We start from the raw sequence: 57,448 nt of genomic DNA on the forward strand, positions 1-57,448 counted from the left end.
CCAGAGAGCTCTTCCAGACCGTTTAGACAGCGCAACAATGTACTTTTGCCCGATCCACTGGGTCCCAGCAGAACAACAATATCTTTCGCATCGACATGAAGATCTATATTTGTGAGAACTTCATTTTCCCCAAAACGTTTGGTCAGTCCTGTTGTTGTAATCATCGGTTCTCCCCTCCTATCAGTAAGCCCGGGCCAGCCGGCGCTCCACTTGTTCCAGAATGGCCGAGAAGCCGATACTCATAATCCAGTAGATCACGCCAATTGCCAGATAAAACGGCATATTAACGTAATATTGCGCGACCAGCAACTGTGCCGAGCGAAGCAACTCTGTAACCCCGAGGGCTGCCACAAGTGATGTTTCTTTCAGCATCCCGATAAACGTGTTGCCCATCGGAGGGATCGCAATTCGCACCGCTTGGGGGAATATAATCCTTCTCATGGTCTGAGCCGGTGTCATGCCTGTAGCATATGCGGCTTCCGTCTGCCCCTTTGGTACAGCCTGAATCGCTCCACGGAACGTTTCGGACAGAAATGCACCCGCATTAAGACTAAGCCCGAGACATGCTGCCGTGAGCGAGCCCAAAGTTACTCCATAATCGACCAGCCCAAAATAAATAACGAATAATTGCACCAGCAGCGGTGTTCCCCGCATGATGGATACATAAAACCTTGCGATCAACCTAAGCCACATCGGCCCCTTCAGACGAGCGATAGCGACTAGCACTCCGATGATAAAGGCAAAAAACATGGAGATCACAGTTACATACAGCGTATAGTAAGCCCCCTTCAGAAAGAAGGGGATATTCTCAAATACCAGTTCCATGGATCAAACTTCCCTTCGCCCTGCCGGTTCATTATTGCACAGGCTCTTCACCAAACCATTTTTTGAAGATGGTATTGTACGTTCCGTCATCCTTCATCCCTTTCAGTGCATCATTCAGTGCAGCTACGAGTTCCGGATTGTCTTTGCGAACAGCGATGCCCGCTTGGTCACTCTTGATTGGCTCACCTACTGCTTTGATGTTGAAGCCGTTGGCATCTACGATCGGTTTCAGCGCGTACAGGTTGTTGATCGTTGCATCGATCCGTCCAGCGTCCAAATCTTTCAATGATGTGATAACATCGTCATAAGTCTTGATGGTGAAATTGCCGACTTTCGGTAGCACTTCGTTACGCAGGTACGTTTCATCATTGGTACCGAGGCCTACACCGATCGTTTTCCCTTTGAAATCTTCCAGCTTGGTAATGTCATTGTTATCTTTTTTCACAATGATTTTCACATCGTTCGTAATATATGGATCACTGAAATCCAATACTTTTTTTCGGTCATCGGTAATCGTCATCTGGCTGATGATGGCATCCAGCTTTTTGGCTTGCAGACTTGGTGTCAGGCCGGAGAACTCCTGGGATATAAATTCAACCTCAACCCCAAGACGCTTCGCAACCTCACGTGCGATATCTGCATCGTAGCCGTCCATTTCTTTCTTATCGTTAAGGAAGTTGTATGGTGCGTATGTGCCCATCATGCCCACTTTAATGACGCCAGCAGACTTAATCTGCTCCAGTTCATTGTTCGCCTGTGCTCCATTGCTGCTTCCGTTGTCCGTAGTTTTACTGCCACAAGCGCTGAGTACCAGCACGGTCATTAGCAGCAGGGCTGTTAAAGTCCAGCCTTTGCGAGATTTCATTCCATATGTTTTATTCATGTCATTAACTTCCTCTCATCCATGTAGTCATGTCTTGTTGAAACTTCTGTTTCCTATCTTCCTAAACTGCAGTTGTACCCATTATTCCCTGCTGCTGGCTTAATCATGTGAATATTTAATCCAGTTATTGAAAATAAAGCTTCAGGGCCAGCACACTTTATGTGCCGAGCAGTCCGTAAAACTCAAAGCTTGCCGCCTCCGCAGCCAGCTTCGTTGCTGTCATTGATGAGAACTCGCTGTGAAGCTCCTCCGAGCCAAACAGCCAGCGCGTAATCATGCCTTCAATCATGCTAACCAGCAGCGCAGCACGGAGCGGTACATCCATGGAATCAGGCAGCATGCCCAGCTCAATGGCCCGATGCATATTGTGGCGAAACGCTTGTTCCACCGCACCCCGTGTCTCCTCGACCAAACGGCGTACCGAATCCTCCGACACGATGCCTTTAAGCAACAACTCCATAAAGTAACGATTGTCCGCTGCAAAGGAGAATAAGTCGGTAAACAGCCGTTCCGAAGCTCTTACCATATCCTCAACCGATCCGGCATCCTTGCGGTAGCCTTGTCCAATCGCTTCAAGCAGCTTCTCCCTGCCGGTTAACACAATCTCCGATGCAATGGCTTCCTTACTTTTAAAGTGCCAGTAAAAAGTGCCTTGCGCGACGCCCGCTTCCCGGACGATATCGGAAATTTTTGTCTGATGGTAGCCCTGGGTCGCAAAACGTTCCATCGCTATGCGTATAATTTGGTCCCGGCGTTCTTCTCCGGGTTCCAAATGATTGTTTTTAGACATTTGCCTATCCTCCCGATTGATCAGTCAGTCAGTTAATGTATATCCTATTGGATAACTAGGTTTTTGTCAATATGGTTTTAAACAATTCATTACGAGCATAAGTTGAAGTTGGGCGCATTTGTGATCATAATAGATGATAGCCTTGTTCAAATGAGCGGGCATTGTCACGCAGGACAGCCTATAAGCTGTCATCTGCATTTCAAGGAGGAAGAGAATTGGACTTTATATCATCGATTATTATGGGCATCATCGAAGGTTTGACTGAGTTTTTGCCCGTGTCCTCGACCGGACACATGATTCTGACTGCCCATTTGCTGGGATTATCAGAGGACAACGAGTCAGTCAAAACGTTTGAGGTGGTTGTGCAACTCGGAGCTGTACTTGCTGTCGTTGTACTGTACTGGAACAAATTCATTGATATGTTCCGCTTCACCGGAGGCAAAAGGAGTTACACCTCCCGTCTGAACCTCATACATATCTTTTTGGCGATGGTTCCAGCCGTGGTCATTGGACTTGTATTCCGGGATTGGATCAAGGCGCATCTGTTTGGAGCACAAACGGTGCTGTACAGTCTTGTTATTGGTGGTATTCTAATGATTGTTGCTGAACGTTGGAGCCACCGTAGCGAGCGCATTACAACCCATGATGTGGACGATATTACGTATAAACAGGCATTTGTAGTGGGTCTTTTTCAGATTCTCGCATTATGGCCAGGCTTCTCCCGTTCCGGTTCGACGATCTCCGGTGGACTGTTCGCAGGGGTAAGCCGGGTAGCTGCAGCGGAATTTACATTCCTGGTATCTGTGCCGATTATGATTGGGGCCACAGGATATGATCTATACAAAAGTATCGATCATCTGAATACCAGCGATTTCCCAATCTTCGCGATTGGATTCATTGCCGCATTTATCGTAGCCATGCTTGCCATTAAGACGTTCTTGTCCATTTTGAAAAAACTGAGTCTGACCGTCTTTGCAGTCTATCGTTTCGTGCTGGCAGCCGTATTCTTTATCATTTTAATGATGTAACCATATCTTCAAGTCATGTAACAAAAAAGCCAATGGCAACCTGTGTTCCCTTCGGAACCAGGTTGCCATTTTTAATTTGCACAACCTCATCAACAAGCCGATTTTCACTTCTACCTTCCCCCCTCCCCCAACACCAAAACACCCCCTATCTGCGATAGGAGGCGTTTCATAGGACTACTGCGATCTAAATGAACTGATTCCTGTTATACCTTGGACTCCAAAGTCTGCAGGTACTCCGAGATTTGAGCAGGCGTTTTTGCCCATTTGCTGTGCAGATGTGCAATTTTCTTGCCGTTCTGGAATACGAGCAGGCTTGGAATGCCCCGTACACCGTTCTCTTCAGCAAACGGCAGGAACTCTTCTGCATCGAGGGCATAGAAGGTTTTATCCGCATGCTGGTCGATAACGTCCCCAATAAAGCGATCCAGGTTTTTGCAATCCGGACACCAGGTTGTATCAAATTTAATGACGGTCATTCCGTCAGAATTGATTGTATCGCGATATTGTTGTTCACTTTGAATTCTTTCCATATGTCTTCTCTCCCTTATTTGATTCTTTATGGTTGACCTTCATTGTACCTTGTATAGTTACAATTGAAAATAGGCTGCCAACGTTTAACGGTGCTGCTTATACAGATTGGCGGGGCTGATCTCTCGTAATTCGTTAATCTCCGCAGCCGTAAGTGGTGCAGATTCCGAAGCAGCGATATTATGCAACAACTGCTCTCTCGAACTGGCGCCTGGCACGACAGCGGCAACAGCCGGATGCGCCAGAGCATAACGAATAGCCGTTTGAGCCATGCTGCGATTGTCTGTTACCAAACGGCTCAGGCCTTCCCGTATGATGTGCAACTCCTGAGGTGTGTAATCCAGATACCCCTTATCTGCCTTGGCAGCACCAGAATCGGCGAGAACCCCACTTGCCACAGGTCCACGAGCGATAACGCTGATACCCTTTTGCTCCAATAAAGGCAATACTTCCTCTTCGGCCCGGCGATCCGCAACGCTGTATTGGTTCATCACGCTGACAATGGAAGCTCTTTGCACATATTCACGAATCACGTTAGGCCGGATAGAGGATATGCCGTAATACCGGATAAGACCTTCCTGCTTCAGTTCCTCAAAGGCTTCGATCGTCTCTTCGATTGGATCATCCAGAGTACCACCATGCAGCTGATACAGATCAATATAATCCGTCTGCAGCCGTTTCAGGCTGTCTCGTACAGCTTGTTTGATATAGGCTTTGGACGGGTCCCATGACCAGCCTTCTTTTCCCGGTATGCGACGATTACCAACCTTGGTTGCCACAATGACCTGATCCCGGCGCCCCTGGATAGCCTGGCCCACGATTTCTTCGTTTAATCCTGCATCATACAGGTCAGCGGTATCCAGAAGATTAACGCCACGATCCAATGCCTCATGAACCAAGGCTACAGCAGGTTTCACTTCGGTTCCAAGTGACATACAGCCTAGCCCAATTTCACCAACCATGAGTTCGGATGAACCCAGACGATTTTTCTTCATATGTTGTACATCCCCTTCCATACGTTCTGCAAGTTTCCATTGTATCATTCTTGATGGCAAAAATCGCATGTGACATATGAGTACACACAAAAACCCGGGACCATACCAGCTCCGGGCTTCTCATGCAAAGTGACTCGCATACCAATATCTATTTTAATTCACACGTGAACCTTTTTTGCTTCCATAAGACGGGCTTGAAGATGGACTTGAACTTTTCATCAGTCCTGACACCGTACTGAACAGCTTATCCCTTGCTTGTTTGTTCCTCATCAAATAAGTCACGCCTGCTCCTATGGCTGTTACAATAATTCCACTTTTTTTAGACATATGTTGTTCCTCCTTCAGGATTAGTGTACATCGTGTCTTGCTTGAGATTACCCTGTAGGAGAAAAACGAAACGTCAGATGCAATCGCTAAAATTAGAGAATGGCCTATTACAGCGTAAAAAGATGGCCCCTGAGAATTCAGGAGCCATCTTCTAACGTGATGTATAAGTCGAACTCATCGTTACTACTGTATAACCTGCTTGGTCATAACAATCGTCCGATCAATCGGACGGTGGTGCGACATGCGTCATTTCCTCATGTTTGTATGTTGAACCATCCGCAGTCAGGTAGAAATGCCCGATCGGATGCAGATCTTCATCCAGTTCATAGACCAGCGGAATGCCTGTCGGGATATTAAGCGCCATTACGTCTGCTTCGGACATTTGGTCCAGATGCATGACAAGTGAACGGAGCGTATTGCCGTGCGCGGAGATGAGTACCCTTTTGCCTGCTGACACAACCGGTTTGATCTCTGCATTCCAATACTCCAACACCCGCTTTGATGTATCCATCAAATTCTCGGTACGCGGGATGGTGCAGCCTAGCCGTTGATACTTGTCCTGATCCTGAACATAACGCTCATCTGTTTCGTCCAGTGCCGGAGGAGATACGCTAACGGAGCGTCTCCACTCCTTCACCTGCTCCTCGCCGTACTTCAGCGCAGTCTGCTGTTTGTTCAATCCCTGCAGTGCACCATAGTGACGTTCGTTCAGCTTCCACGTCTTCGTGATCGGAATCCACATTCGGTCCATCTCATCAAGTGCAATATCCAGTGTTCGAATGGAGCGTTTGAGTACCGAAGCATAAGCGTAGTCAAAATCAAAACCCTGTTCCTTCAGGATCTTTCCCGCTTTGCGCGCTTCTCCGTATCCATCGGTCGTCAGATCCACATCCGTCCAACCGGTAAAACGGTTCTCCACGTTCCACATACTCTGTCCATGGCGAATCAATACGACTCTGTACATAAGCGTGAATCCTCCTTCCATGAAACCATTACCCGCAAGGCGAGCCGGATATGCCCATGATATGTGAAATTATTAATAGTACGGTGCCATCATCAGATATACAACAACACCCGTGGAACTCACGTAGAGCCAGATTGGCATCGTCCAGCGAGCAATTTTACGGTGTTTCTTCAATTGATTCGTCCAGCCCCATACCAGAGTGAACAGAGCCAGCGGCACAATAATGGCTGCCAGGATGCTGTGTGTGATCAGAATGAAGAAATAGATGGAACGAATGATACCTTCTCCGCCGTATTTGGACGTTTCCGGAGACAGATAGTGAAACGACAAATACGTAACGAGAAATAAAAGGGTTGTTGAAAATGCAGCAAGAATGAAACGTTTGTGCAATTTCACATTCCGCTTAATAATGGCTATCAAGGCCGCAAGCAGGAAGATGAAGGTGAAGCTGTTGAACACGGCGTTAAACCGCGGCAACACTGTAATGTCAAAGGCTACATCGCCTTTGTATCCGATCGACGGCGCAAAGAACAACAATAAAATAATGACATTGGCGATAATGGAAATGGTAATAATGAGACCTGCAAAATTTTTATTACTGGTCGGGGCAATCTGATTGGATTGAATGTTCGGGTCCCCTTTGTCCTGTTTGCCCAATGAAAAATCCTCCTCATATCCTAACTTCTATGTTCTATCTCATTATATCTTGCCATTTCTCGACTGTTAAGTGACAACACTCTGAACAAAAAGCCTTGTCAGGTACCCTTAAAGTGCCCCCTTCGGGCCATTTTCATTAAAAGCCCACCATCACTGGTTTACCCCATCCTGTATTCATGGTATAATTAATGCAATTAATCAAATACGCGTTGAACTGGAGGAGCCTGTCACCAAGGGCCCTCCTTGTCTTTTTTCAAGGCATAAAGCGGCACTATTACAAGCGCCGTTTTATGCCTTTTTCTGTTCCTGAGGCCTGGAATGATCCCCCCTTGGACTGGTAATCCTATAAACGCTACTGCTGGAGAGGAGTACACCTATGGAATTTATTTTGGTTCTTGCACTCATTCTTATTTTCACCAAGTTGGCTGGAGATTTGTCGGTAAGACTCGGTCAACCATCGGTATTGGGCAAATTGATTGTCGGTGTTATTCTCGGACCTGCCCTGCTCGGCTGGGTTCAACCGAATGATTTCATCCATTATATGGCCGAAATTGGAGTATTACTGCTCATGTTCATTGCTGGACTCGAAACGGATTTGGAGCAATTGAAGAAAAATTGGAAGGCAGCCTTTGCTGTTGCGGTGGGTGGTATTATTTTACCATTCATCGGAGGTTATGGAGCTGCCGCTGCTTTCGGCATGTCGCAGACACACGCTTTGTTCTTTGGACTTTTGTTCTGTGCCACTTCGGTCAGCATTTCGGTTCAAACGTTAAAAGACATGAATCAGCTCAGCTCTCGTGAGGGTACAACGATTCTTGGAGCAGCTGTCGTCGATGATGTACTCGTTGTGGTCATCCTCGCTATCATGATGAGTTTGCTCGGAACAGGCGCAACCGATACTTCAATCTCTCTGCTAATTGGCAAGAAGCTGTTATTCTTTGTTGTTATTATTGCCGCCAGCTGGTTCCTTGTTCCACGGATCATGAAGTGGCTGGCACCGCTGAAGGTCACCGAGACCGTTATTACAGCCGGATTAATCATCTGTTTTGGCTTTTCGTACTTTGCGGAATGGATGGGTGTTGCAGGCATTATCGGGGCTTTTGCGGCGGGTATCGCCATCTCCCAAACGAACTTCAAACATGAGGTCGAAACCAAGCTTGAGCCGATCGCTTACGGGATTTTTGTTCCGGTATTCTTTGTAAGTATCGGTTTGAACGTGACTTTTGACGGAGTGGGTTCACAAATCTGGTTCATTATCGTCATCAGTCTCATTGCCATTGTAACCAAGCTTCTGGGCGGAGGAGCAGGTGCGCGTCTGACCGGATTTGATCGCTCATCCTCCCTCGCCATCGGTGCAGGCATGATTTCCCGGGGAGAAGTTGCTCTTATTATCGCTTCCACTGGACTTGCTTCCGGATTACTCGACGCCGAGTATTTCACCAGTGTGGTCATCATGGTTATCGTTACAACCCTGGTTACGCCACCTTTACTCAAAATCACCTTTGCACGCAAAAAAGGGGAAACTCGTGTTGAAAAAGGTATTGAGGAATCCCATCTAAGCGGGTAATCAAAAATTTATAATCAGCTCACCGTGCATCTTGCGGTGGGCTTTTCGTTTTCAATGGAGTCAATTAATACACAAACAAAAAAAGACCACTCCATTAACAAGAGGTCTTTATCCTCGCCTGTTCATAACAGGTTGTCCCATTTTAAGTTAATACACCTACGTAAAAACCGATCGATATAAAGACAACACACCATATAAACGCCCCAATGCTGGAGACAAGCACGTATCGCCCTATAGCCATGCGGCTGATCCCGGAGAAGCAACACATCAGATGACGAATGCCTGGAATGAAGTAGCCCAGTATGATGGACCAGTACCCGTATTTCAAAAACCAGGACTCCACCCTGCCCAGCCGTTTGGCGTTGACTCCGACCCATTTACCATACTTCTCAACCAGTGGCCGGCCGGCCTTCTTGCCAATCGTGTAACTCAGAAGTCCTCCAGTAAACGCTCCACCAAAACTAACAACAATGGACACCGAATAATTCAGCACCGAGATGGAGGCGAGATAACCGACAAAGGTCATCATCACCTCATCCGGAATAGGCATGCCAATCACGCCAAGAGCCAGCAGTCCGTAAATTGCGAAATAACCATATTGACCAATAAATTCTCTTGCAAATTCCATACTGACTCGCTCCTTATTTCGGTTCCACAATATCCTTCTCATGGGGGGCTAGCACTTGTTTTAGAGACGGGAATCGGATTTGGCTAACCATTAGACCGGATAATACGATAATGACAAGATAGGCTACACCATGAGTAAAATAAGGACTCCAGAGCGCGAAAAAGGACATAAGACCGCCTGCAAACGTAATCGGCATACCCACAAAACCATGGCTTGCTGTCTTCTGGCAATTGTAACGGGCAAGACGCAATGCACCACAAACCGGGAATAATGCTGTTAGCGCCATACCCAGTGCACTTACCTCATTCATGGAGTTCAAATAAAGAATCAGCACGGGTGCGGTCCCGAACGAAACAACATCAGCCAATGAATCCAGCGCTTTGCCGAATTCCCCCTCACAATGCAGCTTGCGGGCTGCAAACCCGTCAAACAGATCAAAGAACATGGCTACCCAAATCATCGTCACGGCCAGCGCAAACTCGCCATGAATAGCCATAATTACAGCCAACATGCCTGAAGTTAAGTTGCCCAACGTTAGAATGGACGGTAAAGATTTCATAGACTTGACTCCCCTTCGTACTAAGCATTAGGAAAAATAATATAAAAACGGACTCCGTCCGGCGTGTTCTCCACACCATAACTGCATCCATGCAAATCGAGAATCTGCTTCGCGATGGCCAGGCCAAGCCCGGTCCCCCCCATTTTGCGATTACGCGAGCGTTCCACACGGTAGAATCTTTCCCAGATGTACTGCCGCTCCGCCTCCGAAATCTGCTCACCCTGATTCTCGATGGAGATTCGAACCTGCCCTTCCGGCCTGCTGATCTCAATCATAATATCGGTCTTAGGGACGGCATGTCGTATAGCATTCATCATCATATTATAGATGACTTGCTCCAACTTGCTGCGGTCTCCCTCAACGGTCTGCTCGGTGGTGGAGACCAACACGACCTCCAGTTCCTTTTCCTTCAATTGTGGACCCAGACGTCCGGCAATATCTTCAATCATATCTCCAAGAGCTACCGCATCGGTGTTCAGCTTAATCGCTTGGGATTCCAACCGTACCAGATCCAGCATCTCTTCGACCATCGTTTCCATCTTGACCGCTTCATCGGCAATGATCTCGATGTAACGCTCACGTTTGCTCTCACTGACTCCATCTTTCAACCCTTCGGAGTACCCTTTGATAATGCTAATAGGCGTTTTGAGCTCATGGGATGCATCGGCAAAAAACTCCCGTTGACGCTGTTCAATCCGCTGCTTCATCTCCATATCGGTGCGCATCTGACTGTTCGCCTGCCTTAGTTCTTCCAAAGTCTGACCCAGTGTCGTCGACAGCGCGTTGAGACTATTGGACAGACTGCCAATCTCGTCATTGCGGCGGATGGGCGATTTCACTGTGAAATCAAGGGTCGACATCTTTTTGGCAACATGGTTCAGGGCAAGCAACGGCTTGGTGACAATTCGGGACAGAAGCAGTGAAAGGAACACAATCAGCACAAATGCAGCAATACCAAAATACGCATAAAATAGTTGTGTAGCTTCACTCGCCTCCCTCATCTCCTGCAGGGACGTCAGAGAAAAAATGAGCTGCTGCTGAGGTCCGGAGCTGTGCACCGGAGCAATGGTAAGCACATTTCGTACACCACTCCAGCTGTCGGTCCATTCCTCATTAATCATTTTCCCATTGGCGAGACTGAGCTGGTCTTCCGTAGATAGTGGGAAGCGGCTATCCAGCGCCTGCACGAGCAGACCCTGTCTCTGGCTCCATGTTCCTAGGTTGGGAAGAACAACGTCCTTCAATGTTCCTGACCATTCTTCTACCGGCTCCGTTAACTCCTGAAAATCTTCCGTTCCGCTGACCACGGAGCTCTGATCCTTTATCTTCAGCGGATAGACCATAGGATCATTCATTCCACTTGCTGAGCCTGTAACGGTCAATTGCTGACCATATTTCAAGTGTGAAGCAAGCCATCCTGCATTCTCACTGTTGATAAACAACGACAGCGATATATTTACTTGCTTGCCATCCTCTTGCAGAAGCACGATGTGGAATGGGTCATTGACCAGCTTACCTGTATTCGTCAGGATGACCAGATGCGACTGATTCTGCCGCATGAACTTCCCGGTTTCCTTAGCCAGCTGCACATCGTTCCAATGTCCAGTGGAATATTGTTGTTCGAATTTCGTTAATTTTTTCTTAATGCTGCTGATCTTCTGATGCTGGTAAAAGTCCGGGAACCAGACGAGTTGGGCAATCACCGTTGTTCCATATAGAAGAAGCAGAAATCCAGCCATGACCAGAAACAGTTTCATCGTTACACCGTTACGTCTCATGCCTCGACCTCGAATCGATAACCGGTCCCGATAACGGTTCGGATACACTTGGCTTCATCCCCAAGCTTGCTGCGAAGCTTTTTGATATGGGTATCCACCACACGCGAATCGCCCTCAAAGTCATATCCCCATACCCGATTAAGTATGGCATCACGGGACAGTACAATCCCTTGATTGCGAGTTAAATACAGCAGCAGGTCGTATTCCTTGGGAGCAAGCTCCACTTCGATTCCATCCTTCTCAAGCCGCCGCGCCCAAGGATCAAGTGTGGCACATCCAAACCGGATCACACTCTGCTCCTTGCTAACGGCACCCTCTACTCGCTTCATTAATGTCTCTGCACGTGCCACCAGTACACGAGGACTGAATGGCTTCGTAACATAATCATCCACGCCGAGCTGGAAGCCATGAATCTTGTCATCATCTTCCGATCGGGCAGTCAGCATTATAATAGGTACGGTCGACTGGGAACGAATATGCCCACAGAGGGTCCATCCATCCATTTCCGGCATCAGCACATCTAGAATGACTAGATCGACTTCATGCAGTGCCAGCAATTCCAGCGCCTCTACCCCATGTTCTGCTTCAATAACGTTCCATTGTTCTTTTATGAAATAATCGGCCACAATCTCACGAATGCGGCTTTCGTCTTCCACCAGAAGCACTGTTCTGACCATGGCCGACTCTCCTTTTAGCATTCTGTTGTTAACATAACGATTCCGTGTGTCGTCCGTGTGTCCAGCCAAGTTCTGTAATGAACTCCATCTTATATACGATTAATATATACCAAAAGTTACTAAATCCCATACGTTTTCCCACAAAAAAGAAGCCGTCAACGAGCAAACCTCTGCTCATTGACAGCTACTTTCGGCTAAGACCACGTTTTTTCTCCGCGATTACACACCACATGTGCGCACCGCTTAGCGTTGATTCTCCAGTCGGTGTGCTACATGCAACGTTGGGCCAACAAAGCGGTTCAGCGGGAATCCGCCAGCAATCGCTTTGGTCACGAAGGCTTTACCTTCACGAACAGCCTCTTTCACGGTAAGACCGCGAGCCAAACCTGCGGTAATTGCCGCAGATGTGGTGCAGCCTGCACCGTGTGTGTATCCGGAGCCAACAACATCGGCTTCAAACCATTCGTAGTTCGTTCCGTCATAGAGAAGATCCATCGCTTTACCGGGGTTAATAACGCCTCTGTCCTTGATCAGGACATGTTTCGCCCCATGATTGTGAATGACAGCTGCTGCAGCTTCCATCTGCTCCTTGGAGCGAATCGGTCCGCTTTTCGCGAGCTGCGATGCTTCAAACAGATTCGGGGTAACCAGATCAGCACCCGGCAACAGGAATTCGATCATTGCTTCTGTATTCTCAGGTTGCAGCACTTCGTCCGTACCTTTGCAGACCATTACCGGATCGATAACGATCTGTGGCAGTCCGCTCCGTCGGATGTGCTTCGCAACCAATTCAATGATATCTACAGAACCGAGCATACCCGTCTTCATTGCATCAAAGCCGATGCCATCCAGAACGGTGCGCAGTTGAGCCTCGACTACACTTAATTCCACAGGAAAGACCTGGTGATCCCACGTATCAGGCTCCATCGCCACAACGGTAGTCAGCACAGTCATGCCATACACACCAAGCTCCTGAAAAGTTTTCAAATCTGCTTGAATCCCAGCACCGCCGCTTGTATCCGAACCAGCGATTGTTAATGTTTTTGGAATCGTCATGGTAGTTGCATTCTCCTTCGTCCTTCAGTTGACATTATCCTATCCCTTGTACGAGCAGATGTCAATGGCATGTGAAGCCAGACGGAGTATGGTTTCCAGAGGAATCAGTTCACATCTTTTGTCTCCAGACGAATCATGGACAGCGAAGCAATCCACAGTCCAATTGCCCCCAGCGTCAGTGGAATCACGATAACCGTGTTGATGGAAAACGTAGGCCCATTGAATCCTGAACACACCACAAGAACAAGCAGAATGGATGATACCAGTGTGGTCGTGACCGAATATTTGCGCATCCCGAAGAATAGAGGGATCAGAGCCATGCCCGCAGCGGACAAAGAACTAATGGTATACTTCAGCAACAGTACCAGCGCATCACTCACCAACAACGTGTCTGGAATGAAGGAGTAGAAATGGTTTGTAATAACTAACAATGCTCCCATCAGCAGATCGGTAAACAAAATCATCACAAAGGTAAAAACAAAGATGATGATCAGTTTGGCGGCAATGATTTTCTGGCGTTTGATCGGGTAGGTAAACATGACGTTCATCGTTTTATTTCGATACTCACTGATAATCAGTTTCGCTATCAACGCACCGCCAAAGATGATAAAGACGGCTCGGGCAAACGTATCTATTAACATGAAGGAGACGTGGTAATCGGCAAAAGCGTAATCTTCTGCCCCCTGATCGGTGACTCCAACCATGATGAGAAACAGGATAAGGACGAGATTGGCGATACCTGCCGTTCTGAAATTCCGGGCAAACCGATGTTTGCGCAGTTCCAGCTGGATCAGTTTAAGCAACGTCCCCATCCCCTTTCATTAAGTTCATGAAGTGTTCTTCCAATGAATGTGCCCGTTTGAAAATGGATTCAATCTCAACGCCATGCCCGATCAGCTTGCTTGTCAATTCGGATGGGGCAATGCCCGGATCATAGATGCGTACGGTATGGTCATCGATCATTTTATAATTTTTCAACCCCAGCTGATGCTCCATCACATAGGTCGCTTTACGCGGGTCCAACGTTTGCAGCTCAATGTACTCGCTGTGGCTCCCGCGAATGCTGTCCATTGATACTTCTTCAACCAGACGCCCATTCCGAATGACGCCAACGGTGTCTGCAACCTGTTCGATTTCCCCGAGGATATGGCTGGAGATCAACAAGGTAATGCGATATTGGGAGCTGAGACGTTTGAACAAATCGCGCATTTCCTTGATTCCTACGGGATCGAGCCCGTTGATCGGTTCATCCAGAATGAGCAGTTCCGGTGTTGTGATAAGCGCACGAGCGATGCCCAGTCGCTGCTTCATCCCCAGAGAGAAGTCACGGACAGGCTTCTTGCCTGTATCCTTAAGACCTACATTTTCCATCATATCGTTAATGACCTTTTTGTTATGAAACCCCATGTATTCACAATGGAGATCCAGATTTTCCTTGGCGGACAGATTATCGTAGAAAAAGGGATATTCAATGATGCTGCCCATTCGTTTCAGCAATTCATAAGAAGTAGGCGTGAGCTTTTCTCCGAACAATTCAATCTCGCCTACAGTCGGCTTCACCAGGTTAGTGAGCATCTTCATCATCGTCGTTTTCCCTGCTCCATTCGGACCAAGAAACCCGTAGATCTCCCCTTGCTTGATACTCATATTGACGTTTGATACCACTTCTGCCCCTGCATACGTCTTGGTCACACCTATGGTCCGCGCAATATATGTCATGTTGATGTTCTCCTTTACGTTCGTCCCTGACGGGTTCTTATATCTGTATTGTAAAGAGAAAAGTCTTCTTTTTTATTAATCAAATCTTACAAAAACCTTAAGCTTACCGGGGAAGTTACAAAACGCACCTAACAAGGTTTTAAAGAAACCAAAAATACAGTTCGCACAAAAGGTACGCTATGCAACTCAATACTTCCGCCCATCCGCTCCACCAGCCGCTTCGTAATGGTCAGACCCAGACCACTGCCCTGATAGAGACGATTACGGGAATCCTCCAGCGTATACATACGTTCAAATACACGGCTGTGCTCCTGTTCAGGAATGCCCTTGCCCCGATCCCAGATGCTAAGTGTCACTTGTTCGCCTATTGAATAATCGAGTGAAAGGCCAAGCACCTTGCCATCGGCTCCATATTTCATGGCATTCGTGATCAGATTATCCAGCACACGGTCCAGTGCTTCCTCATTGCCATTCACGAAGATATCGCTTTCCGGAATGGACAGCTCCACTTGCAGACCCAGACTCGTTAACATTTCATAAAAAGATATCATCTTCAAGCGACACAATTCACTTACATTGACCCTGGTCAGTGCAAGCTCGGTATCCCCGGACTCCAGCTTCGCTAGGTCAAAAAAGGAATGAACCAGACGCAGTACCTCCTGCGCCTTATCCTGGATTTTGCTGGTCATGATCACGCGTTCCTGATCTGTTAGGGAAGTGCTGTGCAGCAGCGTTTCACTATAACCAAGCACAACCGTGAGCGGCGTCTTCAGATCATGTGAGATATTGGAGAGCATGTTACGCATCTCCTTCTCCTGATTGGCATAACCCGCCTCAGCCCGATGTGCATGATCCAGTAACTGATTCATGTCCTTAAGGAGCTGACTGATTTGGGGATCACTGTTAAAGACGAGCAGACGCTCAAACGTGCTTTTATCTATAATAGCGGTCAATTTCTCATGTATGTAAGTTAGATGGGTACTGCGTTTATGCAGCCTTACGCTCAACAAAATGACGACAAGAGCCAAGATCCCGGTAGAAAAGGCAAAGATCAACGTCACGCCGGGTCCACCTCCAGCTTATAACCGATACCCCACAATGTTTTGATATACCGGGGATTGGACGGGTCAACTTCCAGCTTCTCGCGCAGACGGCGCATATGAACATTAATGATATTTTCGTCGCCGTAATAATGATCATTCCAGACAGAAGCGTAGATTTGAGCCTTGGTAAATACTTTGCCAGGGTGGGTGACAAACATTTTGAGAATGCCAAATTCCTTGGAAGTAAGCTTTACAGGTATGCCATCACGCTCTACCTCATACGTTTCCGTATCGACCACAAGTCCGTCAATGTGAATGCGCTGTACCTTCGGGGCGGCTGCAGCTGCAGGCTGTGCGGTATAGTTGGCACGACGAATAGCCGCCTTGATACGAGCGGTCAGCTCGATTAACGAGAATGGTTTGCTCAAGTAATCATCAGCGCCGAATCCCAGGCCAAGGGCTTTGTCCACCTCTCCGTCCTTTGCAGACAGGATGAGCACAGGCACAAGACTGGTGGCACGGATGGTCTGGAGCACTTCCATCCCATTTTTATGTGGCAACATCAGATCGAGAATGACCAAGTCATAGCCTGACGGTGATTGGCTGAATTGACGTTCCGCCTCCAGTCCGTCATATGCATAAGAGACGTCATAACCCTCTTTTTCCAAATAAGGACCGACCATTTCACTAATTGAGCGATCATCTTCAACAAGCAGCAAGCGATAACTTGACACGAAATTCCCTCCAAGATGAACGTTTTCCTTTATTACCTCACAGTTTGCATCAATTGGCAATGAAATACGAAAAACCCGGCAGGATCGCCACTTCATGTTTTCAAAGTGAACCTCCTGTCAGGTCTCATTTACAACCTTATACCGTCTCGCTTCGTATCCAGCACAGTCCAATCGTTCCCGCACCTGCATGAATTCCTACCACAGGGATAAAAGGCATAATTTCCGTCTTCAAGAGGGGAAGCAAATCTGCAATCTGCTGTTTGATTGTAACGGCTTCTTCCTGATTGTTCGCGTGCATGATACATACATGCTTCACTTTCCCCATATCCACCTTGAGCACATCCAGCATGCGCTGTTTGGCCCGTTTGAACGTGCGGATTTTCTCATTCACAACCACTTTGCCCTCTTCAAATCGAAGCAGCAGATGAATTTTCAACAATTGGCTAAGAATAAGCTGGGTTCCCGACACACGCCCACTGCGGTGCAGATGCTGGAGACTGGCCGGAATGAGGTAAAAGGACATGTTATCAATCATCTGTTCGATGTGAAGTTTGATTTCGGATGCTGTCTGGCCTTGCTTCTGCCATTCCAGTCCTTGCAAAATCATCTCCCGTAGCGGATAAGCCCCTGCTCTGGAATCAATGGCGGTAACCGTCACACCTGCGATCTCGGCTGCCTGCATCGATGTGTGCAGCGTTCCGCTAAGCGCAGTGGAGCAATGAATGGTTATGATCTCATCGTACTTGCCTTTCAACGACTCATACAGTTCAATAAATTCACCAATCGGCGGCTGTGAACTGGTTGCACGTGAAGCCCCATCAAGTTTCTCATAGAACAATTCCGACGAGATGTCTTCTGTCTCCCGATAACATTCCTCTCCAAAAACGATGCGCAGAGGTACGATGTAAACATGATTCTGCTCAGCAAATAGCGGATCGAGTGTACTCGTACTGTCCGTGACCCATGCAATTTTCCTCATTCCAACCTTCTCTCTTGCCGGATTGTTGAAGCTGTATCCTCAATCGTCAGGCACATGCCCGGCGGATTATTTAAAATTTGAATAGTTCATATTGTAAACGTTTGCGTCTTTGCTCCCCAATTATAAAGGAACGGACAAACCACTGTCTTGTGGCGCATTGTTGAACAGCCTCATTTCTTCCGGTATATGCCAAAAAAATGTCTTGCCTGTGAAGGAATAAATTGGTATGCTGTTGTCCTTCTCTCTTTTTCGCCTTGACTGAAGTGAACGGAACCGCCGTTCAACCAACTTATCGGAGGTGTCACATGCTTTATTTCACTCTGGCTTCCAAAGCCTACTCCCGGAACCTGCAATACCGCGGGTCCCACATGGTCAATAACCTGGCAAGCGCCATGTTCGGTTACATGTACGCCTGTCTCTGGATCGGCATCGGGGCCGACCACTCTCTCGGAGAATACGGAACACAGGGGATGGTCAGTTACATTGCGTTTACGCAATCCTCTCTCTGGATCTCGGGTTTTCTCACCAATGGACTTGGTATTCCACTCACGGTCAGGACAGGGCAGATCGCGCTTGATCTCATGAGGCCGGTTCATCTGTTTACCCACCTGATGGCACGTGAATGGGGGCAGGTCGCCTACCAGTTCGTGTACAAAAGCATTCCGATTTACCTGCTCTTCTCCATCGTATTTTCTCTGCAATGGCCCTCAGAAGCTTCAACCCTGCTATTTGCCGCAATTGGTCTTGCCGGCGCATCCTATTTATCCATCTGTATGAATTACATTATTGGCGCCACCGCGATGTGGACTACGGAGTCCTCCTGGCTACATTGGGGCAATCACGCGATGATGAATCTGCTCGCTGGTTTCTTCATTCCGCTGGAATGGCTGCCAGACTGGTTGGAACGAATTGCCTGGTTATCCCCATATCCTTTCCTGCTCTATGTCCCAACCCGAATCTATCTGGGTTATGAAAATGGCTCCTTGCTATGGGGAACCTTGATTTGGTGCGTCCTCATGACGTTCGTCTGTCTGGCGATCACCCAGTTGCTGCGCCGTAAAGTGGAGGTGCAAGGGGGATGAAAACAACTTCCTGGTTCACTTTATATAAAATGCTCATTCGAACAAGCATCCGCAGTCGGATGCAATACAAGTTCAATTTCATCATGGCCTCCGTTCTGGCTGCATTTATTCAAATCTCCGAGTTTCTGATGGTTGCTCTGGTGCTGCACAAATTCGGAGCCATTAAAGGCTGGTCCCTTCATGAAATTGGTTACCTCTTCGCGATCATGACCCTATCCAAGACACTATATCGAACGTTTGGCAACGAAGTGCATCATTTGGAAAAATATCTGGTCGGCGGCGAACTCGATCAACTGTTAACCCGTCCTATGCCCGTATTGCTGGCCTTACTGCCACAAAACTTCCGCATCATGGCTGGTGAAGTGTTACAAGGCGGGTTTATTCTTTGCTGGTCTCTCGCAGGCATGATGCATAGCGGACAGATCGGCTGGACCGCCATTCCCCTCTCTCTGTTCGTCATCCTGACCGGTGCTATTATTCTTTTTTCAATTGGGCTTGCCACGGCAACGCTTGGATTCTGGACCACACGCATTGAAGAGCTGCAGACCATCACCGAGGATGCGGCGCGTAACGCTGCCCAATATCCGCTGACGTTATATCCCAAATGGATTTCTGGCATTCTGCTGACCGTGATCCCGGTGGGTTTCGTCAACTATGTTCCGTCACTCTATCTGCTTCGCGGCGAACTAGGTGCATGGGTTCTTTTTGCCATTGTCGTTGTAGCCGTCCTGAGTCTGGCCGCAAGTCTGCGTTTCTGGAAATTCGGTTTAACCAAATATCAAAGTACAGGTAGCTAAGGAGGAAAATTCGACATGACTATGATTACAGCGCGGCATCTGCAAAAGGAATTCAAAACCCCTGTGGTACGTGAGGGCCGGTTCTCCGGCCTTCGCACCTTGTTTTCACGTGAGTATCTGTCTAAGGAAGCGGTTCGAGACATTAGCTTTGATATTGGCAAAGGAGAGTTTGTTGGATATATCGGCCCGAATGGGGCTGGCAAATCCACCACGATCAAAATGCTGACGGGCATCCTTCATCCGACCTCGGGAGAGGTATTGCTCGATGGCATGAATCCACACCAGGAAAGACGCCGCACGGTTGGACGTCTCGGTGTCGTGTTCGGACAGCGCAGCCAGCTCTGGTGGGATCTGCCTGTGAAGGATTCGTATGATATTTTGGCCGAGATGTACGGAGTCCGTGCGGAGGACAAAACGAAACGATTGGCCCAGTTCGCCGAGCTGCTGGATCTGGAATCGTTCTGGTCTACACCTGTCCGCAAGCTCTCGCTTGGACAGCGGATGCGTGCCGATCTGGCAGCTTCCATGCTTCATGACCCGGAACTTCTTTTTCTCGATGAACCGACGATTGGACTGGATGTGAACGCGAAGCGGAACATTCGTCAATTTCTTCGTACTTTAAATGAAGAGTTTGGCAAAACGATTTTGCTGACCACTCATGACATGGACGACATTGAGCAGCTATGCAGTCGGGTGATGGTGATCAATCACGGTCAACTTACGTATGACGGCTCGATCCCTTCTCTGCGCGACACCATCGGTCTGCCAACACTTATCCGAGTTACGTATCGCGGCTCGTATCATATCCCAGATGCTATATCATCCGCCATTCAGATCACAGGGGCAGAGAGCCAGATCGTCACTGTCGAAGTAAACCGAAAAGAATGGAGCACAATGGACATTCTGAAGCAGCTCGAACAATGGGGCGAGATTGAGGATGTCGAGATGAAAGAACCGGATTTCGAGGATATTATTCATCGAGTGTATTGACAGGCCTATTTTATTCAGAACTGGATGAGGGCCTGTTCAAATGCCGTTACATGCGGGAAGGACATGACGTACTGTAATAGCGGAGGTGAAGTGTCATGCTTGTTACCAAACACACACTTGCTGCATCCAGTGCACACGCCACTCCCTATTACCTCGTTCGAGGCACGAAGCCCGGACCCGTTATCATGATTACATCGGGAGTTCACGGAAATGAAACCGCGAGCATAGCCGCTGCGCAGAAGCTGGCTAATGACTGCATGGCAGGGCGGCGACACGTGGTTCGCGGACTCCTCATTATTGTTCCACGAGTGAATCAAAAGGCTTATCGAAACAAACGCCGAGGAAAACCTGATTTAAATCGCACCTTCCCGCGGCATATTTCTGGCAAAGCCAAACATCCTCTTGCTTCCGCTGTCTTTCGGCTTGCCCGTCAATATGGACCTGCCTGGTGGCTGGACCTGCATGAAGCCAATGGATTATCCCAACGCAGCTCACGGGTACTGGGACAAACCCTGATTACCAATCCAGGCAGCAGGGCTGTTCCGGTATGCAAACGAATTATAGGGCGAATGAATCAGTCGATTCCCATTCGTGACAGGCACTTCAATCTAAAGCAACACGAGTTGCCCGGTTCAGCACGAACAGCCGCAGCTCGCCTGCTTCAAGCCCGCTCGGTTACGGTGGAGACCTGCTGGAGTCTGAACCGATCAGACCGGATCAAGTATCAGACGGAAATTGTGCACCATTTCCTGCGCGAAGCAGGCCTGTTTTGAATTGCTTGAATCGTTATGAAGAGCCGGAAACATAAAAGACACCTTCAAAGATATCTCTCACGCCAAACGCGTCAGGGATGATCTTCGAAGGTGTCTATTGGTTACAAGATTACCTTATGAATTGCCATCTTCCTTGTTGATCCGAAAAGATTCAATGTAATTGTGAATATCATGCTCTGGCGTCAGGAGCAACCCGGCAAGAAGCGTCTGCATCTGCTGCAGGTTATCGATATGCAACTGAATCTCTTCAATTCGGTCACGTACAAGTGTTTTTAGTGCTTCACTCTCCATGTCCTCCTGACTGAGCAGTTGCAACGTATCCTGTATTTCCTTTAAGGAATAACCCAGCGATTGAGCATCCTTAATGAATTTGACCTTAACCAGATAATCCTCGGTATACACACGATATCCGTTGGACGAACGACGGGGAGCAGGCAGAATTCCGCTGTCCTCGTAATACCGGAGCGTTGCCATGCTCACACCCGTACGTTTGGCCAACTCTCCTCTTGTCATGGTTTTCATGCTACTCCTCCATCCATCTCCGCGTTATTCCGCCTGATTGTTCCGCACCTTGGTATACTTGGTATCATAAGTGGCCTCGGGAAAACGGTCTGACGGCCCTTCCAGCAAAGGCTGCTGCTCTTCTCCCTTCAAGTAACGGTCAAAGAATGCCAATGTATATGATCTTGTAATGTCCACATTATGCTCTGGTGTTATGCCTTTGGCAAACATTATAGGTGAAATTAACGGAATATCCGTGAAACTCTGATGGAAGAAATGATCCACGGTCAAGTAATACGTGTCATTGAGACTGCTTGTCATCACCCGATCCAAATCCGGTTCAAACTCGGGATAAAACACTTTATCCTTGGCACTGGCGTTCGGGTCCAAACTTTTGGCTGTTCCACCCGACATGATATACATAAACGGCTGTTTCAAGGCTGTCGTGGATACGGTTCCCCAGAATCCGCCTTCCAAACTGAGCCCTGCTTTGAAACGGCTATCCTGCGCTAGCGCTTCCGCTGTTGTCGCACCACCATAGGAGTGACCAAAGATACCCACATGATCCAGATCAAGCTTGCCTTCGAGCAGTTGATTCGGATCATGTTTATTCCACTGGGTGAGCGTATCCAGTACAAAACTTGCGTCAGCTGCACGAATGCCAACACCTTCTATATTATGTTGATATAGTTCCTCTGACGTTGGGTAGTCAGGATCCGGCTCATAAGAAGCAACATGTCCATCCGGGAATGTTACTTGAGCAGATGTATATGGATGGTCGATCCCAACAACAATATAGCCGTGGCTTACCAGTTCCTCAATTGCGGTCATACTTTGAAAGCGTGCTGAGCGTATTCCAGGTGAGAACAGCAATACTGGATACTTGCTCTGTGCGGCAGACACCTCAGCGCCTTTAACAACATGCGTGGGAATCGTATCAAGGTAACTGAACACCATCGGTGGAATTCCAAATACGAGACTAATCGCCTCTCCCAACTCGGCAGGATAATGCTCTAGCGGCAATCCTTTGGCTGTTTCCTGGTCTACAGGATACCAGACATTGATCATAAGTTCTCGCTTATCACCCACTTCAGCCGTCTTGGTTTCTTCCCGAGATTCATCCGTTAACTGCTGCGAATAGGTGCCTATGGCGAATGAACCTGTCGGTTCAGGCATCGTGAATGCAGGGAAAAGAGACGTCAGCACAATTGAACCTGCACTGAGAGCCAGCACCAGAATAGATGCCAAGATGGTTTTGAACCCCGAACGACGTTTTGGTTTCTGTATGTTCTGCATATGGCGTCCGGACTTCCACAGTTGAATCGCCAATACAATCAGTAAAACAAGGGCCACGATATAGGTGGGCAGCAACTGCACACGAAAATGATCAATTACCCCATGCAGCAGGATAGCCAATGCCAGTGCCGACAACGTACCAACTCTCACTGCCCGACGTTTGGGAGCCGTCAACATGACTACTGCGCTAATAACCGTCACAATGACCAAAATCCATTCCAAAATTCTCATCGATCTTACCTCCAACATGTTGTAGTACATCAAGGATAAACATTGAAGTATACTTCAAGGTCAAGGTATAAAAACGAGAAATTTACAATCGCTAATTACACGTGCAAAAACCCGATAAACGACGCGGCCGAAAGTGGCTTGTACGTCAACATTATCGGGCTGTATTCATCGATTTATTCTTCCACAGTTACCTTCGTTCGGGGCATGGTATGCATTGCACCAGCAGTGACATGGACCTGAACGATATAGACTCCGGTTTGCTCAAACGCGTAGCTTGCTTCGTACAAACCTTCACCTGCTGATTTCGCGGTGATGGCTCCCTTGGCTTCAAGCTCTTCTGCACTCATCATGCCTTGTTCCAGAGATGGTGCCTCGGGTTCGTCCTGTTCATTCCAGATCTGAAACTGCACATGGTCCGCATCATTCACAGGCTGCCCCCCTTGTGTAAGCTGGATTTGCAGGGCAACATTTTCCTTAATGGACACCTTGTCCGGTACCATGAGCTTCACCTTGATCATCTCCGGCATCTCACCTGACTGGGTCTGCTTCTGTTCCGAACACCCCACGATCAGGAGGATCAGAATGATGAAGGGCATGAACCAACGGACTTTTCCGCTCATCAATCATCTGTCCTTTCTTATGAAGAAGATTTTGCTGTTTTGCCAATTCCCCAGAGCATAACAATAATGATGATAAATGCGATCAGTGCAAGTAACGGAATCGTGATAAAACCAAACCAGTTCAAGTAATCGGTATAACACGGAATTTGTCCGCATGCCACTGAACTGCCCGTAGCCGAGTAAATACGCTGAATCGTTACATGGTATAACGAGATTCCGCCTCCAATGAAACTAAGCGGAAGAACATATTTGGTGATGCCCACGTCATCCTTGAAGTAGGCAATGCCCAGTAAAATCGTTAACGGATACATGAAGATCCGTTGGAACCAGCACAGATCACAGGGGATGTATCCCTTAATCTCACTAAAATAAAGGCTGCCTCCAGTCGCAATGACTGATATGGCCCAGGCAATAAACAGACGGGTATCAATATTTTTTGCCCGTCGCTCAGGCTTTGAAGCTGTGTCCATCCGCTTGAACCCCCTTTTCTTGTTTGATCATACCGAATAATAATACAACATACATGACTCCAACGGGCTAGCGATTACGATTATGTACAGTCCACCACCGTACCGTGATAAATAACAAGTTGCGGCGAGGTTGCTGACTCCCTTGATTATACCAAATATTTGAATATTTTGATGCGGCCTTTTTGCGTCCATGTTATGCAGAATGGATTGCAGATTCACCGAGTAGGATGAGGTCAAGGTTGCTGAAACGACAATAAAAAAAGCTGCCGTATGGGGGCAGCTTTTTTCGTTCTTCTTTTATAAATAGTGATTACATGGATTTAGTCAGCGTGATGGAGCCATCTTTTTGCGCCCATTTTACATCCCAGCCAAGAAGCTCAGCGATGAAACGCATTGGCACTTGTGTACGTCCATCTTTGTTAACAAAGACAGTTGCACCCACATTTTTCTTCATGCCGTTAACTTCCATAACATTGTTGTTCACCCAGAACTTCAGTGTATCATTGCCAGCCATTACAGTTACTTGTTGTGCTTTTTTATCCCATTTCACGGTTGCACCAATCCCTTCGCTCAGGAAGCGCAGTGGAATGTAGGTTGTGTTTTTCCAAAGCATTGGTGTGGTGTCCATGTTGGTTGTTTTGTCATTGATTTTCAGCGTTTTGCTGTTCAGCTGCATCCATACGGTTGTTGTATCTGTTTCAGGCATTGTTGGTGTAGTGGGTTGCTCTTGGAATTTATCATTGAATTGCGTCACGATTGCATTACCCAGGGCTTGACCTACACCAAACATGACTTTGAATCCTTCACGATTGGTCGTGTACGAACCTTCGTAGTTAGCCGCAGCGTATTGATCCAATACTTGTTGTACTTGCTTCTCATGTGTCGTCAATGCTTGTAGTCCGGCAGCTTTTGGCAGGTTACCCGCTGTAGCGGAATCCAGGAATGTCGCGAACTCCGTTGTGAATCCGTCAATACGTTTCTCGACAGCTGCACGAGCTGTTGCATCACTGTTTTTAACCGCTGTTACATAGTCACTTTGTGCATTCACGTGGTTGGTTACCCAAATTTTCTCGAACGCATTGGCACCATCATTACCGTAAATGGAAGCGATCGCTGCTTTGAAATCTGCTGTGTTTCCAGCTTCAGCCGTAACCAGAACATTGGATGCTGCTGTGCGACCATCATATTGTTCTTGCATTTGCAGAGCCGACAGAGCAAAGTGCTCAGAAGCCAAGTGATTCAATGCAGATCTCAGATCAGCTGCTGGTGTGTCCGCTTTGCTGTTCTCGAATTTCTCAGGCATTTGTGTTGTAATTGCTGTGGAAAGTGCTTTACTCACATCGAACATTTCTTTGAAACCTTCACGGTAAGCTTTGTATGCATCTGTGTAATCACCTGCTACATATTCATCAAATACTTTTTGCACGAGATCTTCATGTACTTTCAGAGCATTTTTGGCTGCTGCTTTTGGCAATTTGCCTTCCGTTGCGGTGCTGAGGAATGTAGAGAATTCTTCTACAAAACCGTTGATATTATCCTGTGCCTTTTTGATTCCAGACTGGTTACCCATTTTAGTTGCTTTCACAAGATCGTCTGTATATTTGTTATGAGCGCGGAAGATACGTTCGAATTCTTTGGCTCCTGCATCACCGTAAAGGGAAGCGATTGCCGGCTGCATATCCAATGCATTTTGGTCGAGTGCTTTGTAAGCTGCGTCTGCATCTTTTGCTCCGTCATATGCCTTCGCCATTGCGGTTACTGCGAGTGCAAAGTGTTCGGATAACAGGTGATCCAGGCTCGCTCTTAGGTCAGCAGCAGGTGTATTGACACTTGCCTTCATTGTAGTCATCGGTGTCTGTGGTGCTGCAGCAGCCCCGGCGATTCCTGGCATCAATAACGTCAAGCTCAGCATGGGTGCGATAAATTTCTTCATTTTCATTACGTGTTCACTCCTCGGTTAGTTTTGTTTATCCTTTGTTTCCTCGTCGTCGTCTTCATAGGGTGTAACGCAGGGTTCTTCAATCTGGATCACCTCTCTGGGCAAAAAAAATTGCAGCCTCCGTCCAGGAAAGCCGCAAATACGCGCCACAACAAGGTTTATCTCAAATTTAAAATTTTAAAATTATAGTGATCCGCTCCATTCAGCACTGCATACATACTGTAAGTGAAGGACTTTATTTTCCTTAATTTATCAATAACAAGCTTACATCCAAGGTAAACTTGAAGTACAATGAAAAGAACGATTGATTTCAATGAAGGAGGTCATCACATGACATTGCTGCCCTATATTTTAATTGTTGGCATTGCCCTGTTCGGTGGAATTGCTACAATGATCATCGGGAATTCGAAAGCGAATCAGACCAGCAACCCCGAGTATGATCGCAGGACCAAGCAAAATCTGAGCAAACTTACCTATGTATACGTTGGTGCCATCGTTCTCGGTATAGGCGGTTTCATCCTGTATTTAGTAAACTGAATAGCCTTACTCTCAGCAAAGTACATGTCTGAACTTTTCCAGTAGTTCAAGGTTTCGTTGTACATATGGGATGGTTTGGCGAACCATTCCCCTCTCTCTTATGATAGCCAAGAGTCCACGTACCACCCACAAATGCATTTGTTCATAAAGAACTTTCCTGCTGAAAGACTTACCTTCCTGTGTATACCCCTGCTCAAAATCAGCTACAATCTCTCCCACTTCTCTCTCTGTAACAGATGTGGGAATGGAGGAAGTCAGCGCGGCTGCCAAATCGAGATGAATATCCCCTCTCCTTGCTTCTCCAACATCTATAATGTGAATGCTCTCCTCTGTAAATAACAAATTCCAAATGCCAAGATCCTTACACATGTTTACAAGTTGGAGATAATTCAGAATTATTCTGGATATGTTCAGGGGGTAATATAAAGCCATAAGGACAGCAAGCCATTATAAATAACAAAATATATAAGTTGAATCTGACTTTTACACCATAACGGAGAGGGCAGAACCAATCTGAAGAAGCGTAGCGTTCGCCTTTATCCCCGGATTTCCCCCTTATAAAAGGATTCAAGAAAATCTGGGGATAAGAGCGATCGGAAGTTGGTACTGCACTCGGAGTGGTAAGGTGTAAATCCCCCAATTCAACTTATATAAACTAAAGGAGAGTTATACTCATGAAGAAAAACTTCAAGAAATCCGCAGCAACGATGATGGTACTGGGCATGACATTAACAGGAGCAACGGGCGTATTCGCAGGAACTCAGCTGGAGAAAATCTCGGCATACCTCAACCATGGGATCAGCTTCAATGTTGACGGTGCGGCGTACTCACCGACTGATGGCAACGGCAAGAAACTGGCTCCAATCACTTACAACAATTCAACTTATCTGCCTGTACGTGCCATTGCTGATGCGCTGCATGTACCTGTATCGTATGACGGTAAAAAAGGACAGGTTATCATCGGCGAAGCTACAAGCAATCCTTCCACATTGAGCAATGTAACCTATAGCACAGCGCAAAAAGAAGCCATTCAAAAGGCATTTGCACAGTTCGATGGCTTCGAGACAGCATACGCTCCTCAACAGATGATTGCAGGTGATACGTTCAAAAGTGTAGGTGCTGGCGGCGATGGAGTAAGCTTTACTTTCAATCATATGAAAGTGGATGTGTCTCCAAGAGATTATTCAGATGGTTACAATAGCAAAGAAGTAAAGCTGTCTAATGGTATCACAGCCAAATGGTATACACCGGATCAAACGGGTATGCTCACGTTCAAACTGGATGATCGTTATGTCACAATAAGCTCACCTGACCATAAGCTGACTCAGGCTCAGTTGCAGCAAGTTGCTGTATCTGTGCAAAAGGTTCAAGGTAACGATCAGGGCGTTACAGGCTTCGCTGATGTGAAATATACCCAAGAACAGTCAACTGCCATCCGCAAAGCCTTTGCGAAACTCCAAGGATTCGAGACTGCTTACGCACCACAACACATGATTGCCGGGGATTCATTCAAAAACGTAGCTGCTGGCGGGGATGGTGTAAACTTTGTTTTCAATCACATGAATGTCACTGTGTCACCTAGAGACTATTCCTTCAGCTACGACGGCAAAAATGTTAAATTGCCAAACGGCGTTACCGCCAAGTGGTACACACCGGATCAAACCGACATGCTGACATTCAAACTCGATGATCGCTATGTAACCCTTAGCTCGGCAAATAACGCATTGACTCATACACAGCTGGAGCAAATGGCTATATCTGTGCAAAAAGTGAAATAATTTCGAAACTAGAATCATAGAAACACACTGAAAACCATGCAACATAACAAACACACATCATCCTGTTCTTCCTGTGGTCAGGGACAGATTCGATGTGTGTTTTGTCCTATTTAAGACGATGGTGAAGCAGCCAGTAATAGCGATGCAAATCCATAATAAAATGAAAAACAACAAACGCCAACATACTATACACACATATAAGTACAACAACAACCGTCTGTTGCGTGACAAAAGCAAGAGAAATGTTAGCCAGTATATATCCTGCTCCGGTCAGTAGTGTTAACGTAGTGATGGGCATTTGGGCACCTACACCCGCTTTTTTCCCATGTGGAGACTGTTGCAGTTTGCGCAAATGAAACTTGGAATACTGAAATAAGGCCAAACCATATAAAGTAAATGAAGCAATCGCATACCACGGTGTCGTCAATCCCAGCATGCCATAGGCGAACTTTTGAATTATAATGATAAAGCCCAAAGAACAGACGACCCCAAATACACCGCGAAATAGGACATAATTCAGTTGCAGCCTACGCGGCGCGATGATTAGGGCTATGGCCCATAAATTCATTACTGTCAGAACTGGCAGTAGAATAGTAGCATATAAGGACTGGAACGGAACACTGAATATTGGAATAAGGAGAAATACATTAAGAAAGAAAAGCACCAGCGTACCTACACTGAAACGAATGCCATCCGCTGCATAACAAACTAGATACTTCTCAAAAGCATCCTGATGATAGGACGTTCCTTTATATCTGGCAGACGTATCTGTGTTTAGTGATTGTGGGGAATGATTTTTGCGCGCCATCTATTCGGGCCACTCGAAACCCCAATGCTTTATCCAGCTAAATTCCGGTTCTTTAATCATTCTGGTTCCCCTTCCCTACCTATTTTCTCGCCATCACCCAGCCTCCAAATCGATTAAACGAATCACTCTCCGATAGTTCATATAATCGATCATATCCTCCCAGTCCAATTCCCCTGCATTACCATCACGATAGTATACGGCCGCAGAGGGTAGGAAACCGACCAACGGTCCCATACCACCACAGATCATCGCGCCACCGTCGCCACCTTTGGGCATCATGTTTCCAGACGCATCAAGCGTAAGTTCATAGTTATAGGGATCTCCAGCAAACTGGACACCAAAAAAGTTGGGAAGCTCCAGATCATACGAACGGTCATCCTCTTCAAATAGGGAAGGGTCCGGCTCTGCGGTTTCTTGCACAATTCCCTCCACTCCTTCGAGGCTTCCAAAATGCTTTAATTTCATCGTGTAGTCAAAGCTGTCTCCCCATGGAAATAACGTGCGGCAGCCACCTCCATACAGATACTCCCACTCGTCTTCAGTAAGCAAATCAAAACCCGCTTTTTCTTCTTCCTCGATTAAATATTCCAGCGTCAAATCTTCATTGAACCAAAATATCTGTACTGCCTCACCTTGACGGACCAGACGGAACTCCTGATGCAGTTCATACTGGTTCAGATCGGACAGCTTAAATTTCTCCAGCTCTTCTGCAAAATAGGCATTCTCCTGCGCCATCGCTTCAGCTTCCGCCACTTCAATCCAGCCAAGTGAATGGTTGCTGCACTCCACTACCATAGGAGCAATGTACACTTCCCTAACCGGAGACATCTGGCTACTCAAAAAAGAATCCACGTCTTCCACACCATACTCACTGACCGTCTCCAGCAAATCAGCGGAAGTCTGCTCATTCATTCCATCCTGCCAGCGATCCCAGCCGAGTGTCACCCGATCACCAGGCACAAACACAAATCTCTGCTCATCATACGAAAATACACCTGTCTCGATTCGCTGACCGAATCGTTCAAATGACTCCAATCCTTCATACTTCATACCTGTCGGAAAATGATTGACCAAATCACGCAGCAGCTTCTCCTTTTCCTGAGCAGACAACCCTTCCCATACATCCCGATTTAATGGCTCCATACACTCATCCACCTTTACTTGTATCCTTATACATCACATCAGCCTTGAAAAGCCCTCACGGGTATATCCTTATTTCCCTGCGGCCTTTAACAGCTCTAAAAGCAACTCTTTCCGTCTTCCCTCAGCCTTACGTGCCAGCGTTTTAAGCTTCTCCACCGTGCCCCAGACTGGATAAAGCACACGCTCCACTTCATAGGTTTCCATTCCTTGCAACGATTGGACCAGAAGTTCAAGCTTCTCCTCATCCTCCAGCTCTGGCTGGATTTTCAACTTTAGGGAATCCGTAGAACGACGCAAACAGGCAACTAATGCAGGTATAACGCTGGCCGTTACACCATGCTTCTCAACAAACGCAACGGTGAATTTATCCTGTACCAACTGGTGCTCATCATCCACTTCACCCATGTAATATTCAACCAAAGGGAAATACCGCTCATCCGACAGTCCAAGTCCAAAGGTTGCATAACTGCCTGGCATACAGTTCTTTTCACCCTCTGTATCCGCATAAAATTCGAACTCTTCGATCGCTGCACGTGCATATTCTTCAAGCAGCGGATGCAGCTTCGAGTACTCCAGTGCGTTTGCAAAAAATCGATGAGTATCCGATTTCGCAAGCCCTTTAACAGGCAGATACTTCTTCACGCTGGATTTGAGCTTGATCTTGTAACTTTTGGGGAAGCCCTGCTTCAGCAAACGGGTGATAAAACCAAGGGCTTGTTCGTAGGCAGCTGCTTCTTCCTTGCGAATGATGATGGTAATGATCGAGAACACATCGTTGGCTGTGCATTCCACCTGCTCATTTTTCAAATGAATATCTTCCTTGGCATAGGTTCCGCTACCTTCCGTCATCATGCGAACCGCACGGCTACTACCCAATTTTTTGGCCAGTTCCAAGAAAGTAAGGCCTTTCGATTTACTGTAACTAGGCTCATAACGAAGAATCATCACGGCTGCGTACAGCAGCAGATCGATAGGCTGTGCCATATGCTGGCCATGCTCACTCTGAGGCTGGTCCTCCTCCAAAGAAGCATCTGGCTTAAGTGTATATACATTGGCGCTGTACGCAGAAGGCTGTACATCAAAGTGAAGTGGCAAAAAATGATTCTCCGCCCATGACGTTATCGCACGGATAATGTCACCACGATGCTCCGCCAGGGCTTCCTGACGCCCTTTGTTCAACTCCTGAATGCGGTCATATTGCGCTATTATCCACGCTACGTCCAGTTCAGCGAACAATTTCGGGTCAAGCAGGTGACGCGTCAAAAAAAAGGATTCCAATGGCTTTGTTGGATATGAACCTTCCAGCAACTTTTGGTCTACGTATGTATGAATGCGCTCAAGCAACTGCTGCCTTTTCCCTTCGTTGATATATTCGAGCATGGTCACTTGCAGCTTTCCTTCTGTCGTTGGGAATTTCCCGCGAAAGGTAAAACGATAGTCGATCAACGGTGTATCCGCCAGCTCTTCCAATTTCCCCTGAACAACCTCTACAAGCCTGGGCTGGATCTCATTCCGTACCTGTTCCTCCGTAAAGGGACCGGTCTTCTTCGATTTCAATCCTTCATCCAATCCAAGATCCACACTGTCTACCGTGGTCCGCCCAGGTCTGTAATCCAGCAAAATATCATTAAAGATCCCCATTTGCAGCGTTGTTCGCTTCACAGCCTTTTCCAGGTCACCCCGCTTCATCTGTTCATCAAACCATTCATGAATTACCGCAATCATTTCTTCCATTGCCTGATCATAGAGTGTACTCATCCTTCGACCGCCTTCCCATTTATCAGATCATTCCTCAAACCATCTATGCTAAAAATACGTATTGATGTTCGTATATTACCTATTATCTTACTCTCTCACGCATCTGCGAAACAATAAGTCTTATGCACGGTTGTACGCAGAGAAATTAATGGATAAGCTCTTCCGTACATGTCTAAGCATTCCGCACACAAAACAAAAACACCGGATTCAGGCGACTTTCCGCCCAAATCCGGTGTATTCACGTAATACTTCTTCCTTCTTTTATTACTTTAGTATGATTCATCTGGTGAATCATTCACGCTATTAATTGACTGTCTTGAACCATTCATTGACTTCAGTTGTGATTTCATCGCCACCCATGGATTTCCACTTCGTTACAAACGCGTCGAATTCATCGATGCCAACCTGACCGTAAATGATTTTGCTGAACGTATCTTTCTCCAGCTTGTCGAGCGCGTCTTTCTTCATTTTCATCGTATCCGTAGGTGCACCCGTGAATTTGTTCTTGATTGCATCATCCTTATGAGCTACCACGACTTGAGCCGCAGCGAACACTTCCGGTTTGTTTGCAATACTTGTATTTTTCTCAAATGGTGTTTCAGGTTCCTTGCCTGTAGCAAGCTCAGCCAGTGTATCCATCATCAGGTTCGGAATACGCGCACCATCATAAGTGAGTGTATACTTCAGTGGGGATACGCCGTCTTTCAAATCAGCTTCTCCAAGCACTTTGCCATCTACAATATCAAAGTCATATCCTTGGGCAAAGCCATGTTCGAACTCCCCACCCACTTCTGGATTGGCGAAGTTATCAAACAAATAATTTTGATATGTGAAGAAAATTTCTGGGTTTGCCATATCCTTATTGATCAACACGACCCCGTTGCCGGCACCTGAACCGTGGTGATGGCTCTCGCCAGTCGGTCCGGTTGGCAGGGCAATTGCTTTGTAGGTAGCGCCGTCCACATTTTTCTTCACATCATCAATCGGCCAGTTCGGCATCCAGTGTGGTCCCACAATGATTCCGGCTTTTCCTGCTGTAAACAGTTCGGCTGCCTTAATCTCATCATATACGCCAGCTTCCTTCGGCAGATAGCCTTTGGACAACCAGTCTTTCATCGTTGCAAGTCCTTCTTTCACACCCGGTTGAATCGAGCCGTAATCCAATGTTCCTTCTGCATTCAGATTCCACTGTCCCGGCATTGTGTTATACATTCCGAAGATCCAGCCGGATTCGGTCATCCAGGTATTGAGAGCAATTTTCATGCCGACCGTCAGACCGTACGTATCTTTCTTACCGTTACCATCCGGGTCTTTATTCGTGAATGCATCCATCACCGTGACGAGCTCATCGATCGTTTTTGGTTCTTCCAGTCCCAGCTTCTTCAGCCAGTCTTCACGGATGAACATAACCGGGTCGCCGTTGTAGGCATAGTCGAAGATCGGGATACCATACCGTTTGCCTTCATACATGTACGGGTACCACTCTTCCGGTGCGGATTCGGCAGCCCCTTTCCATGTGTCGGATGCATACTTGTCGAACAGTTCACCTGCATCGGCGAATTTACCCGACTCAATCAACTCACGTACCAGATTGTAGTCACCACGAATGGAGACGATATCCGGCAGCTCTTCGTTAGCCGAAAGAGAGAGGCGCAGCTTCGTGTAGAACGCATCATTGGTCACGGACACAGCCCAAGGTGTGGTTAGGTCGATGCCCAAACGTTCTTTGGCCCATTTGGTGTGCACGTTGTTCTGTGCTGTCTCTCCGTTCTTAAACTTTGTATCATCATTCCAGGCTCGCAAATAGCTCATCTGAACCGCAGGTTCATACTTACCGTCTTGCAACGCAAGTGGCGTAGCCGCTTCCTTGGATGGTTCTTCCTTTGCCCCCGAACTGCATGCCGTTACGGCAACCATCGTCAGTGCAAGCAATGCAGTCATCATTTTTCTATACATGAAACCCCTCCTCAATCACTTTGAATACCCTTACATGAAAAGGATAGTGCAGCCGGGGAAGCAAACATATATCACAATTTCAATGTTCATATTGATTTGTTAACCGTTCCGAAAATCCTGCGGGGTCAGGCCATAATGTTTGCGGAATACTTGAATGAAATAAGGAGTATTGTTATATCCCACTTCTTGACCGACTTCATATATCTTCATAGCCGTGTGCTTCAGCAAGTGAACAGCACGTTCCATTCGGGAACGGATAATGTAATCACTGATGCCTTCACCCGTCGATTGTTTATACATTTTGGATAAGTATACCGGATGCAGATGTACCTCCCCGGCAATAACCTGCAAGGAAAGATCTTCGCCCAAATGATGGTCAATCCATTGCTGAACCTGCCTGATCATGCTCGATCCACTTTCCTGGCCCGTGTCGGTTGTGCTTAGAGCCCATTGTTCCATCACGCTCCGGGTCCATGCTTCCAGACTCCGAAGTGACACGCCGTAACCATCCTTCAACAGTTGCTGATACTGCTCACCAAGGACATCCGACAACTGTCTGCCCTCCCGATGAGCCATGTACGAGAAAGCGGCTGCGAGATAGTGAAAAGCAACATAGACATGCTCCGGGAACACACTATCCGATAACTCGGCGAAAATCGAATCAATCTTGCGATTGGCATCCTCCATCCGTCCTGCTTCCAACAGTGAGGTTAATCCGGGTGGCTCATACAGCGCCGCAAGTGATTTCAATGTTGCCCCATGGGAGCCGGCAGCCACATTGAGATGTAGTCCTTTGCCTGCTTCCGCCTGCTTGCGCAAGGCACTTACAGCCTGATGATACAATTGTGGAACATGCTCTGGAAAACGGCCTATCCGGCTGACTGACAGTGAAATCGTCGCATTCAAATACTGCTTCACACTGTGAAGCAGCCGTTCTCCGAGCCGCCCCATCAGCAGTTCCGGTTCAGACTGTGCCTGTTTGGGGCTTGCCATGAAGACGAGATCATCATACGCATCGTCCGTATGGCACAGATGATAGCTGCTGCCAAAGATTTCTTCCACGACGTTGGAGATGGCGTATTTCATCAGACGGAATGCCTTGTGCGTTGGCTGTGGGTCATCATAGCGGATGAGCAGCAGCTGCATTTTATCCTGAGGACGGAATCCAATCTCCAATTGCTCTAGCTTCTCCACAAGTTCGCTCTCTGCAAATTTATGTCCAAGCAGCACATCCTTCATTAATCCCGCCCGCTTCTCCGGTAAATGTTCCCTCACCGAATACATGGCGCGCTGGTGCATCAACTGTTTTTCTCCCTCTAGCCGAATCTGGACGGAGGCCTGTTGCACGGCTTCAATCAGCTCCTCATCCCGCACTGGCTTCAGCAGATAACTCACTGTTCCATGACGGAGTGCCTGCTTCGCATAATCAAAGGATGCGTGTCCAGATAAAATGATACATTTGGTCCGCTCCCACTTTTGCCGAATATGACTCACCAGATCCAGACCGGACAAGCCCGGCATACGAATATCGGTGATGATAATATGGACCTGATTTGCCGCCATTTGCTGCAATGCCTCTTTAACCGAGTAAGCCTTATATACGTGTCCAATCCCATGTTCCCTCCACGGTATGGAAGCTGCAATCGATTCCACCGCTGAGTGTTCATCATCCACGACCATTAGATTCATCATTAGGATATTCCTCCTCAAACCATCGTATTTCCACACTGAGACCCCCATAAGGGATCGCTGCAAAGTGAAGCCCCGAAGAATGACCATATCGTGTAACGAGCCGCTGGTGTACATTCCAGGTACCCGTGCCAATTTCTTCACCCATCGGTTCATTGATTTCCCGCTCAAGAGCGGCAATCTCTTTCGGCGTCAAAGTAACACCGTCGTTATCGACAAACAGACTGTATCGTGTGTATTCCCTTCCATCGATTTGCTCTTGTGCTGCCATGCCTGTAACCACGATGTGGCCGCTACCCTCCATCGGTTCAATGCCGTGGATGACTGCATTCTCTACGATAGGCTGGATCAGCAGCCTTGGAATGTGCTGCTGCATCAGTTCTTGCGGTACGGCGATCTCATACGACAAACGGTTGGTGCGCATCTGTTGGATGGACAAATAATTGTCCAGCAGCCGAATTTCCTCTTCCACGGTCGTCATATCGTTCTCATCACGTGTGATGTAGCGATAGTAATCTCCCAGACTGAGCGACATGGCAATAACCGCTTCGCGGTTGCCAAGCTGTGTCATATTTTTAATATAAAACAGGCAATTGTACAGGAAATGAGGATTAATCTGTGATTGCAGATGCTTTAACGTCGCTTCCCGCGAGCGGATGCGTTCCTCGTACACCTTTTCGATCAGCTCCTGAATCTGCTCGGCCATGTGATTGAAGCTTTGAGTCAGGTACGCGAATTCATCACGAGAGTGATCGACCGGAATTCGTGTGGACAGCTGTCCTTTCCGAATCTGTTGCAGCCCTCTCATCAGACGTTGTATCGGCACCTGTACCTTTCGGTATAACAACAGTGCAGCACCAATACTGAGCACGAGCAGCAGCAAAGTGGAAGTAATGAACATATTTCGACTCTTGTCCATCGGTGTGAGCAAATCATCCAGTACAACCGGGTTAACATAGATTCCGTTCAGCTGTTTGGAGAGCACATAACTGACCAAGTACTGCTTGCCCCCCACCTCCAGCTGATGGTTACCTTCACTATCCAGTTCGGTTAATGGCATGTCCCGCATCACGGCTTCCACTAGCTCGGGGTCCGCACTGCGATTTAATAGAGGCTCGTTGCCCGGGACGAGAAGAAAGGGATCTCCTCCCTGGGCCTCCTTGAAATCATCCAGCATGGCAACAATATTCATCGGGTCAAAATCAATCTCCATCACCGTCCGCACATCTGTGGTCACAGGTTTTTCACTCCACTCGTAGTTATCCGTAAAGAAATAAGTGAAGCTGCCTTCGTTCAACTGCCATCGGCCTGGCTGTGGAAATTTCAACATCTTCTCATTGAAGACCGTCCGGTTCGACATGGTGGATAAGACCAGCTCTGCCTGAGGCAGCACAATGGTTATATCGTTCTTCCAACGGCTGGTGGACTGGTATAGCGACAATTTGTCGAGAATATCGAGATAGATGCTGTTTTTCTCATATTGGCTGGTCGATTCTGTCATGTAACGATAGTGTAAAATGCTTGGATCACGCAGTAAAGTCAGCCCGTAAAGCGAGAGCTGTTCAATATTTTTATCCACCTGAGAGCTAAAATAGTTGAACTGGTTCAAGCTGGACTGTTGCTTCTCCTCGACGATCATATCCACGTTCGCCTGATTCGCGTAGGTATATAGCAGCAAGATGGGTACCAGCAAGCAGACCAGCAGCATGACTGTTTTTGAGAATACTGTAAATTTCATTGCTTCACCCTGTCCCGGATTAAAGTAAAGATACACATCGAAGTCCTATTTTATATTGAAACCCCTTACATATCTATACTGAATTTCAAATGAGTCACTATTCGGTATACGTTTTTAACAAGTTAATAAATCAACATCCGCCTTGAAATGTTGTTCTATAGCCCGCCCGCTTCCATTGCTATAATTCAGTTGCTCCACTATTTGCAGAGGCTGACTGGCCTCATTATGCAGAGGCTGGACGATATAAAGGAGGGACCTGATGGCTATGGAACAACCACTAACGACCAATACGCCGGTGCGGCAGGCAACACACAATCCACGCAAACGTACCCGCTGGAATTTCAAACGCAATTGGCCGCTGCATCTGATGCTGCTGCCTTCGGTACTGCTCACATTGCTGTTCGCCTATGTGCCTATGGGCGGCATTATTATTGCGTTTCAGGATTTCAAACCATGGCTGGGATTCACCGGCTCCAAATGGGTAGGATGGGATAACTTCCGATTCATGTTCGAATATCCGGACAGTGTTCAGGTCATCTGGAACACGGTGCTGATTGCTGCCATGAAAATTGTGGCTGGACTCGTGGCCCCGGTTGTGTTTGCCATTTTGCTGAATGAAGTACGGAACTCCACGTTCAAAAGGTTCTCACAGACGCTGGTATACCTTCCCCACTTCTTGTCTTGGGTTGTACTGGGCGGCATCCTGCTGGACATGCTTTCCCCCGAAGGCGGACTGATTAACCAGGTTCTGGCGGCCGTTGGCATTGAACCGATCTTCTTTCTGGGAGATGGCGACTGGTTCCGTGTAACCGTGGTCATCAGTGATGTATGGAAGGAATTCGGATTTGGTACCATTGTCTTTCTTGCAGCCCTTGCGGGCATTAACCCTGCTCTGTACGAAGCTTCCGAAGTTGACGGGGCAACACGACTTAAACAGACCCTACACATTACGCTGCCTGCACTCGTGCCGATGATTATTGTGGTGGGAACACTATCACTGGGGAATATTCTTAATGCCGGATTTGACCAGATTTTCAACCTGTACAATCCACTTGTATATGATAAAGGCGATATTATTGACACGTTTGTTTACCGGATGGGTATTTTGAATGGCAAAATGAGCTTTGCGACTGCGGTTGGTTTGTTTAAATCCTTTGTTGCTATGTTCCTCGTTATTACTGCCTACCGGATGGCTTACAAAATCGCCAATTACCGCATTTTCTAAGGAGGAATTAAGGTGTATCACAAAACGACCGGATACCGTATATTTAACGGCTTCAACCTGTTCTTCATCGCGGCCGTCTCGCTGCTGTGTGTGCTGCCGCTTATCCACATTCTGGCGGTTTCCTTCAGCGGTAAAGCGGCAGCTTCCGCCAATCTGGTAACGCTCTGGCCGATTGATTTTACAGTAGATGCCTATACCAAAACGTTTGGTAATAGTAACTTTCTCAGCGCGCTCTGGATCTCAGTGCAACGTACCGTGTTCGGTACGCTGCTTAGTATGGTGCTGGTCACCCTGACGGCATATCCTTTATCCAAGGAAAGTCTGAATTTCAAGGGACGTTCACTGTATGCTTGGTTTTTCATCTTCACGATGCTGTTCAGCGGCGGACTGATCCCGTCCTATATCCTGATTCAGAAGCTGGGACTGATCAACACCCTGTGGGCTCTGATTTTGCCGGGCGCTGTGGCGGTCTGGAACCTGATTCTCATGATGAACTTCTTCCGCAACGTACCCAAAGAACTCGAAGAAGCGGCTTTCATCGATGGCGCCAACCATATCACCACATTGTTCCGTATCTATCTGCCTGTGTCCATGCCGGCCATTGCAACGATCTCTCTATTCACGATGGTGGGGCAATGGAATTCCTGGTTCGACGGGTTGATCTATATGAATGACGCAGCCAAATATCCGCTCGCTACATTGATGCAAACGATTATTGTACAGCAGGATTTCTCCAATATGAATGTCGATGCGACGCAGCTTCAAAACATGTCGCAGCGTACGGTTAACGCAGCCCAGATCTTTATTGGGGCACTGCCAATCCTGCTCGTATATCCATTCTTGCAGCGTTTCTTTGTAAAAGGAATTGTGCTTGGGGCTGTAAAAGAATAGGGTTCGTATACTGAATGCATTCGCATCATTTTATCCCGAGGTTTATAACGCGCTGTTATTTACTTCGGGATGACTTTCCGCGAATGGCGTTGTTATATTGATTAATTAGTTCATCCAGAACCATCGATTGACGAATGACCTCCGGATGCCACAGTTCTTTATGAGAATTTGCAATCTGGTAGAGCCTCTGTCGTGCCTTTTCGATACATTCCTGAATGGTTTCCGGATTATGCACCATACTCCCGCCCCCTGTTGTCCTTCAATATCCTCCATCCAAAAAAGACCATCTATTATAATATTCGGAACAAAGGGAGCTGCACATTACCCCAAAATCGAATTTATGTATATTTTTTCTTGTACAGGTTGAAATAAGGATAAGCTATGGACTCAGATGTGGCGAAATACGAAAAAATACCGGATAGGCTTATCAGCCTTATCCGGTATTTTGTTATACCTTAATTTATTGTTCGCAGAACCCTAAACAACATTACCTTATGAAATATGCTGAAGTTAGTTAGTCACTCATAGTCTGCAAAAAAAACATCATTCAAAATGGTCTTTGCTTTCTTCAAATTACGGGAATCCAACTTGTTGAGCATAGACATGATTTCGTTCATTTCCTCGATCAATGACGAAGAACTATTGGCCTTAAATGCTTCTGAATCCTTGCTTGTAGGCGCCTCTCTTCGGACGGGTTCACTGGCCCCCTCCTCTGTTTCCGAATGAATCCATGATGTATGCAACGTCTTTTGGAGGGTGTTGACGAGAAACTGTAACTCATCCACGTTATACCGTTGCAAGAAATGATGAACCCCAAGATCAATCTGATGATGCAGGCCCTGATGCAAACGATAAATCTCTTTTCCAAGCGATGTAGTACGGAACAGAACTTCTTTTTTGTTATCCGGAAGTGACTCGGTTACGATGATGTTTTGAGACACGAGTCTTCTCGTGATTTTGGAGACCGTCCCTTTGGAGAAGCCGAATTGCTTTGAAATGTTTATGCCGTTTACTGGCTCGAGTGTACCAATAGCATCCAGCACATGCAGCATCGTAACCGTCATTTCTTTGATTAGCTCTTCAACAGCCGGATTAGGACTATTTTGGATCAGCCACTGTTTTTCTTCGTCATCTTCTGATTGGAATCTGATCTGTATATCTTTCACTGCTTCCAATACTTCTTGAATTAAGTGATCTCTATTTTGATTTTCCGATGGGTTGATCATTCAATTTTCCTCCAACGATTGTTAGCTTCATACCAGTATATCAGGGTATGTCCGACAATTAAAGTTTCCTGGAAACAATATTGACAATAGAGAGGGATTAACCTATTATTGTTTCATAAGAAATTAAAAAGTTTCTAGAGAAACAATAAACAAAGCATGATATCTAATCCATTGCGATATGGGTGATCAGGAGGAGATTCAACTGACCCAACATTACGATATTGACGTACTCATCGCTGGAGCTGGCCCGACTGGCTCCGCTCTTGCAGTCGACCTGCTACGACGCGGCCTTCGTGTCCGACTCGTTGACAAAGCCCCTCACGCCTTTCAAGGCTCCCGTGCCAAGGGAGTTCAACCAAGAACCCAGGAGGTATTGGAGGACTTCGGCGTGCTGGAAGAGGCTCAGTCAGAGGGAAGTTCTTACCCGCTTGCCGGTTTTCATATTGGACCGTTAACTGTGCCTTGGCGCATGCAGCAGCAAAATAAACCAACAGCCAACGATCCGTATCCAAACATTCTCCTGTTGGCGCAACACCGAACGGATACCATCTTACACCGCCTGCTCAAACGTCTCGGCTTAATCATTGAATTTAACAACGGGTTGGAGCAATTCGAACAGGATGCCGATGGAGTGACGGTGACTCTCTCTTCCGGGGAGAAGGTTCGCAGCAGATATCTCGTCGGAGCAGATGGAGGTTCGAGCATCGTTCGCAAAGGGGCAGGTATTCGGTTTATCGGAGAGACTACCGACTCTGACCGTACGCTCATCATTGACGGGTCGATTGACAAACTGTCTCGCAATAGGTGGCATATGTGGCCACGCACACGTGGCACGTTTGTCGGAGCCTGCCCGCTGCCTCACTCCGATCAGTTCCAAGTCATGATCAGGTTGGCACCGGATGAAAAGCCTAACCTAGACGAAGCCGCACTGGCCGCTCAATTCCACAAACTTACAGGTTTGCGTCTCTACAACATTACCTGGAGTTCGGTGTTTCGTCCCAACGTTCGACTGGCTGAGCACTATCGCTCGGGTCGTGTCTTCATTGCAGGCGATGCTGCTCATGTCCATACCCCGGCCGGTGCACAGGGTCTCAACACGGGTATACAGGACGCCTATAACCTCGGCTGGAAAATAGGGCAGGTCACTGCTGGTGCACCTGATAGTCTGCTTGACAGCTACGAGGCTGAGCGTCAACCGATTGCCGCTCGTGTCCTCAGCAAATCCAGCGAGCTTTACGCAAGTCTAGACAAGAATCGCCTGGCTAGCCTCAAGCGCGGAGACGAAGAGCGACAGCTTAGACTTTCGTACCATGGTGGGCCGCTCGCATCTAGTGAAGAATCGGCCACGAAGACCCTTCATGTAGGTGACCGGGCGCCAGATGCTCCCTGCAACGGACCCGGTGGGGAACGGCGTCTGTTCGACATCTATCAGGGGCCTCACTTTACTTTGCTTGCCTTTGGCCCTAATGCTGCCAAGATACTTCCCAAGTTGAACTGGCCAACCAGCGGTGCCGAATTACACTGCTACGTCGTTGGTACCGCACACAAATCTGATCAGAACGTCCTCCATGACTCCAGCGGCAAACTGACCCATATCTATGGCATCACCAGCGACACGCTGGTCATGATACGGCCAGATGGTTATATCGGGAGCATCATCACGACCGATTGGCAGGCAACCTTCGACAACGTAGCCAGAATGTTGGCCCCCGCGCTCCATCGGAGCCAATTCGAATTGAAGCTCATGCGAGAAAATGAATGCTGATGCAGCTAATGTATGAGGGTCGTCATTACGGCCATATATGTGGCTAAACAAAACGCAAATAAGACCGGAAATGACCACACGCAGGGGCCATTTCCGGTCTTATTAGTCTGTACTCTTTCCATTTTGAACTATGTGCACTGTTCCATTCATCTTAATCCGATATCCTCAAAACGATTGCCAATCGTCTCTGGGAAGGCCTGCTTAACGGCATCGATGGCACGTTGTTCCGTTTCCCCTGCTTGCTCAATCAGATGGATCACCCTTAGCACATGCCCCGGTTCCTTCGCATCCCACGCTGTTGAATCCTCTACCTTCTCCATCATCTGAGCATATAGGTCTGCGAGTAACGCGTACTCCTGCACAACATGATTCATCTGATTAGACAAATGCCCAAGCTCTGCAACATAGGAGGCCATATCCTTTCTTGATTGGGCATAATAGCGCAAAACAATGGCAGCTTGATCGGTTTCATATGTCCCAGATTGCAGGGCAGAAGCAATGGCTGCATAAGCAGCGGGTCCACAGGCGTAATCCTGAGGAGGTAGCATATAATCATGGGTTTCCCATTTGTATACGGCCTGAATTAATGATTCCTTACATACTTCCCATATGTCTACGGTTGTATGGGATTCAAGCACCTGATAGTACCAGTATGGTGTACTGTTCCGACCAAAAGAATCATAGGGCAGATGAACGACCTCAGTTCCTTCAGTTTCACAGATAAATAGCACCTGCTCCCCATCATCATATCCAGTGCAAATGACAAACTGATCATGCCACAGAATGGCCCCTACACCCCGGTCAATGGAAGCTTTAATATCCAACAGGGCCCACTTCTGATAGAGCGGAAAGGTCGGCTCGAACGAAAATCCCCCGTGTTGTCCGGTCGTGACGCCAATGAAGTCAGCAGCTACAAAGTTCTCGGCCATCCAGTTGTACGCTGAGATTGATTCTGTCGTTAGACGCCGATCCACTACTAATCGAAACACACTTGCGGTCATACCCGCAATCATGTGACGTGGCAAATCCGTCCACTGTTTATGCACCAGAATCCGATACATCGCATCTATATAGGAGCACGTTCCGTTCCATGATATGTGTTCACGTGCAGAATTCCTGCTCTGTGGAAAATGAATTAAATCCAGCAATATTTTGCTCTCCATCCTCTACTCCTCCCTTCTACCTTGCCGAGTGCGCTCCCCACCGTGGCACAGTGGACCGTTTGCGATCAGGGTACTTTAGGGATATCAAACGAAAATAATCAACAGCCTGCTCTTCCAGTGCTCTCGCTTCCAATAATGCCTGTGCCAGTTTCTCTGTGGCATCTGCCTGTATAATCCATCTGTTATGTTCCTGAATCATGCATCCCTTCATCTGTATAATCAATGCTCCAAGCTGTTCATAGCATGCATAGGCTTGGTCCAGTTCGGTCCATATCCCCCGCGCATCCTGCAAATACATCTGAATTTCAGTTCGGGACTGGCAATAGGATTCCAAAATATACGCAGCACCTGATTCATCGTAATCTCCACTCCGAAGGGCATGCACCCACACATCATACGCCAGTCTGCCCGAAGCGATATTCCGATCAGGCAGTAGACGATAAGGGATATCCCAATCCTCAATCGCCAATCTCAATGATTCCAACAGCATCTCTTGTTCGGGGATATGCACCTGGTCACCAAAGACCTGACAATACCAAAACCCGGTGAAGTTTAATCCGAAATTGTCATACAGCAAGATCTGTGGTTCCTTGCTCCAGCCATCTTGCACATAAAAGATGCGATCACCGTCATCATACCCTTGAATGACACCAAATTCCGGAATCCAGTAGATCACCCCGATGCCTCCATCCAAACTGCGTTTTACCCCACTCACCGCATCCCGCTGGTAATACCCGAATGTGGGATGACGTGTCCGTCCCCCATCCCAGATCGTGAATATCCCCAAGTTATCGATTCCAGGGCGATGGGATTCTCCCCATTGACCATAGGCTGTAACCGACATGGGCAGTAGTCTGCGATGCACCGATAGTTTGAATGCCATACCCGTATATCCAGCTATCCCATACTTGGAACCCTGAAACAGACCCGCATGGGTCAATACAGCGTGTAGGCTATCCACATACGATTTGGACTCCCGCTTCATGATCAGGTTTTCTAACACAACTTCAGTCAAAAAAAATCTCCTCTCCATGGTTGTTCTAATTCACGTTTGCCTTGCGCTGTACGGCGAGCCTGTCGATTATTCCTTCAGCACTTTGCTGAAGCTTTCGTCTAAGCCACGTTGGAGACAACAGTTCTTCCCACTCACTAATGAACAAATGCTGTAGGAAAGCATCCGTATCATAAAATTCAATCCAATGAACCTGATCTTGCTTCTCCCGAATCCGATATCCTTGCCACAGCTCTGTTTGCTGCACTTCTTTCAGTCTTATTTCAGCGACAAACGGTTTACGGACAGGTAGCGCCTCTTCCCATGCACCCAGCAACCCGTCTGTCTGACACTGAAACGTCTCGTTCGTAATCTGCACATGAATCATGCCCTCCAGCCGGATGGCCGTTTGCTGTAAAGGGTCCGTTTCGTAACCAACCACATAATCGGCGTTGAACTGGGACAGCATCTTCAATGGACACCAGGTAAATTGCCGTTCTCCGGCATGGTCTCTGTAATGGATATGTACTTTGCGGGATTCGGCAATCGCATGAGACAAAATCTCAAAGAACTGAAGCTGCTGCGGATCTGCTTTAAACACAGGAAGCTGACTGCTTCCCGTCTGCTGTTCCTCGAGCGTAAAACGCTCCAGCAAATGTGCCACACGCTTCACCGCATCCGACTGATCATAATTGTAATGCCGATAACGATGTGCCAGATACTTAAGCACCCGCTGTTCTTCTTCCGTCATATATAAATGGGGCAGCCGGTAAGTCTGATCCTCGTAACAATACCCTCGATATTTTGCTATATACACCAGGGGGGCACGTAGAGAAATAGCCATATATTCAATATCGCGTTGGGCCTGGCGCCGGGATATTTCAAATTCACGTGCAAGCCAGCTGCTGTTCGGAAAACGTCCACTCCGAATCTGCTCGTCAAACCAGTGAATACGATGCATATTGCTCATTTCCCCGCCCCCTGGCTCATTTCGTATTTAGTAATTGTATTATACCAAAAGACATGGCCCGTTCCGAAGAACAGGCCTGTTATGTTATACGGTTACCTTGTCCACTCTGGACTGCACAGCTTTGGAGCATTTCTTGCATACTTTCAGACTCGTACCATCTGTTTTCGATTGCGAATACAACAATTTAATCCGGGTGCTGCTGCACACCGGGCATGTTCCTCTTCCTCGGGATGGTAGATTCCACAGGACGCGTCCTCTTTTTGTTTTTGCCAACGTTTGTGAACCTCTTTTCGATATGGTTTGTGTGTTCACCGTTATTATAGAGGGCATGGTACGACATAGAATGTCGCAGCAGTATGGAATATACCAAACATAAAAAAATGTCCCCTCTTCAACTTGAAGAAAGGACATTTTTTAGGAATCATGTATTTCAGACTGAGCTGCCGCTTGTAACAAAGGCTGCAACAGACCAGGAAAACGCACTTCCAGATCCTCGGATCTTAGCGTCAGGAAATGCTGTGTACCTTGTACTCTTACCCGAATGACTCCGGCTTCCCGCAGGGTCCGAACATGGTGTGACATCGTAGATTTTACAACAGGTACACGAAAATGACTGCATGGCTGCTCACCATTTCTGGCTGCTTCGGTTACGATCCCAAGACGGATCGGATCACTTAATGCGTACAATACGGAAGAAAGTTCGATATCCTGCACTTGAGGATGGTGCAAAATTTTCATCATTGTAGTCTCCTTTTTTTTCAGACTATCCATTGTATTTTAGCATAGTTCCATGATATATTTCTAATGTTCGATACCAATCGAACTTACAAACATATTTCGTTTATGTATCCCTGCTGTCAGGCATGGGATTCACTCTATACCACATTTTGCAAATGTTACACACCGTTTCTGAAATGTTGCGAAATACACATCAATCTAGGAGGTTTTTATGAACAACACCGCAACTGCATCATCTGGGGAACGGACAGCAGGAATACAGGAAGGGTTAATCGTAAGTCTACTTGGCTTCACGGTTGTGCTTGTCGTTATGAATACGATGATGTTCAATCTGGCCCTACCCAAAATTGCAGCTGAATTTATGCTCTCATCTGTCTCTTCTTCCTGGATTGTCACCGGTTATTCCATCGTTTTTGCTATTTCCTCGATCACGTTCTCACGTCTATCGGATTTTATTCCGATTCGCACGCTGTTTACGACCGGTCTTACACTGCTTGGTGCGGCATCCGTTCTTGGTTTCTTCAGTAACCATTTTATCCTTCTGCTCATTGCACGTCTGATTCAGGCTGCGGGTGCAGCTTCTGTACCAGGGCTAGCTATTGTTCTTATTACTCGTTACATTCCAAGTGACCGCCGGGGTAAATCCATGGCTGTTGTCATGTCTGCCAGCTCACTGGGTCTCGGACTCGGACCTGTGATCGGCGGCAGTATTACACAGTTTCTCGGATGGCATGATCTGTTTATCGTTACCGGACTAACCTTGTTTCTGATCCCTGTATTTCTCAAATTGCTTCCAAGTGAGATGCCGCAAAAGGGGTCATTCGACTTGCTCGGCGCGCTGTTACTGGCGATTGGAACAACCGGTGTCCTGCTATTCCTGACTTCACGTGAATGGGTAACCCTCGTTATTGGTGCGGCTGCACTGGTCCTGTTCTGGCTACGAATTCGCCGTGCGGCTGATCCCTTTGTGCAACCGGCTCTGTTCAAAAACAAAAAATATATGATGCTCAGCTCACTGGGGATTGTCTCGTATATTAACAACTTCTCGACGCTGTTCCTGCTACCGCAAATTTTGGCACATCTGTACGGCCTGACTCCTGCCCAGTCCGGGCTTGTCATCTTCCCGGGTGCAATCGTGTCCATGCTGTTATCCAATCGGATTGGCCGCATGATTGACCGGCACGGCAATACACAACTGCTCAAGTTCGCACCATGGTTGCTGCTCGCTGCTGCCGGATTGTTTGCTCTATTTGCAGACGACAGCATCTATGCCATTATGGCCGTATACATTCTGCTTAGCGTAGGCTTCTCTGCACTGACAACAAGTGTATCTAATGAATTGTCGGGCAATCTGACGATGGATCAGGTTGGTGCTGGTATGGGACTGTTCCAGCTTAGCCAGTTCTTCAGCGGAGCATTTAGTGTTGCCGTAACTGGTGTGGCATTGACAGCCATGCAGCAATTACCATTAGCCTCGGCGTACACCAATATTTTCTGGGGTATGACTGTGGTTGCTCTGGCATCCATTATTTTCTCCCAGGTGTATCTGAGAATGCAGTCACGGAAGAAAACCGTCGTTTCACACTAAGCAGGTTATAAAGGATCTTACTTATAATAGATTCTTCATATAAGAAAGCCAGGGATTGGACCGATAGGGTCTGATCTCTAGCTTTTTTGTTTGTTATTAGACTATAAGATATCAATACGTATTACTTTATCTCTGTTATTCTTATATTATAACCAGATCGTATATATATTTTGAAAATGATAAAACCAAGGGGATGTCTTTCGCACATGAAGCTTCAACAGTTTAGTTCACTATTTCGTATCCCTACATACCGGCTGTTTCTCATTTGTATGTTATTGCAAGGCATGGCTATTTCAATCAGCGCTCCTTTTCTGGCGGTCTATTTTACAACTCGCCTCGAAGTATCCATCGCTACATTTGGATTATTCACTGCCGTAACTCTTATGGCGGGTGTGTTGTTCAGTTCCTGGATCGCCAGACGATCGGATCAACCCGGGGCTCGTAAAAAAATTCTGGTGACCGCCATGATTTGCAATGCTCTTGCTTTTGCCGGGTATCTGTGGATTCACGACTTCACTTTATTATTCATCTATATGACGGTGCTGACTGCGCTCGGATCTCCCGCCATGCCACAATTGTTCGCAGCTGCAAGAGAAGCGGTCAATACCGCAACGGACGTCGATCATGCTGTGGCCAATTCAACCCTGCGCTCCGCCTTTTCACTGGGGTTTATCACGGGGCCCTTACTCGGAACTTTACTGATTGCGTATATTGGATACACCGGTATTTTCAGTTCAACGTGTTTTATTTTTTTGATCAATGCGTTATTATTTTTCTTTCTGTTAAAAAAAGCTCCCGAGCCTCCTACCCTCCGTGCATCTACAGGTGGCATACACATGAAATTGCATCAGGATGCAAGAATCTATATGCCTTTTCTCATTACTACACTCCTGTATATGGCACATTGGATGAATAATCTGAATGCATCACTGTTCATTATTCACCATCTTGGCGGGGGAACCCGGGAAGTTGGCTGGATCTCCAGTCTATGCGCAGGGCTCGAGATTCCCATTATGCTAGGCTTGGGTCTGCTCGCCTCTAAGTATCCCAACCGCTCACTCATGTTATGGGGCTCCCTGATGGGTGCCGCTTATTATGTAATAGTTTTGTTCTCCACGGAACTGTGGCACTTACTGGCCGGACAACTATTGCTCGCATTCTTTGTCGCCGTCATCTCTGCTATCGGGATCAGTTACATGCAGGATCTGCTTCCTTCCATGCCCGGCTATGCGTCAACACTCTATTCCAATGCCTCCACGTTGGGAAGATTATTTGGTAGTCTGGTAGGGGGATGGACAGCTGGAGCGTGGGGGTATCGAAATTCCTATTGGGTATGTCTGCTGCTCGTTCTGCTTTCGTTAGGTATGCTTATTGTCACACAACAATTTTCAAAAGAAAAACGTCAGACCCTTTCACTCTAAGCAGATCCTCGGATGCAAGCCTGAGTGAACGTAAAAGCTTGAACAAAACAAAGCCCCAAGGACGCAGCTATAGCGCTCCTGGGGCTTTGGTTATTATCGTTTTAATATTCTTTATATGAATACAAACATTATTCAAACAGATCCAGACGAAGACGCTTCAGGCTGGTATGCTGGATGAGCCATTGACCATCAATTTTGACAAACGTCTCATGGTAATGTCCAAATCCGTGAAAGGATTTATTGTCATTACCTTCAGGGAACGTAACCCAATCTTCCATTGGAGAGATTACTTTGGCTTCATTCTCGGCTACAAATTCAACTTCCGCGCTATGTACATGATGCACAGTTACGGCAACATGCACCAAATCTCGGAATACTTGAACAATGGTGTCGCGACCTGTTAATACCGGGATTGGATTGCCTTCTGTACTGAAATCAGCTACGGCATCCAGAGCGAACACTTCACCTAATGTATCCCACTGCTTCGTATCAATATAACGGCAATAGCGAGCTTTGGTATTCCGAATGTTTTCCAGTGCAAGCAGTTGTTCCAGTCCTGTGATAGTTGATTGGCTCATGTGTTGTCCCTCCAGAAATCTAAGATGTAAGCAAATATGTATTAATAAATTTCTTCCTTATTGTACCATTCCGCTCATATTAGGTACAATGGCATATTATACGTTTGTATACTATCATTCGCCCCATCTTGAACACTCCCGATGTTGAGGGTATACATTGCATTGTTCAATGGGGTCCGGGTTACGCATCTGCTCAATCGTCAGACCACGAGCATCATTTCCTCTCCTCTTGTCTTCCAGAGTCATCTGAAACTTATAACTTCGACCCACATCCGAGTACAGCAAAAAATCCTTCCAATTCCCTTAAGCGGGAGAGGAAGGATTTTAAATTCGCCCTTCATCGGGCGCTGCGTTTAGGATCATCTGCACCTCCGATTCAGGTTATACGGAATGTGCAGCTTTCATTTGGGCAGCCAGCTCAGACATTTTTTTATTGTTCAAATAGCTCTCCATCTCTTCTTCCGCACGGACCATCACCTGCTGAATCAGGCAGCCTTCGTTATGATCCTGCGAGCATTCGAACAGGGAAGCCTGTCCTTCAATGGCATGGATAATCTCCAGAAATGAAGGGTCCGGATTCTTCCGGCTAAGCCGATAACCACCATTGGCACCAGAAGTCGATTCGATCATACCGGCTTTGACCAGCTTGGTCAATATTTTAGACAAATAGGTTGGAGATACTTTTTGCATCTCAGCTAATTGATGTACACTGACCAGTTGTTCCGGTTCGGTCGCAACCAGGAAAAGCATGGTGTGCAGGGCATAGTTTGTAGCTTTCGAATATTTCATGAGGGCACCTCATTATATACGGATTTAATTTATCTATAATAGACTTGATTGAACGCTCTGTCAAACGTCGAAGATTTCCACAGAATCAAACAAACGGACATCATTACATTTAACTGTGGTAAAGCCCGCGATAATCCGTTGGAGTCATGCCCTCATGGGCTAAGAATTGGCGGTTAAAATAACTGGCATTGGGATACCCCGCCTCCTCTGCGATCTGTCCAATGTTGGCCGTTGGCCGTTCCAGCAGCCACTGCTTCGCCATCTGCAACCGCGAACGGGTTATAAATTCCATCGGTGTCATCTCCACGGCACTCTTAAACATTTTGCAAAAGTAATACGAACTCACACCCGCCATATCCGCCCAATCCTGCAACAAAAACGGTTGGCATGCCTCCTGCTGCATCTGTGGAAGCAGTCCAAGGATACGACTCTCAGCCTTGCTTGTGCGTGTGCTTTTCAGTGGAACAGCATGCTGCACGAACTCGGCCAGCACAGCGTAGGTCAGGGTAGATAGTTGGGCAGGACGCAGCATCCGGTTCTGCTCAGCTTCGTTCAGTAGGGCCATATGTGCTTCTTCCCATGGAGCCTGCTGCCGCAGCGTCCACAAGAGATTGCGGTGCAACCCCCGCTCAATCATATAATCATGCAGCCGTTCACCGTAAAAATGAACCCATCGTACATCCCATGGATCATCTTCGCTGCTGTAGTAATGTTGCCGCTGCAGTGGGAAATACAGTACAGCCTGACCCGCACGAAGCTCATGCACTACTCCCTCCACTTCCACGTACCCCTTGCCCGCAGCAACGTAGTGAATATTGAAGTTATTAAGTGCGCCAGCCTCACGTAATACGGTGTGCTCAGGGTGGTCAACATAAAGTCCAACAGATTCTGGATAACAAAAATATGGAATATCCTGCAAGGTTAGCAGTACAGTCTGTCTCATCATGGCCCATTCTCTTTTCTAAACAATATTGTGTTAACTCATTTCAATATATTATCATTTTCATTCATCCATCTATTACTTATAATCACAATATACATTCATTCATAGGAGGAAACAACAAATGAATTCAGATCGAAAACTGCGCTGGGGAATTCTTGGTAGCGCTAGCATTGCCGTAGGATCCGTTATTCCAGGTTTGCAGCAATCCGAGTTGAATGAAGTGACTGCCATTGCTAGTCGAGATGAAGAAAAAGCAAAACAAACTGCTGAGAAACTCGGCATTCCTCAAGCTTATGGCAGCTATGAAGCTTTGCTTGCTGACGATTCCATTGATGCGGTCTACATCCCGCTTCCGAACCATCTGCACCGGGAGTGGACACTCCGTGCCGCAGAAGCTGGTAAACATATTTTGTGTGAGAAACCACTGGCACTGACGGAGCAGGAAGCTCAGGAAATGGTGCAAGCCTGCGAAGACGCTGGTGTGCATCTCGCTGAAGCTCTCATGTACCGACATCATCCACGTTATGATCAGATTAAAGATATTATCGCCAGCGGAGAAATTGGTGAGATCCGCGGCATTCATAGTACATTTTCGTTCAACAGTTCAGGCTCAACAGGTAATGTTCGCTTTCGGCGTGATTGGGGCGGCGGCGCGCTGTATGATATCGGCTGTTATTCCATCAGTGCAGCACGCTTGATACTTGGCCAAGAGCCTTCGGCGGCAACCGTCATTGGCATGTTCTCCCCTGAACATGATCATGTGGATATGATGGCTTCCGGCTTGCTTGAGTTCGACAATCATATTGGCGTCACCTTTGACAGCAGCATGTGGGCAGCCTTCCGCAACACACTGGAGGTACTTGGAACGGATGGCATCATTGAGGTTCCTTCTGCCTTTATCAGCAATCGGGATCGCAGCTCCAACTTCTTCGTAACTGTTGACGGTGAGCGTAAGGAGATTGAAGTCCCTCAGGTCAATCACTACTCCCTCCAGGGCGACGATATGGCACGAGCTGTGCTTCAAGGTAAAGCTCTGCGCTTTGATCCATCCGATGCTATAGCCAATATGAAAGTACTCGAAGCTTGTCTTCGTTCAGCAGAAGAACGTACACGTATTACACTATAAGAAGAGAGGATGAACTGAATTATGGAATACATTGAAATTGCTGGTGCAGGAAAACCTATTTCCCGATTGATTAAAGGAACCGATTATTTTTACCATGATTCCTATGAAAAAGCAGCTACGAACATGGATGCATTCCTGGCGATTGGCGGTAATACCGTTGACTCCGCGCATATTTATTGTGGCGGGCAAAGTGAAGAAGTGCTCGGACGTTATATGCAGGAACGGGGTAACCGTAACGAGATCGTTATTTTGACCAAAGGTGCGCATCATGACCAGAACGGCCCACGTGTTAATGCTGATGCTATCCGCAGTGACCTTCTTACCAGTCTGGAGCGGCTTCAAACGGAACATGTGGAGCTCTATGCCCTGCATCGGGATGATCCAAACATCCCTGTTGGCGCGATTCTCGAAGCGTTGAATGAACATATTGAATCCGGCAAAATCGGCGCGATCGGAGCCTCCAACTGGACCTGGCAGCGGCTGGAGGAAGCTAACGCATATGCTGCTGCTAACGGTCTGAAAGGTTTTACATTCAGCAGTCCGAATCTCAGTCTCGCCAAAGCGAACGAACCGTTCTGGGCCGGCTGTGTATCGGCAGACGAAGAAACACTGGCATGGCATGAACGCACTAAGCTTCCTTTGCTGTCCTGGTCATCCCAGGCTCGTGGCTTCTTTACCGGACGATTCACACCTGAAGTTCGGGACAATGAAGATCTGGTTCGTGTGTTTTACAGTGACGGTAACTGGGAACGTTTGCACCGTGCTGAACAATTGGCCGAGTCGAAAAAGACTTCCCCCATCCAGATTGCTCTCGCTTATGTATTGAATCAGCCGTTTCCAACCTGTGCGTTGATAGGTGCCCAGAATCAGGCAGAATTGCTCTCCTGTGACGAAGGATCACGTATCACCCTATCTCCTGAAGAAGTAGCATGGCTGGATCTCGGCAGTGATGTGAAGCCTAGTATCTAATACAGATATATACGCTTTGAATCAAGTTTAAAGATTAAGGGACTGACTCTTCCGCGATATAGCGGAGTAGTCAGTCCTTTTTGGAATGCCAGCTAACCATTCAACCATTGTAGCCATGCCGCAGGCAGGATCAATAATCGCTTTTCGCTAGGACCAGCATATCGCCAAACTTCGGGTCCAGACTTGTCCTCTATTGCGGATTCTACCAATCTGGATGCCATGAAAAAGTAATAAAAAGAGACTACCCACCAGAAATATTTCTCTGGAGGTAAGCCCCTTTTTAATATGAGATAGTCACACTAATTAAAGTAATGACGATGATATCGTTACGATTACAGCTTCACGATCTGACCAGTCTTCTCGGATTCAAATGCTGCCAGAATCACTTGCAGGGAACGCAGACCTTCTTCACCGGAAATGCTTGGAGGTGTTTGCGTTACAATCGACTCCACAAAAGCGTCAATAACGCCGCTTGGTACTTGTTTCTCGTTGGTAGACATTGCGCCAACTTTGTATGTTTCAACCGTACCGTTAGTCAGCTCAACGATAACCTCGTCTCCTTCTACCGTTCCGATCTTCATCACACCATTTTCACACCACAGAACCGTACTGTTATCTCCTGCTCTGTATTGTGTCCAGCTCGCTACCAGCGTACCGATTGCACCGCTCTTCATGCGAAGCAGGCAAGTTGCGTTATCGTCCACTTTGGTATTTTCCTTGTGCAGTGTGCTGATGAAACCAGCAACTTCGGATACTTCATCATCCAGCAAATAACGGATAAAGTCCGATTTGTGCACGCCCAGGTCACCCATGGCTCCCATAATCGCTTCTTCTTTGCGGAAGAACCAGCTTTCTGCACCGTCTACGCTCCAGCCTTCCGGACCTGGATGACCAAAGGAAGTACGGAAATTCAGGACTTTACCGAGTTTGCCGGAGTCCAGAATTTCTTTGGCTTTTACGTGTGGAGGCATCAAACGTTGGTTGTGTCCAACCATCAGATACACACCGTTTTTCTTGGCAGCTTCAATCATTTGCTCGCCTTCTTCGGTTGTAACCGCCATCGGTTTTTCCACCAGTACATGCTTACCGGCATTTGCAGCAGCAATGGCCATCGAGGCATGCAGGTAGTTCGGCGTACAAACGCTGACTGCATCCACTTCTTCGCTTGCAAGCAATTCTTCGTAGCTAGAGTAAGCTTTACCGCCGTAAGTTTCGGCCATCTTCTCCGCACGCTCCACGATCGGATCGGCAAAAGCGACAAGTTCTACGTTCTCATTGGCAGCGTACTCTGGAATATGTCTGCGCTCGGCAATGGCTCCACAGCCGAATACAGCAACTTTAATTTTACTCATGTACAAATGTCTCCTTTGACAAATAAATTAGAATTGGTTCAAGTAATTCTGCTTCAGCCAGTTATGGCTGTTGGCTACGCTTTCAAGCGGTGGATTCTGGCAAACGTCCTGTTCCACGATCAGCCATTCTACACCTGCACTTGTAGCCGCTTCAATAACAGCTGGCAGATTAACCGAACCTTGTCCCAGTTCCAATGTCTTCATCTGGCCCTGTTCGTCTTTGCTGAAGTCTTTCAAGTGCAGCAACGGCAGACGACCTGCATATTTGTTGATATACTCAATCGGATTTTGTCCGGCAAATTGTACCCAACATACGTCCATTTCCACTTGAACCGCTTCAGGTGTCGTTTGAACAAACATCGCATCAAAGGCATTTTCGTCGCCAACCTGACCGTGGAATTCAAAATCATGGTTATGATAACCGAAGATCAGACCTTGTTTGGTCGCTTCTGCACCGTATTGTTGCAATTCGTTGAACAGTTTGGTCCAGCCTTCTGCATTCTCTGGACGATCTTCAGGCATCAGGTAAGGGCAGATCATATATTGAGCCCCAATTGTTTTGAGGTAGTCGATTTGTTGTTGCAAATCTTCACGCATGGCATGTAATGAAACGTGACTGCTGAAACCTTTCAGTCCAAGCTCATCCAATAGCGCTTTCATTTCTTCGGCAGGAATGTCACCATATCCGGCGAATTCGACACCTTCATAACCAAGCTCTGCTACCTTGCGCAAAGTTCCACGGAAATCTGCTGCAGTTTCATCACGGAGTGTAAACAATTGCAAACCAATATTAAGTTTTTTCATAATAGATGCACCTCTGCTCTCAAATTTGCTTTCATTGCTCTATCTGGTATCATCCTAACGCAAAACAGGCTAGAATGAACATATACAATATCGTCAGAACATGAACTATCTGATCAAATTTTTAAATTTGGAGGATTACATCTTTTGGAAACCTCAGTACTGATCTGTGACTATTCCTATCACTATAAGGCGTTTAACCATAATATGAAGGGCGAGTTGCAGACTTATCTGTTCCGTCTGCAAACCGAAGGCTCTTGCAAGGTATATGTGCAGGATGAAGAATTTAAGATGACTGGCGGCGATTTATTACTGCTTAAACCCGGAGATGACTATCATCTCGTGGTAGAAGAACCTCATAAGGAGGGCAGGTTATCCAGCGGAGACTATTATTTGTTCTGTGAAGGGGAATGGATTGATAGCTGGTGGAAGCGTCACCATCGATCCACGGTGAGCCACATCGGGCTGGATGATAAATTGGTCAGTCTCTGGCGCAGTATGCTCCTGGAGAAACGTCGTGGACCGCTGGAGGAAAATATAGAACTGAGTGATGCACTGCTGCGCGGTTTGTGTCTGTATATCGATCGGGCCATCAAGGAGAATATCCAGACGGATCGTTCTGTTTCCTCGACACTGAAGCTGAAACGATTCATTGAAGAGCATGCTACCGTCACCTTCAAACTCGAAGAAGCCGCCCGCTACGCAGGACTAAGCCTGTCTCGTGCGGTGCGATTGTTCAAGGAGCACTATGGCCAAACAATGATCCAGTATGCGATTGAGATTCGGCTGAACGCTGCCTTAGAGCGTATGAAGTACAGTGATATGACTCTAGAGCATATTGCCGAAACATGCGGTTTTGCAAGCTATTCCTATTTTCACCGGGTATTCCGATCCCACTTTGGAATGTCCCCAGCTGAATATCTCAAATCCCAGGCTCATCAATCCATTGATCTGGAGCATTTATAAGTGTAGTTGTGGCTCGATCCTCTTCCTTCTTCATAATGAAAGCAGCTGATTTTCAATCGGCTGCTTTCTTTCAAAAAAACCTCTTGTAGTTCCCATGACTTCA

Annotated in this window: 58 protein-coding genes (1 of these 58 running past the window's edge); 16 read left to right on the top strand and 42 right to left on the bottom strand. The window is 47.2% G+C overall.

The features are described from left to right. The 4 genes from ACDJ58_RS25800 to ACDJ58_RS25815 all read right to left on the bottom strand — a co-directional run. Nucleotides 1-164, bottom strand: partial view of an amino acid ABC transporter ATP-binding protein gene (locus ACDJ58_RS25800; RefSeq protein ID WP_413373682.1) — the 5' portion only. The gene continues 583 nt to the left of window position 1, outside the view; 164 of the gene's 747 nt are visible here — the first part of the coding sequence; it begins with the start codon at nt 162-164; its stop codon lies off the left edge, out of view. Nucleotides 165-180: 16 nt separating this feature from the next. Then, nucleotides 181-825: an amino acid ABC transporter permease gene (locus ACDJ58_RS25805; RefSeq protein WP_076291212.1), complete on the bottom strand. Its 645-nt coding sequence runs from the start codon at nt 823-825 to the stop codon at nt 181-183. Between the two features lie 31 nt (nt 826-856). Then, nucleotides 857-1,690, bottom strand: coding sequence for a substrate-binding periplasmic protein (locus ACDJ58_RS25810; protein WP_413379835.1), 834 nt, complete (start codon nt 1,688-1,690; stop codon nt 857-859). 175 nt (nt 1,691-1,865) lie between these two features. Beyond that, a complete protein-coding gene (locus ACDJ58_RS25815) occupies nt 1,866-2,498 on the bottom strand; it encodes a TetR/AcrR family transcriptional regulator (protein ID WP_413373684.1) in 633 nt (210 codons plus the stop codon). A gap of 239 nt (nt 2,499-2,737) precedes the next feature. On the opposite strand from ACDJ58_RS25815, the gene ACDJ58_RS25820 reads away from it, so the two are divergent. Further along, nucleotides 2,738-3,526: an undecaprenyl-diphosphate phosphatase gene (locus tag ACDJ58_RS25820; RefSeq protein ID WP_064641143.1), complete on the top strand. Its 789-nt coding sequence runs from the start codon at nt 2,738-2,740 to the stop codon at nt 3,524-3,526. 203 nt (nt 3,527-3,729) lie between these two features. Here ACDJ58_RS25820 and ACDJ58_RS25825 read toward each other — a convergent pair whose 3' ends face one another. The 5 genes from ACDJ58_RS25825 to ACDJ58_RS25845 form a co-directional block, all read right to left on the bottom strand. Next, entirely contained in the window at nt 3,730-4,056 is a 327-nt protein-coding gene (locus ACDJ58_RS25825) for a thioredoxin family protein (protein ID WP_063566544.1), read from the bottom strand. 84 nt (nt 4,057-4,140) lie between these two features. Then, the gene (locus ACDJ58_RS25830; protein ID WP_413373686.1) at nt 4,141-5,049 is read right to left on the bottom strand and encodes an aldo/keto reductase; all 909 of its coding nucleotides are present in this window, start codon (nt 5,047-5,049) and stop codon (nt 4,141-4,143) included. Nucleotides 5,050-5,202: 153 nt separating this feature from the next. Continuing rightward, the gene (locus tag ACDJ58_RS25835) at nt 5,203-5,376 is read right to left on the bottom strand and encodes a hypothetical protein (RefSeq protein WP_413373687.1); all 174 of its coding nucleotides are present in this window, start codon (nt 5,374-5,376) and stop codon (nt 5,203-5,205) included. 220 nt (nt 5,377-5,596) lie between these two features. Then, on the bottom strand, nt 5,597-6,340 hold the full coding sequence (gpmA, locus tag ACDJ58_RS25840) for a 2,3-diphosphoglycerate-dependent phosphoglycerate mutase (RefSeq protein WP_413373689.1): 744 nt from the start codon (nt 6,338-6,340) through the stop codon (nt 5,597-5,599). A gap of 72 nt (nt 6,341-6,412) precedes the next feature. Continuing rightward, entirely contained in the window at nt 6,413-6,997 is a 585-nt protein-coding gene (locus ACDJ58_RS25845; protein WP_170867957.1) for a DUF420 domain-containing protein, read from the bottom strand. 376 nt (nt 6,998-7,373) lie between these two features. Here ACDJ58_RS25845 and ACDJ58_RS25850 point away from each other — a divergent pair, with 376 nt between their 5' ends. Beyond that, nucleotides 7,374-8,564 carry a cation:proton antiporter gene (locus ACDJ58_RS25850; protein WP_413373691.1) on the top strand — a complete coding sequence of 397 codons (1,191 nt, stop codon included), beginning with the start codon at nt 7,374-7,376 and terminating at the stop codon, nt 8,562-8,564. Nucleotides 8,565-8,706: 142 nt separating this feature from the next. Here the strand turns inward: ACDJ58_RS25850 and ACDJ58_RS25855 are convergent, their stop codons facing one another. From ACDJ58_RS25855 to ACDJ58_RS25900, 10 genes are all read right to left on the bottom strand, one after another. After that, on the bottom strand, nt 8,707-9,192 hold the full coding sequence (locus ACDJ58_RS25855) for a DedA family protein (RefSeq protein ID WP_053780148.1): 486 nt from the start codon (nt 9,190-9,192) through the stop codon (nt 8,707-8,709). Between the two features lie 13 nt (nt 9,193-9,205). Then, a complete protein-coding gene (gene pssA, locus ACDJ58_RS25860) occupies nt 9,206-9,751 on the bottom strand; it encodes a CDP-diacylglycerol--serine O-phosphatidyltransferase (RefSeq protein ID WP_063566539.1) in 546 nt (181 codons plus the stop codon). Between the two features lie 20 nt (nt 9,752-9,771). Next, a complete protein-coding gene (locus ACDJ58_RS25865) occupies nt 9,772-11,529 on the bottom strand; it encodes a sensor histidine kinase (RefSeq protein WP_076291205.1) in 1,758 nt (585 codons plus the stop codon). Next, on the bottom strand, nt 11,526-12,206 hold the full coding sequence (locus ACDJ58_RS25870) for a response regulator transcription factor (RefSeq protein WP_413373694.1): 681 nt from the start codon (nt 12,204-12,206) through the stop codon (nt 11,526-11,528). Before ACDJ58_RS25870 ends, ACDJ58_RS25865 begins: the two co-directional genes overlap by 4 nt. A 243-nt stretch (nt 12,207-12,449) precedes the next feature. Continuing rightward, entirely contained in the window at nt 12,450-13,262 is an 813-nt protein-coding gene (gene thiD, locus ACDJ58_RS25875; RefSeq protein WP_413373695.1) for a bifunctional hydroxymethylpyrimidine kinase/phosphomethylpyrimidine kinase, read from the bottom strand. A 104-nt stretch (nt 13,263-13,366) separates the two neighbouring features. Further along, nucleotides 13,367-14,065: an ABC transporter permease gene (locus tag ACDJ58_RS25880; RefSeq protein WP_413373697.1), complete on the bottom strand. Its 699-nt coding sequence runs from the start codon at nt 14,063-14,065 to the stop codon at nt 13,367-13,369. Then, a complete protein-coding gene (locus ACDJ58_RS25885; RefSeq protein WP_413373698.1) occupies nt 14,058-14,981 on the bottom strand; it encodes an ABC transporter ATP-binding protein in 924 nt (307 codons plus the stop codon). The genes ACDJ58_RS25880 and ACDJ58_RS25885 overlap by 8 nt, the downstream gene beginning before the upstream one ends. Nucleotides 14,982-15,109: 128 nt before the next feature. Further along, the gene (locus ACDJ58_RS25890; protein ID WP_413373699.1) at nt 15,110-16,042 is read right to left on the bottom strand and encodes a sensor histidine kinase; all 933 of its coding nucleotides are present in this window, start codon (nt 16,040-16,042) and stop codon (nt 15,110-15,112) included. Beyond that, nucleotides 16,039-16,758 (bottom strand): response regulator transcription factor, encoded by a 720-nt coding sequence (locus tag ACDJ58_RS25895; protein ID WP_413373701.1) that lies wholly within the window; start codon nt 16,756-16,758, stop codon nt 16,039-16,041. The genes ACDJ58_RS25890 and ACDJ58_RS25895 overlap by 4 nt, the downstream gene beginning before the upstream one ends. A gap of 136 nt (nt 16,759-16,894) precedes the next feature. After that, on the bottom strand, nt 16,895-17,737 hold the full coding sequence (locus tag ACDJ58_RS25900; RefSeq protein WP_413373702.1) for a DegV family protein: 843 nt from the start codon (nt 17,735-17,737) through the stop codon (nt 16,895-16,897). A 305-nt stretch (nt 17,738-18,042) separates the two neighbouring features. On the opposite strand from ACDJ58_RS25900, the gene ACDJ58_RS25905 reads away from it, so the two are divergent. The 4 genes from ACDJ58_RS25905 to ACDJ58_RS25920 all read left to right on the top strand — a co-directional run bounded on the left by ACDJ58_RS25905 (nt 18,043) and on the right by ACDJ58_RS25920 (nt 21,379). Beyond that, on the top strand, nt 18,043-18,819 hold the full coding sequence (locus ACDJ58_RS25905) for an ABC transporter permease (protein ID WP_413373703.1): 777 nt from the start codon (nt 18,043-18,045) through the stop codon (nt 18,817-18,819). Further along, complete coding sequence (locus tag ACDJ58_RS25910; RefSeq protein WP_413373705.1) at nt 18,816-19,616, top strand: ABC transporter permease; 801 nt, start codon at nt 18,816-18,818, stop codon at nt 19,614-19,616. The genes ACDJ58_RS25905 and ACDJ58_RS25910 overlap by 4 nt, the downstream gene beginning before the upstream one ends. 21 nt (nt 19,617-19,637) lie before the next feature. Beyond that, nucleotides 19,638-20,606, top strand: coding sequence for an ATP-binding cassette domain-containing protein (locus tag ACDJ58_RS25915; protein WP_413379838.1), 969 nt, complete (start codon nt 19,638-19,640; stop codon nt 20,604-20,606). 95 nt (nt 20,607-20,701) lie between these two features. Next, nucleotides 20,702-21,379 carry a succinylglutamate desuccinylase/aspartoacylase family protein gene (locus ACDJ58_RS25920; RefSeq protein ID WP_413373707.1) on the top strand — a complete coding sequence of 226 codons (678 nt, stop codon included), beginning with the start codon at nt 20,702-20,704 and terminating at the stop codon, nt 21,377-21,379. Between the two features lie 114 nt (nt 21,380-21,493). Here the strand turns inward: ACDJ58_RS25920 and ACDJ58_RS25925 are convergent, their stop codons facing one another. The 5 genes from ACDJ58_RS25925 to ACDJ58_RS25945 form a co-directional block, all read right to left on the bottom strand. Beyond that, the gene (locus ACDJ58_RS25925) at nt 21,494-21,901 is read right to left on the bottom strand and encodes a MerR family transcriptional regulator (protein ID WP_379447941.1); all 408 of its coding nucleotides are present in this window, start codon (nt 21,899-21,901) and stop codon (nt 21,494-21,496) included. Nucleotides 21,902-21,925: 24 nt separating this feature from the next. Continuing rightward, on the bottom strand, nt 21,926-23,407 hold the full coding sequence (locus ACDJ58_RS25930) for an alpha/beta hydrolase family protein (protein WP_413373709.1): 1,482 nt from the start codon (nt 23,405-23,407) through the stop codon (nt 21,926-21,928). Between the two features lie 173 nt (nt 23,408-23,580). Then, nucleotides 23,581-24,027: a FixH family protein gene (locus tag ACDJ58_RS25935; RefSeq protein ID WP_413373710.1), complete on the bottom strand. Its 447-nt coding sequence runs from the start codon at nt 24,025-24,027 to the stop codon at nt 23,581-23,583. 17 nt (nt 24,028-24,044) lie between these two features. Next, the gene (locus tag ACDJ58_RS25940; RefSeq protein WP_413373711.1) at nt 24,045-24,497 is read right to left on the bottom strand and encodes a disulfide oxidoreductase; all 453 of its coding nucleotides are present in this window, start codon (nt 24,495-24,497) and stop codon (nt 24,045-24,047) included. A 310-nt stretch (nt 24,498-24,807) separates the two neighbouring features. Further along, entirely contained in the window at nt 24,808-26,436 is a 1,629-nt protein-coding gene (locus ACDJ58_RS25945) for a copper amine oxidase N-terminal domain-containing protein (protein WP_413373712.1), read from the bottom strand. Between the two features lie 330 nt (nt 26,437-26,766). On the opposite strand from ACDJ58_RS25945, the gene ACDJ58_RS25950 reads away from it, so the two are divergent. Both ACDJ58_RS25950 and ACDJ58_RS25955 read left to right on the top strand, forming a co-directional pair. Continuing rightward, complete coding sequence (locus tag ACDJ58_RS25950; protein ID WP_076291194.1) at nt 26,767-26,973, top strand: hypothetical protein; 207 nt, start codon at nt 26,767-26,769, stop codon at nt 26,971-26,973. Between the two features lie 674 nt (nt 26,974-27,647). Continuing rightward, a complete protein-coding gene (locus ACDJ58_RS25955) occupies nt 27,648-28,751 on the top strand; it encodes a stalk domain-containing protein (protein WP_413373713.1) in 1,104 nt (367 codons plus the stop codon). A gap of 106 nt (nt 28,752-28,857) precedes the next feature. On the opposite strand, the gene ACDJ58_RS25960 is transcribed toward ACDJ58_RS25955, so the two are convergent. From ACDJ58_RS25960 to ACDJ58_RS25985, 6 genes are all read right to left on the bottom strand, one after another. Beyond that, the gene (locus ACDJ58_RS25960) at nt 28,858-29,559 is read right to left on the bottom strand and encodes a hypothetical protein (protein WP_413373714.1); all 702 of its coding nucleotides are present in this window, start codon (nt 29,557-29,559) and stop codon (nt 28,858-28,860) included. Between the two features lie 93 nt (nt 29,560-29,652). After that, nucleotides 29,653-30,702 carry a hypothetical protein gene (locus tag ACDJ58_RS25965; protein WP_413373716.1) on the bottom strand — a complete coding sequence of 350 codons (1,050 nt, stop codon included), beginning with the start codon at nt 30,700-30,702 and terminating at the stop codon, nt 29,653-29,655. A gap of 69 nt (nt 30,703-30,771) precedes the next feature. After that, a complete protein-coding gene (locus ACDJ58_RS25970) occupies nt 30,772-32,460 on the bottom strand; it encodes a DUF6138 family protein (protein ID WP_413373717.1) in 1,689 nt (562 codons plus the stop codon). A 303-nt stretch (nt 32,461-32,763) separates the two neighbouring features. Beyond that, nucleotides 32,764-34,416, bottom strand: coding sequence for an extracellular solute-binding protein (locus ACDJ58_RS25975; RefSeq protein ID WP_413373719.1), 1,653 nt, complete (start codon nt 34,414-34,416; stop codon nt 32,764-32,766). A gap of 99 nt (nt 34,417-34,515) precedes the next feature. After that, nucleotides 34,516-36,108 carry a response regulator transcription factor gene (locus ACDJ58_RS25980; protein WP_413373721.1) on the bottom strand — a complete coding sequence of 531 codons (1,593 nt, stop codon included), beginning with the start codon at nt 36,106-36,108 and terminating at the stop codon, nt 34,516-34,518. Then, nucleotides 36,083-37,843, bottom strand: a complete 1,761-nt coding sequence (locus ACDJ58_RS25985) for a sensor histidine kinase (protein WP_413373723.1) — start codon at nt 37,841-37,843, stop codon at nt 36,083-36,085. The genes ACDJ58_RS25980 and ACDJ58_RS25985 overlap by 26 nt, the downstream gene beginning before the upstream one ends. Nucleotides 37,844-38,108: 265 nt before the next feature. Between ACDJ58_RS25985 and ACDJ58_RS25990 the strand changes: the two genes are divergently transcribed. Further along, complete coding sequence (locus tag ACDJ58_RS25990; protein WP_024631474.1) at nt 38,109-39,068, top strand: ABC transporter permease; 960 nt, start codon at nt 38,109-38,111, stop codon at nt 39,066-39,068. Between the two features lie 12 nt (nt 39,069-39,080). After that, a complete protein-coding gene (locus ACDJ58_RS25995) occupies nt 39,081-39,959 on the top strand; it encodes an ABC transporter permease subunit (RefSeq protein ID WP_163761596.1) in 879 nt (292 codons plus the stop codon). A 55-nt stretch (nt 39,960-40,014) separates the two neighbouring features. Here ACDJ58_RS25995 and ACDJ58_RS26000 read toward each other — a convergent pair whose 3' ends face one another. Both ACDJ58_RS26000 and ACDJ58_RS26005 read right to left on the bottom strand, forming a co-directional pair. Further along, a complete protein-coding gene (locus tag ACDJ58_RS26000) occupies nt 40,015-40,197 on the bottom strand; it encodes an aspartyl-phosphate phosphatase Spo0E family protein (protein ID WP_163761597.1) in 183 nt (60 codons plus the stop codon). 280 nt (nt 40,198-40,477) lie between these two features. Next, the gene (locus ACDJ58_RS26005; RefSeq protein WP_413373725.1) at nt 40,478-41,185 is read right to left on the bottom strand and encodes a MarR family transcriptional regulator; all 708 of its coding nucleotides are present in this window, start codon (nt 41,183-41,185) and stop codon (nt 40,478-40,480) included. A 178-nt stretch (nt 41,186-41,363) separates the two neighbouring features. On the opposite strand from ACDJ58_RS26005, the gene ACDJ58_RS26010 reads away from it, so the two are divergent. Then, nucleotides 41,364-42,950, top strand: coding sequence for an FAD-dependent monooxygenase (locus ACDJ58_RS26010; protein WP_413373726.1), 1,587 nt, complete (start codon nt 41,364-41,366; stop codon nt 42,948-42,950). Nucleotides 42,951-43,096: 146 nt separating this feature from the next. Here the strand turns inward: ACDJ58_RS26010 and ACDJ58_RS26015 are convergent, their stop codons facing one another. The 5 genes from ACDJ58_RS26015 to ACDJ58_RS26035 form a co-directional block, all read right to left on the bottom strand. Next, nucleotides 43,097-44,113 carry a hypothetical protein gene (locus tag ACDJ58_RS26015; RefSeq protein ID WP_413373728.1) on the bottom strand — a complete coding sequence of 339 codons (1,017 nt, stop codon included), beginning with the start codon at nt 44,111-44,113 and terminating at the stop codon, nt 43,097-43,099. 16 nt (nt 44,114-44,129) lie between these two features. Beyond that, nucleotides 44,130-45,128 carry a hypothetical protein gene (locus tag ACDJ58_RS26020; protein ID WP_413373730.1) on the bottom strand — a complete coding sequence of 333 codons (999 nt, stop codon included), beginning with the start codon at nt 45,126-45,128 and terminating at the stop codon, nt 44,130-44,132. Nucleotides 45,129-45,153: 25 nt separating this feature from the next. Continuing rightward, on the bottom strand, nt 45,154-46,074 hold the full coding sequence (locus ACDJ58_RS26025; RefSeq protein ID WP_413373732.1) for a helix-turn-helix transcriptional regulator: 921 nt from the start codon (nt 46,072-46,074) through the stop codon (nt 45,154-45,156). Between the two features lie 84 nt (nt 46,075-46,158). After that, the gene (locus ACDJ58_RS26030; protein ID WP_413373734.1) at nt 46,159-46,347 is read right to left on the bottom strand and encodes a hypothetical protein; all 189 of its coding nucleotides are present in this window, start codon (nt 46,345-46,347) and stop codon (nt 46,159-46,161) included. A gap of 141 nt (nt 46,348-46,488) precedes the next feature. Next, entirely contained in the window at nt 46,489-46,812 is a 324-nt protein-coding gene (locus ACDJ58_RS26035; protein WP_063567079.1) for an ArsR/SmtB family transcription factor, read from the bottom strand. A gap of 211 nt (nt 46,813-47,023) precedes the next feature. Here ACDJ58_RS26035 and ACDJ58_RS26040 point away from each other — a divergent pair, with 211 nt between their 5' ends. Both ACDJ58_RS26040 and ACDJ58_RS26045 read left to right on the top strand, forming a co-directional pair. After that, the gene (locus ACDJ58_RS26040; RefSeq protein ID WP_413030579.1) at nt 47,024-48,400 is read left to right on the top strand and encodes an MFS transporter; all 1,377 of its coding nucleotides are present in this window, start codon (nt 47,024-47,026) and stop codon (nt 48,398-48,400) included. Nucleotides 48,401-48,606: 206 nt separating this feature from the next. Further along, the gene (locus ACDJ58_RS26045; RefSeq protein WP_413030581.1) at nt 48,607-49,821 is read left to right on the top strand and encodes a sugar efflux transporter; all 1,215 of its coding nucleotides are present in this window, start codon (nt 48,607-48,609) and stop codon (nt 49,819-49,821) included. 128 nt (nt 49,822-49,949) lie between these two features. Here ACDJ58_RS26045 and ACDJ58_RS26050 read toward each other — a convergent pair whose 3' ends face one another. From ACDJ58_RS26050 to ACDJ58_RS26060, 3 genes are all read right to left on the bottom strand, one after another. Next, nucleotides 49,950-50,399, bottom strand: a complete 450-nt coding sequence (locus ACDJ58_RS26050) for a nuclear transport factor 2 family protein (protein WP_413373735.1) — start codon at nt 50,397-50,399, stop codon at nt 49,950-49,952. Nucleotides 50,400-50,780: 381 nt separating this feature from the next. Continuing rightward, nucleotides 50,781-51,188 (bottom strand): Rrf2 family transcriptional regulator, encoded by a 408-nt coding sequence (locus ACDJ58_RS26055; protein WP_063567075.1) that lies wholly within the window; start codon nt 51,186-51,188, stop codon nt 50,781-50,783. A gap of 109 nt (nt 51,189-51,297) precedes the next feature. Beyond that, nucleotides 51,298-52,134, bottom strand: a complete 837-nt coding sequence (locus ACDJ58_RS26060) for an AraC family transcriptional regulator (RefSeq protein ID WP_072735596.1) — start codon at nt 52,132-52,134, stop codon at nt 51,298-51,300. 118 nt (nt 52,135-52,252) lie between these two features. Here ACDJ58_RS26060 and ACDJ58_RS26065 point away from each other — a divergent pair, with 118 nt between their 5' ends. Continuing rightward, nucleotides 52,253-53,257 carry a Gfo/Idh/MocA family protein gene (locus tag ACDJ58_RS26065; protein WP_175381708.1) on the top strand — a complete coding sequence of 335 codons (1,005 nt, stop codon included), beginning with the start codon at nt 52,253-52,255 and terminating at the stop codon, nt 53,255-53,257. A gap of 21 nt (nt 53,258-53,278) precedes the next feature. Then, nucleotides 53,279-54,226: an aldo/keto reductase gene (locus tag ACDJ58_RS26070; RefSeq protein WP_113055466.1), complete on the top strand. Its 948-nt coding sequence runs from the start codon at nt 53,279-53,281 to the stop codon at nt 54,224-54,226. 332 nt (nt 54,227-54,558) lie between these two features. Here ACDJ58_RS26070 and ACDJ58_RS26075 read toward each other — a convergent pair whose 3' ends face one another. Beyond that, a complete protein-coding gene (locus ACDJ58_RS26075; protein WP_413030587.1) occupies nt 54,559-55,578 on the bottom strand; it encodes a Gfo/Idh/MocA family protein in 1,020 nt (339 codons plus the stop codon). A 27-nt stretch (nt 55,579-55,605) separates the two neighbouring features. Next, nucleotides 55,606-56,382: a sugar phosphate isomerase/epimerase family protein gene (locus ACDJ58_RS26080; RefSeq protein ID WP_063567070.1), complete on the bottom strand. Its 777-nt coding sequence runs from the start codon at nt 56,380-56,382 to the stop codon at nt 55,606-55,608. A 144-nt stretch (nt 56,383-56,526) separates the two neighbouring features. Between ACDJ58_RS26080 and ACDJ58_RS26085 the strand changes: the two genes are divergently transcribed. Then, nucleotides 56,527-57,345: a helix-turn-helix domain-containing protein gene (locus ACDJ58_RS26085; protein ID WP_076291176.1), complete on the top strand. Its 819-nt coding sequence runs from the start codon at nt 56,527-56,529 to the stop codon at nt 57,343-57,345. Nucleotides 57,346-57,448: the final 103 nt, after the last annotated feature.

This window comes from Paenibacillus taichungensis, from assembly GCF_047302525.1.
Taxonomy (GTDB): Bacteria; Bacillota; Bacilli; order Paenibacillales; family Paenibacillaceae; genus Paenibacillus; species Paenibacillus taichungensis_B.

What these genes read in the sequence shown, in the direction of transcription:
- ACDJ58_RS25865 (WP_076291205.1), bottom strand. Translation starts at nt 11,529, where the DNA reads ATGAGACGTAACGGTGTAACGATGAAACTGTTTCTGGTCATGGCTGGA.
- ACDJ58_RS26060 (WP_072735596.1), bottom strand. Translation starts at nt 52,134, where the DNA reads ATGATGAGACAGACTGTACTGCTAACCTTGCAGGATATTCCATATTTT.
- ACDJ58_RS25805 (WP_076291212.1), bottom strand. Translation starts at nt 825, where the DNA reads ATGGAACTGGTATTTGAGAATATCCCCTTCTTTCTGAAGGGGGCTTAC.
- ACDJ58_RS26005 (WP_413373725.1), bottom strand. Translation starts at nt 41,185, where the DNA reads ATGATCAACCCATCGGAAAATCAAAATAGAGATCACTTAATTCAAGAA.
- ACDJ58_RS25930 (WP_413373709.1), bottom strand. Translation starts at nt 23,407, where the DNA reads ATGAGAATTTTGGAATGGATTTTGGTCATTGTGACGGTTATTAGCGCA.
- ACDJ58_RS26025 (WP_413373732.1), bottom strand. Translation starts at nt 46,074, where the DNA reads ATGAGCAATATGCATCGTATTCACTGGTTTGACGAGCAGATTCGGAGT.
- ACDJ58_RS26070 (WP_113055466.1), top strand. Translation starts at nt 53,279, where the DNA reads ATGGAATACATTGAAATTGCTGGTGCAGGAAAACCTATTTCCCGATTG.
- ACDJ58_RS26055 (WP_063567075.1), bottom strand. Translation starts at nt 51,188, where the DNA reads ATGAAATATTCGAAAGCTACAAACTATGCCCTGCACACCATGCTTTTC.
- ACDJ58_RS25950 (WP_076291194.1), top strand. Translation starts at nt 26,767, where the DNA reads ATGACATTGCTGCCCTATATTTTAATTGTTGGCATTGCCCTGTTCGGT.
- ACDJ58_RS25820 (WP_064641143.1), top strand. Translation starts at nt 2,738, where the DNA reads ATGGGCATCATCGAAGGTTTGACTGAGTTTTTGCCCGTGTCCTCGACC.
- ACDJ58_RS25825 (WP_063566544.1), bottom strand. Translation starts at nt 4,056, where the DNA reads ATGGAAAGAATTCAAAGTGAACAACAATATCGCGATACAATCAATTCT.
- ACDJ58_RS25905 (WP_413373703.1), top strand. Translation starts at nt 18,043, where the DNA reads ATGCTTTATTTCACTCTGGCTTCCAAAGCCTACTCCCGGAACCTGCAA.
- gpmA (WP_413373689.1), bottom strand. Translation starts at nt 6,340, where the DNA reads ATGTACAGAGTCGTATTGATTCGCCATGGACAGAGTATGTGGAACGTG.
- ACDJ58_RS25925 (WP_379447941.1), bottom strand. Translation starts at nt 21,901, where the DNA reads ATGAAAACCATGACAAGAGGAGAGTTGGCCAAACGTACGGGTGTGAGC.
- ACDJ58_RS25870 (WP_413373694.1), bottom strand. Translation starts at nt 12,206, where the DNA reads ATGGTCAGAACAGTGCTTCTGGTGGAAGACGAAAGCCGCATTCGTGAG.
- ACDJ58_RS25970 (WP_413373717.1), bottom strand. Translation starts at nt 32,460, where the DNA reads ATGAGTACACTCTATGATCAGGCAATGGAAGAAATGATTGCGGTAATT.
- ACDJ58_RS25835 (WP_413373687.1), bottom strand. Translation starts at nt 5,376, where the DNA reads ATGTCTAAAAAAAGTGGAATTATTGTAACAGCCATAGGAGCAGGCGTG.
- ACDJ58_RS26075 (WP_413030587.1), bottom strand. Translation starts at nt 55,578, where the DNA reads ATGAGTAAAATTAAAGTTGCTGTATTCGGCTGTGGAGCCATTGCCGAG.
- ACDJ58_RS25810 (WP_413379835.1), bottom strand. Translation starts at nt 1,690, where the DNA reads ATGAAATCTCGCAAAGGCTGGACTTTAACAGCCCTGCTGCTAATGACC.
- ACDJ58_RS25815 (WP_413373684.1), bottom strand. Translation starts at nt 2,498, where the DNA reads ATGTCTAAAAACAATCATTTGGAACCCGGAGAAGAACGCCGGGACCAA.
- ACDJ58_RS26010 (WP_413373726.1), top strand. Translation starts at nt 41,364, where the DNA reads ATGGGTGATCAGGAGGAGATTCAACTGACCCAACATTACGATATTGAC.
- ACDJ58_RS26015 (WP_413373728.1), bottom strand. Translation starts at nt 44,113, where the DNA reads ATGGAGAGCAAAATATTGCTGGATTTAATTCATTTTCCACAGAGCAGG.
- ACDJ58_RS26035 (WP_063567079.1), bottom strand. Translation starts at nt 46,812, where the DNA reads ATGAAAATTTTGCACCATCCTCAAGTGCAGGATATCGAACTTTCTTCC.
- ACDJ58_RS26045 (WP_413030581.1), top strand. Translation starts at nt 48,607, where the DNA reads ATGAAGCTTCAACAGTTTAGTTCACTATTTCGTATCCCTACATACCGG.
- ACDJ58_RS25935 (WP_413373710.1), bottom strand. Translation starts at nt 24,027, where the DNA reads ATGAGCGGAAAAGTCCGTTGGTTCATGCCCTTCATCATTCTGATCCTC.
- ACDJ58_RS25940 (WP_413373711.1), bottom strand. Translation starts at nt 24,497, where the DNA reads ATGGACACAGCTTCAAAGCCTGAGCGACGGGCAAAAAATATTGATACC.
- ACDJ58_RS25985 (WP_413373723.1), bottom strand. Translation starts at nt 37,843, where the DNA reads ATGAAATTTACAGTATTCTCAAAAACAGTCATGCTGCTGGTCTGCTTG.
- ACDJ58_RS25990 (WP_024631474.1), top strand. Translation starts at nt 38,109, where the DNA reads ATGGAACAACCACTAACGACCAATACGCCGGTGCGGCAGGCAACACAC.
- ACDJ58_RS25915 (WP_413379838.1), top strand. Translation starts at nt 19,638, where the DNA reads ATGATTACAGCGCGGCATCTGCAAAAGGAATTCAAAACCCCTGTGGTA.
- ACDJ58_RS26000 (WP_163761597.1), bottom strand. Translation starts at nt 40,197, where the DNA reads ATGGTGCATAATCCGGAAACCATTCAGGAATGTATCGAAAAGGCACGA.
- ACDJ58_RS25910 (WP_413373705.1), top strand. Translation starts at nt 18,816, where the DNA reads ATGAAAACAACTTCCTGGTTCACTTTATATAAAATGCTCATTCGAACA.
- ACDJ58_RS25855 (WP_053780148.1), bottom strand. Translation starts at nt 9,192, where the DNA reads ATGGAATTTGCAAGAGAATTTATTGGTCAATATGGTTATTTCGCAATT.
- ACDJ58_RS25920 (WP_413373707.1), top strand. Translation starts at nt 20,702, where the DNA reads ATGCTTGTTACCAAACACACACTTGCTGCATCCAGTGCACACGCCACT.
- ACDJ58_RS25980 (WP_413373721.1), bottom strand. Translation starts at nt 36,108, where the DNA reads ATGATGAATCTAATGGTCGTGGATGATGAACACTCAGCGGTGGAATCG.
- ACDJ58_RS25945 (WP_413373712.1), bottom strand. Translation starts at nt 26,436, where the DNA reads ATGAAAATGAAGAAATTTATCGCACCCATGCTGAGCTTGACGTTATTG.
- ACDJ58_RS25830 (WP_413373686.1), bottom strand. Translation starts at nt 5,049, where the DNA reads ATGAAGAAAAATCGTCTGGGTTCATCCGAACTCATGGTTGGTGAAATT.
- ACDJ58_RS25955 (WP_413373713.1), top strand. Translation starts at nt 27,648, where the DNA reads ATGAAGAAAAACTTCAAGAAATCCGCAGCAACGATGATGGTACTGGGC.
- thiD (WP_413373695.1), bottom strand. Translation starts at nt 13,262, where the DNA reads ATGACGATTCCAAAAACATTAACAATCGCTGGTTCGGATACAAGCGGC.
- ACDJ58_RS25960 (WP_413373714.1), bottom strand. Translation starts at nt 29,559, where the DNA reads ATGGCGCGCAAAAATCATTCCCCACAATCACTAAACACAGATACGTCT.
- ACDJ58_RS26040 (WP_413030579.1), top strand. Translation starts at nt 47,024, where the DNA reads ATGAACAACACCGCAACTGCATCATCTGGGGAACGGACAGCAGGAATA.
- ACDJ58_RS25965 (WP_413373716.1), bottom strand. Translation starts at nt 30,702, where the DNA reads ATGGAGCCATTAAATCGGGATGTATGGGAAGGGTTGTCTGCTCAGGAA.
- ACDJ58_RS25850 (WP_413373691.1), top strand. Translation starts at nt 7,374, where the DNA reads ATGGAATTTATTTTGGTTCTTGCACTCATTCTTATTTTCACCAAGTTG.
- ACDJ58_RS26050 (WP_413373735.1), bottom strand. Translation starts at nt 50,399, where the DNA reads ATGAGCCAATCAACTATCACAGGACTGGAACAACTGCTTGCACTGGAA.
- ACDJ58_RS25885 (WP_413373698.1), bottom strand. Translation starts at nt 14,981, where the DNA reads ATGACATATATTGCGCGGACCATAGGTGTGACCAAGACGTATGCAGGG.
- ACDJ58_RS26065 (WP_175381708.1), top strand. Translation starts at nt 52,253, where the DNA reads ATGAATTCAGATCGAAAACTGCGCTGGGGAATTCTTGGTAGCGCTAGC.
- ACDJ58_RS26080 (WP_063567070.1), bottom strand. Translation starts at nt 56,382, where the DNA reads ATGAAAAAACTTAATATTGGTTTGCAATTGTTTACACTCCGTGATGAA.
- ACDJ58_RS25900 (WP_413373702.1), bottom strand. Translation starts at nt 17,737, where the DNA reads ATGAGGAAAATTGCATGGGTCACGGACAGTACGAGTACACTCGATCCG.
- ACDJ58_RS25975 (WP_413373719.1), bottom strand. Translation starts at nt 34,416, where the DNA reads ATGTATAGAAAAATGATGACTGCATTGCTTGCACTGACGATGGTTGCC.
- pssA (WP_063566539.1), bottom strand. Translation starts at nt 9,751, where the DNA reads ATGAAATCTTTACCGTCCATTCTAACGTTGGGCAACTTAACTTCAGGC.